43 protein-coding genes are annotated in these 49,489 nt (G+C 61.1%); 15 read left to right on the forward strand and 28 right to left on the reverse strand.

Going from position 1 to position 49,489, the window contains the following annotated elements; all coding sequences use genetic code 11:
* Positions 1 to 418 precede the first annotated feature (418 nt).
* Both AC5E6N_RS04120 and AC5E6N_RS04125 read left to right on the forward strand, forming a co-directional pair.
* Positions 419 to 2,398 (forward strand): bifunctional 2',3'-cyclic-nucleotide 2'-phosphodiesterase/3'-nucleotidase, encoded by a 1,980-nt coding sequence (locus AC5E6N_RS04120; protein WP_491746624.1) that lies wholly within the window; start codon positions 419 to 421, stop codon positions 2,396 to 2,398.
* 16 nt (positions 2,399 to 2,414) lie between these two features.
* Positions 2,415 to 3,404 carry an NAD-dependent epimerase/dehydratase family protein gene (locus AC5E6N_RS04125; RefSeq protein WP_491746625.1) on the forward strand — a complete coding sequence of 330 codons (990 nt, stop codon included), beginning with the start codon at positions 2,415 to 2,417 and terminating at the stop codon, positions 3,402 to 3,404.
* A 2-nt stretch (positions 3,405 to 3,406) separates the two neighbouring features.
* Here AC5E6N_RS04125 and AC5E6N_RS04130 read toward each other — a convergent pair whose 3' ends face one another.
* The gene (locus AC5E6N_RS04130) at positions 3,407 to 3,712 is read right to left on the reverse strand and encodes an anti-sigma factor family protein (RefSeq protein WP_491746626.1); all 306 of its coding nucleotides are present in this window, start codon (positions 3,710 to 3,712) and stop codon (positions 3,407 to 3,409) included.
* Positions 3,709 to 4,326, reverse strand: a complete 618-nt coding sequence (locus AC5E6N_RS04135; RefSeq protein WP_491746627.1) for a sigma-70 family RNA polymerase sigma factor — start codon at positions 4,324 to 4,326, stop codon at positions 3,709 to 3,711. The genes AC5E6N_RS04130 and AC5E6N_RS04135 overlap by 4 nt, the downstream gene beginning before the upstream one ends.
* Positions 4,327 to 4,491: 165 nt before the next feature.
* Here AC5E6N_RS04135 and AC5E6N_RS04140 point away from each other — a divergent pair, with 165 nt between their 5' ends.
* Genes AC5E6N_RS04140 through AC5E6N_RS04150 form a run of 3 tightly spaced genes read left to right on the forward strand, consistent with a single transcriptional unit; the run spans position 4,492 to position 8,653 of the window.
* Positions 4,492 to 5,757 carry a cation:proton antiporter gene (locus tag AC5E6N_RS04140; protein WP_491746628.1) on the forward strand — a complete coding sequence of 422 codons (1,266 nt, stop codon included), beginning with the start codon at positions 4,492 to 4,494 and terminating at the stop codon, positions 5,755 to 5,757.
* A gap of 36 nt (positions 5,758 to 5,793) precedes the next feature.
* Positions 5,794 to 7,770, forward strand: a complete 1,977-nt coding sequence (locus AC5E6N_RS04145; RefSeq protein WP_491746629.1) for a thiamine pyrophosphate-dependent enzyme — start codon at positions 5,794 to 5,796, stop codon at positions 7,768 to 7,770.
* 28 nt (positions 7,771 to 7,798) lie between these two features.
* Positions 7,799 to 8,653 carry a hypothetical protein gene (locus AC5E6N_RS04150; RefSeq protein WP_491746630.1) on the forward strand — a complete coding sequence of 285 codons (855 nt, stop codon included), beginning with the start codon at positions 7,799 to 7,801 and terminating at the stop codon, positions 8,651 to 8,653.
* Between the two features lie 91 nt (positions 8,654 to 8,744).
* Here AC5E6N_RS04150 and AC5E6N_RS04155 read toward each other — a convergent pair whose 3' ends face one another.
* Positions 8,745 to 9,245 carry a CreA family protein gene (locus AC5E6N_RS04155; RefSeq protein ID WP_491746631.1) on the reverse strand — a complete coding sequence of 167 codons (501 nt, stop codon included), beginning with the start codon at positions 9,243 to 9,245 and terminating at the stop codon, positions 8,745 to 8,747.
* A gap of 168 nt (positions 9,246 to 9,413) precedes the next feature.
* Between AC5E6N_RS04155 and ggt the strand changes: the two genes are divergently transcribed.
* The 4 genes from ggt (at position 9,414) to AC5E6N_RS04175 (ending at position 13,072) form a co-directional block, all read left to right on the forward strand.
* Entirely contained in the window at positions 9,414 to 11,177 is a 1,764-nt protein-coding gene (gene ggt, locus AC5E6N_RS04160) for a gamma-glutamyltransferase (protein WP_491746632.1), read from the forward strand.
* 51 nt (positions 11,178 to 11,228) lie between these two features.
* Positions 11,229 to 11,387: a hypothetical protein gene (locus AC5E6N_RS04165; protein WP_491746633.1), complete on the forward strand. Its 159-nt coding sequence runs from the start codon at positions 11,229 to 11,231 to the stop codon at positions 11,385 to 11,387.
* Between the two features lie 123 nt (positions 11,388 to 11,510).
* A complete protein-coding gene (locus AC5E6N_RS04170; protein ID WP_491746634.1) occupies positions 11,511 to 12,110 on the forward strand; it encodes an SCO family protein in 600 nt (199 codons plus the stop codon).
* An 86-nt stretch (positions 12,111 to 12,196) separates the two neighbouring features.
* Positions 12,197 to 13,072 carry a 50S ribosomal protein L11 methyltransferase gene (locus AC5E6N_RS04175; protein WP_491746635.1) on the forward strand — a complete coding sequence of 292 codons (876 nt, stop codon included), beginning with the start codon at positions 12,197 to 12,199 and terminating at the stop codon, positions 13,070 to 13,072.
* A 65-nt stretch (positions 13,073 to 13,137) separates the two neighbouring features.
* Here AC5E6N_RS04175 and AC5E6N_RS04180 read toward each other — a convergent pair whose 3' ends face one another.
* On the reverse strand, positions 13,138 to 13,311 hold the full coding sequence (locus AC5E6N_RS04180) for a hypothetical protein (RefSeq protein WP_491691182.1): 174 nt from the start codon (positions 13,309 to 13,311) through the stop codon (positions 13,138 to 13,140).
* A 158-nt stretch (positions 13,312 to 13,469) separates the two neighbouring features.
* Here AC5E6N_RS04180 and AC5E6N_RS04185 point away from each other — a divergent pair, with 158 nt between their 5' ends.
* Positions 13,470 to 15,302 (forward strand): aminopeptidase P family protein, encoded by a 1,833-nt coding sequence (locus AC5E6N_RS04185; RefSeq protein WP_491746636.1) that lies wholly within the window; start codon positions 13,470 to 13,472, stop codon positions 15,300 to 15,302.
* Here AC5E6N_RS04185 and AC5E6N_RS04190 read toward each other — a convergent pair whose 3' ends face one another.
* The 7 genes from AC5E6N_RS04190 to AC5E6N_RS04220 all read right to left on the reverse strand — a co-directional run bounded on the left by AC5E6N_RS04190 (position 15,303) and on the right by AC5E6N_RS04220 (position 24,090).
* Positions 15,303 to 15,614, reverse strand: coding sequence for an AzlD family protein (locus AC5E6N_RS04190; RefSeq protein WP_491691180.1), 312 nt, complete (start codon positions 15,612 to 15,614; stop codon positions 15,303 to 15,305).
* A complete protein-coding gene (locus AC5E6N_RS04195; RefSeq protein WP_491746637.1) occupies positions 15,604 to 16,308 on the reverse strand; it encodes an AzlC family ABC transporter permease in 705 nt (234 codons plus the stop codon). Before AC5E6N_RS04195 ends, AC5E6N_RS04190 begins: the two co-directional genes overlap by 11 nt.
* 176 nt (positions 16,309 to 16,484) lie before the next feature.
* Positions 16,485 to 18,626, reverse strand: coding sequence for an NAD-dependent DNA ligase LigA (gene ligA / locus AC5E6N_RS04200; RefSeq protein WP_491746638.1), 2,142 nt, complete (start codon positions 18,624 to 18,626; stop codon positions 16,485 to 16,487).
* A 195-nt stretch (positions 18,627 to 18,821) separates the two neighbouring features.
* Complete coding sequence (locus AC5E6N_RS04205; RefSeq protein ID WP_491746639.1) at positions 18,822 to 20,345, reverse strand: sulfatase-like hydrolase/transferase; 1,524 nt, start codon at positions 20,343 to 20,345, stop codon at positions 18,822 to 18,824.
* Positions 20,342 to 21,043, reverse strand: coding sequence for an alpha/beta fold hydrolase (locus AC5E6N_RS04210; protein ID WP_491746640.1), 702 nt, complete (start codon positions 21,041 to 21,043; stop codon positions 20,342 to 20,344). The genes AC5E6N_RS04205 and AC5E6N_RS04210 overlap by 4 nt, the downstream gene beginning before the upstream one ends.
* Positions 21,040 to 23,079, reverse strand: coding sequence for a TRAP transporter permease (locus AC5E6N_RS04215; protein WP_491746641.1), 2,040 nt, complete (start codon positions 23,077 to 23,079; stop codon positions 21,040 to 21,042). The genes AC5E6N_RS04210 and AC5E6N_RS04215 overlap by 4 nt, the downstream gene beginning before the upstream one ends.
* A gap of 21 nt (positions 23,080 to 23,100) precedes the next feature.
* Positions 23,101 to 24,090 carry a TAXI family TRAP transporter solute-binding subunit gene (locus AC5E6N_RS04220; protein ID WP_491746642.1) on the reverse strand — a complete coding sequence of 330 codons (990 nt, stop codon included), beginning with the start codon at positions 24,088 to 24,090 and terminating at the stop codon, positions 23,101 to 23,103.
* 101 nt (positions 24,091 to 24,191) lie between these two features.
* Here AC5E6N_RS04220 and AC5E6N_RS04225 point away from each other — a divergent pair, with 101 nt between their 5' ends.
* Together AC5E6N_RS04225 and AC5E6N_RS04230 are read left to right on the forward strand one after the other, a co-directional pair.
* On the forward strand, positions 24,192 to 24,659 hold the full coding sequence (locus tag AC5E6N_RS04225) for a MarR family winged helix-turn-helix transcriptional regulator (protein WP_491746643.1): 468 nt from the start codon (positions 24,192 to 24,194) through the stop codon (positions 24,657 to 24,659).
* Positions 24,652 to 26,085 (forward strand): sulfatase family protein, encoded by a 1,434-nt coding sequence (locus tag AC5E6N_RS04230; protein ID WP_491746644.1) that lies wholly within the window; start codon positions 24,652 to 24,654, stop codon positions 26,083 to 26,085. The genes AC5E6N_RS04225 and AC5E6N_RS04230 overlap by 8 nt, the downstream gene beginning before the upstream one ends.
* A gap of 5 nt (positions 26,086 to 26,090) precedes the next feature.
* Here AC5E6N_RS04230 and recN read toward each other — a convergent pair whose 3' ends face one another.
* From recN to pdxR, 10 genes are all read right to left on the reverse strand, one after another.
* Entirely contained in the window at positions 26,091 to 27,758 is a 1,668-nt protein-coding gene (gene recN / locus AC5E6N_RS04235; protein WP_491746645.1) for a DNA repair protein RecN, read from the reverse strand.
* Positions 27,759 to 27,777: 19 nt separating this feature from the next.
* The gene (locus tag AC5E6N_RS04240) at positions 27,778 to 28,647 is read right to left on the reverse strand and encodes an outer membrane protein assembly factor BamD (protein WP_491746646.1); all 870 of its coding nucleotides are present in this window, start codon (positions 28,645 to 28,647) and stop codon (positions 27,778 to 27,780) included.
* A gap of 275 nt (positions 28,648 to 28,922) precedes the next feature.
* Positions 28,923 to 29,873, reverse strand: coding sequence for a UDP-3-O-acyl-N-acetylglucosamine deacetylase (gene lpxC / locus AC5E6N_RS04245; protein WP_491746647.1), 951 nt, complete (start codon positions 29,871 to 29,873; stop codon positions 28,923 to 28,925).
* Positions 29,874 to 30,214: 341 nt separating this feature from the next.
* On the reverse strand, positions 30,215 to 31,894 hold the full coding sequence (gene ftsZ, locus AC5E6N_RS04250; protein ID WP_491746648.1) for a cell division protein FtsZ: 1,680 nt from the start codon (positions 31,892 to 31,894) through the stop codon (positions 30,215 to 30,217).
* Positions 31,895 to 31,949: 55 nt separating this feature from the next.
* On the reverse strand, positions 31,950 to 33,281 hold the full coding sequence (gene ftsA, locus AC5E6N_RS04255; protein ID WP_491746649.1) for a cell division protein FtsA: 1,332 nt from the start codon (positions 33,279 to 33,281) through the stop codon (positions 31,950 to 31,952).
* Positions 33,278 to 34,210: a cell division protein FtsQ/DivIB gene (locus AC5E6N_RS04260; RefSeq protein ID WP_491746650.1), complete on the reverse strand. Its 933-nt coding sequence runs from the start codon at positions 34,208 to 34,210 to the stop codon at positions 33,278 to 33,280. The genes ftsA and AC5E6N_RS04260 overlap by 4 nt, the downstream gene beginning before the upstream one ends.
* Positions 34,198 to 35,124, reverse strand: a complete 927-nt coding sequence (locus AC5E6N_RS04265) for a D-alanine--D-alanine ligase (RefSeq protein WP_491746651.1) — start codon at positions 35,122 to 35,124, stop codon at positions 34,198 to 34,200. The genes AC5E6N_RS04260 and AC5E6N_RS04265 overlap by 13 nt, the downstream gene beginning before the upstream one ends.
* A gap of 185 nt (positions 35,125 to 35,309) precedes the next feature.
* The gene (locus AC5E6N_RS04270; protein ID WP_491746652.1) at positions 35,310 to 36,317 is read right to left on the reverse strand and encodes a hypothetical protein; all 1,008 of its coding nucleotides are present in this window, start codon (positions 36,315 to 36,317) and stop codon (positions 35,310 to 35,312) included.
* Positions 36,318 to 36,446: 129 nt separating this feature from the next.
* Positions 36,447 to 37,388 (reverse strand): transglutaminase-like domain-containing protein, encoded by a 942-nt coding sequence (locus AC5E6N_RS04275; RefSeq protein ID WP_491746653.1) that lies wholly within the window; start codon positions 37,386 to 37,388, stop codon positions 36,447 to 36,449.
* Positions 37,389 to 37,658: 270 nt separating this feature from the next.
* A complete protein-coding gene (pdxR, locus tag AC5E6N_RS04280) occupies positions 37,659 to 39,059 on the reverse strand; it encodes a MocR-like pyridoxine biosynthesis transcription factor PdxR (RefSeq protein WP_491746654.1) in 1,401 nt (466 codons plus the stop codon).
* 127 nt (positions 39,060 to 39,186) lie between these two features.
* Between pdxR and AC5E6N_RS04285 the strand changes: the two genes are divergently transcribed.
* Complete coding sequence (locus AC5E6N_RS04285) at positions 39,187 to 39,387, forward strand: hypothetical protein (protein WP_491746655.1); 201 nt, start codon at positions 39,187 to 39,189, stop codon at positions 39,385 to 39,387.
* 6 nt (positions 39,388 to 39,393) lie between these two features.
* Positions 39,394 to 39,936, forward strand: coding sequence for a GNAT family N-acetyltransferase (locus AC5E6N_RS04290; protein WP_491746656.1), 543 nt, complete (start codon positions 39,394 to 39,396; stop codon positions 39,934 to 39,936).
* Here AC5E6N_RS04290 and AC5E6N_RS04295 read toward each other — a convergent pair.
* Positions 39,933 to 40,379, reverse strand: a complete 447-nt coding sequence (locus AC5E6N_RS04295) for a pyridoxamine 5'-phosphate oxidase family protein (protein WP_491746657.1) — start codon at positions 40,377 to 40,379, stop codon at positions 39,933 to 39,935. The two genes, AC5E6N_RS04290 and AC5E6N_RS04295, sit on opposite strands and share 4 nt — an antisense overlap.
* An 11-nt stretch (positions 40,380 to 40,390) precedes the next feature.
* Positions 40,391 to 42,442: a molybdopterin-dependent oxidoreductase gene (locus tag AC5E6N_RS04300; protein WP_491746658.1), complete on the reverse strand. Its 2,052-nt coding sequence runs from the start codon at positions 42,440 to 42,442 to the stop codon at positions 40,391 to 40,393.
* A gap of 187 nt (positions 42,443 to 42,629) precedes the next feature.
* Between AC5E6N_RS04300 and AC5E6N_RS04305 the strand changes: the two genes are divergently transcribed.
* Positions 42,630 to 42,959 carry a DMT family transporter gene (locus tag AC5E6N_RS04305; protein WP_491691158.1) on the forward strand — a complete coding sequence of 110 codons (330 nt, stop codon included), beginning with the start codon at positions 42,630 to 42,632 and terminating at the stop codon, positions 42,957 to 42,959.
* 276 nt (positions 42,960 to 43,235) lie between these two features.
* Here AC5E6N_RS04305 and AC5E6N_RS04310 read toward each other — a convergent pair whose 3' ends face one another.
* The 5 genes from AC5E6N_RS04310 to murG form a co-directional block, all read right to left on the reverse strand.
* Positions 43,236 to 44,438 carry an NAD-dependent formate dehydrogenase gene (locus tag AC5E6N_RS04310; protein WP_491746662.1) on the reverse strand — a complete coding sequence of 401 codons (1,203 nt, stop codon included), beginning with the start codon at positions 44,436 to 44,438 and terminating at the stop codon, positions 43,236 to 43,238.
* Between the two features lie 198 nt (positions 44,439 to 44,636).
* Complete coding sequence (locus tag AC5E6N_RS04315; RefSeq protein WP_491746659.1) at positions 44,637 to 45,575, reverse strand: LysR family transcriptional regulator; 939 nt, start codon at positions 45,573 to 45,575, stop codon at positions 44,637 to 44,639.
* Positions 45,576 to 45,851: 276 nt separating this feature from the next.
* The gene (gene murB, locus AC5E6N_RS04320) at positions 45,852 to 46,787 is read right to left on the reverse strand and encodes a UDP-N-acetylmuramate dehydrogenase (protein ID WP_491746663.1); all 936 of its coding nucleotides are present in this window, start codon (positions 46,785 to 46,787) and stop codon (positions 45,852 to 45,854) included.
* 26 nt (positions 46,788 to 46,813) lie between these two features.
* On the reverse strand, positions 46,814 to 48,229 hold the full coding sequence (murC, locus tag AC5E6N_RS04325; RefSeq protein ID WP_491746660.1) for a UDP-N-acetylmuramate--L-alanine ligase: 1,416 nt from the start codon (positions 48,227 to 48,229) through the stop codon (positions 46,814 to 46,816).
* Entirely contained in the window at positions 48,226 to 49,347 is a 1,122-nt protein-coding gene (murG, locus tag AC5E6N_RS04330; RefSeq protein ID WP_491746661.1) for an undecaprenyldiphospho-muramoylpentapeptide beta-N-acetylglucosaminyltransferase, read from the reverse strand. The genes murC and murG overlap by 4 nt, the downstream gene beginning before the upstream one ends.
* Positions 49,348 to 49,489 lie beyond the last annotated feature (142 nt).

A 49,489-nucleotide genomic window follows, 5' to 3' on the forward strand; every position in this document is an offset into this window, starting at 1 on the left:
AGTACATTCATCGACGCGTTTTCCATATCGTGTCTCTATCGTTGGCGTGAATCTGTGACGTCTTGATTCCGGATTCTATCCAAAGCGACTTCTTCCGCTGTCTCGAACGACACACTGGACCCAGTCCGGTTTTAGCGGAGATCGTGTGGGCCAAATCATGTTGCCGATGCCGCTATGGCGCGGATATTGTCGTAGCTCTTACGCCCCCATAGCGCCATTGCCCCATTTTCGAACGACTTGCCCGATGCCCGGCATCGCGCTGCGCCATTCGCCTGGCCGAGCGACCTGATTTGGATCATCAAATGGTTTAATATCATCGCCCGATGCTCTAGGATCCTCTTAACGATCAATAAAGACAAGGCCGGTCCGGTCGAACATTCCCGAAGGGATGGACACTGGCCGTCACAGGGAGCGTCACATGACAATCAAGACACTGGAAAATCCAAGCCGCCGCCAATTCCTGGCAGGGACCGCAGCCGCCGGCTCGCTTGCGCTTCTTCATCCGTTTTCGGCCTTTGCCTCCGGCAACCAGGCGCATTTGCGCCTGATGGAGACGACGGACCTGCACGTCCACGTCTTCCCTTACGATTATTACGGCGACCGCCCGTCCGATGCGGTCGGCCTGTCGCGCACCGCAACGCTGATCCGCAGGTTCCGCGACGAAGCGACCAACTCGCTGCTGGTGGACAATGGCGACTTCCTGCAGGGCAACCCGATGGGCGACTACATCGCCTATGAGCGCGGCATGAAGGATGGCGACATGCATCCGATCATCCAGGCCATGAACACATTGAATTTCGACGCCTCGACCCTCGGCAATCACGAGTTCAATTACGGGCTCGATTTCCTGATGAAGACGCTGAACGGCGCCGATTTCCCGGTCGTCTCGGCAAACGTCGCCAAGGGCACGCTGGCCGCAAACCCGCGCGACGATACGCTCTTCCTCAAGCCCTATGTCATCATCGACCGGACAATCAAGGACGGCAACGGCGAGGAACACCCGATCCGCATCGGCCTCATCGGCTTTGTGCCGCCGCAAATCATGAACTGGGACCGCCGGCATCTGGAGGGCAAGGCCGACACCCGCGACATCGTCGACACCGCAAAGGCCTGGGTGCCTGAGATGAAGGAAGCCGGCGCCGACATCGTGATCGCCCTGTCGCACTCCGGCATCGACGCCAACGACCGCAGCGACGGCATGGAAAACGCCTCGCTTCACCTTGCCGGTATCGATGGCATCGACGCCGTCTTCACCGGCCACCATCACCTGGTGTTCCCGGGTCCGAAATATGCCGGTATGCCGGGCATCGACGCCGAAAAGGGAACGCTGTTCGGCAAGCCCGCCGCCATGGGCGGCTTCTGGGGCTCGCACCTCGGCATCATCGATCTGATGCTGGAACGCGACGGCAATGCGTGGAAGATCGCCGGTTTCACCACCTCCGCCCCGTCCATCTACGAACGCGACGGCCGCAAGGTCATCCCGGTGGTCGAGGACCAGCAGGACGTTCTGGACTCCGTCAAGAAGGAGCATGACGAGACCCTTGCCTATATCCGCCGGGCGGTCGGCAAGACATCGGCGCCGCTGCATTCCTATTTCGCCCTCGTCGCAGACGATCCGTCCGTGCAGATCGTGAGCCAGGCCCAGACCTGGTATATCGACCAGATGATGAAGGGCACCGAATGGGAAGGCCTGCCGATCCTTTCGGCGGCGGCCCCGTTCAAGGCCGGCGGCCGCGGCGGTCCGGACTATTATACCGACGTTGCGCCGGGCGATGTCGCCATCAAGAACATCTCCGACCTTTATCTCTATCCCAACACCGTGCGCGCCGTGGCGATCACCGGCGCGCAGGTCAAGGACTGGCTGGAGCGCTCCGCCGGCATCTTCAACCGGATCGAACCCGGCAAGGAGGATCAGGCGCTCATCAACAATGAGTTCCCGTCCTACAATTTCGATGTCATCGACGGCGTCACCTACCGCATCGATCTGACGCAGCCGTCGAAATACGACCCGAAGGGCGAATTGCTCGACGCAAACGCCAACCGTATCGTCGACTTGAAATATAACGGCGAACCCATTGACCCTGGTCAGAAATTCATCGTTGCGACAAACAATTACCGGGCCGGCGGCGGCGGCAATTTCCCGGGCATCGACGATGATGTGGTGATCTTCGTGGGTCCCGACACCAATCGCGACGTCATTGTCCGTTACATTGTCGATCAGGGCACCATCAACCCGTCCGCGGACAGCAACTGGTCGTTCAGCCCGGTCGAAGGCGCGACGGCCATCTTCGAGACCGGACCGAAGGCCAGGGCCTTCATGAACGATGTCCGCGACGTGACGATCGAGGATGCGGGCGAAGGCGCCGAAGGCTTCGCGAAATACCGCATCAAGATGTGATCGCGCCGAAGGGGCCATGACGATACTTGTGACCGGCAGCGCCGGACATCTTGGCGAAGCGCTTGTGCGCACCCTGCAGACGCGCGGATACGGCGTGACGGGTCTTGATATCAAACCGTCGCCCTTCACCGCGCTGGTGGGCTCGATCGCCGACAGATCCTTCGTCGAATCGGCAATGAAGGGCGTTGACGCCGTCATTCACGCCGCAACGCTGCACAAGCCGCATGTGGCGACGCATGGCCGGCAGGATTTTGTCGACACGAATGTGACGGGAACGCTGAACCTGCTTGAGGAAGCGGCCGCGCAAGGGGTGGGCGATTTTGTCTTCACCAGCACCACCAGCGTCTTCGGCATGGCCATGTCGCCCGCGCCCGGTGAACCGGCGGCCTGGATCACCGAAGATGTCGCGCCCGTTCCCAAGAACATATACGGCATCACCAAACTGGCGGCGGAGAACCTGTGCCGGCTGTTCTCGACAAAATACGATCTGCCCGTAACGGTCCTCAGAACCTCACGCTTTTTTCCCGAAGCAGACGATCGTTCAGACATTTGCGACGGGTTTGAGGACGAAAACGCAAAGGCCAACGAGTTCCTGTTTCGCCGCGTCGATATCGAAGATGCCGCCGAAGCGCATCTGCTGGCGCTTGAAACGGGCTCGCGGCCGGGTTTTCGCACATATATCGTCAGCACCACCACGCCGTTCCGCAAAGACGATCTCGCCGAACTCAGGACAGATCCGCATGGCCTCTTCACCCGCAGGCTGCCGGACCTCGCGGCCCAGTACGAGCGGCGCGGCTGGCGCATGTTTGCCGATATCGACCGCGTCTATGTGAACGACAGGGCACGGGCCGATCTCGGCTGGCAGCCGCGCTACGATCATCAGCATCTTTTTGAGCGCCTCAACGCCGGCGAACCGGTTCTCGGCCCGATGGCGCAAACGGTTGGCATCAAGGGTTATCACTCCGAGACATTCGAGGAAGGCCCCTATCCGGTCGACCAGAGATGAGGTCAGTTGTCCCGCGCGGCCATGACCGCGGCCACCAGATCCTCCGGCACCTCCTGCGGCAAATCGCCGGAATTCGAGACGCCGCCCTGCCTGGCAAGCTCCATCGACGCCCGGTAGGCGGCGAGATACTCCCGGCATTCGCGGCACAGTTTCAGATGCATCTCGAAAACGAATTTCTGCCGCCGGGTCAACTCGCCCTCAAGGTAGGCCAGGATGAAGTCCTCGAAGGCCTCGCAGGTGATCATCAGGGGAAGCTTGAACATCATGCCGTGGATACGGCGCATGAGCTTTGGCTGGCTTTGGGTCATTCGGCATGCCCCCTTATCAATGGCTCGAGCAACCGCTTGAGGGCGGCCCGGGCCCTGTGCAGTCGCACCTTGACGTTCGCCTCGCTGAGGTCGAGCAATCCGGCCACGTCCTGCGTGGCCAGTTCTTCGATGTCGCGCAGGATGAGAACGATACGGTAATTGTCCGGCAGGAGGCCAATCTTTTCGTTTACGTGAGTTCTGGCATCGGCACGCAGGACAAGCGATTCCGGCGTTTCCATCGTCACCCACGGATCTTCGATGCGGCATCCGTTTTTGTCGAAGACCGGAAGCAGATCGTCGATCGGCATATTCTCCATGCGCCCGGCCTTGCGCATGATCATCAGGCTTTCATTGACCACGATACGGTGTATCCAGGTCTTCAGCGCCGATTGCCGATTGAAACCGCCGATATTGTCGAAGACCTTGGCAAAAGCGTTCTGGACGGCATCTTCCGCATGATGGGCATCACGAACGATGCGGTTCGCGACGGCGAGCATCCAGCCCATGTGCTGACGCACAAACCGTTCGGTCAACACCGCATCGCCGGCCGACAGGGCCGCGACAGCGCGCTCGTCATCGAGCTCTAAGGCCGACGTTTTGCCGTCTGCGTCCACCCACCCATCCTGTTCGGCCCAAACCCCAAAAAATTCGAAAATCCGGCGAGTCGCTGTAACCTTATTGACGCACCCTGCATCTGACAAGAAGTCGCAGGGCCGATGCGATGCTCTGAATGCAGGAGATGGCGCCCTTGCGCCCGAGACAAGGAACGTGATTGAGATATGATGGGCTTGTTGCTTCTGGCCATGTTCACCGTGGCGTTTTCAATGCTGGCAAAGCGCTTGTCGAACACGGTTCTGACCGCGCCGATGCTGTTTATCGGCTTTGGTGTGCTGATCGCCGAGACCGGCCTGATGTCCCCGGAAGGCGCCGAAGGCACCTTGCACATCGTCGCCGAGATCGCGTTGATCGTCCTTTTGTTTCTGGACGCGGCTCAGATCGATCTGGCGACCCTGAGAAAGCGCCATGTCTGGCCGGTCCGCATGCTGGTGATCGGCCTGCCGTTGTCGCTGGTCTTCGGCACCCTGCTTGCCTATCCGTTTCTGCCGGGCTGGCCGATATTCGCCGTTGCATTGGTCGCCGCCATCCTGGCACCCACGGACGCCGCTCTCGGCCAGGCGGTCATCTCCAATCCGAATGTGCCGGAACGGCCGCGCCGCGCCCTGACGGTCGAAAGCGGGCTGAACGACGGGCTGGCACTGCCGGCGGTCCTGCTTTTTGCCAGCCTTGCAGCCGAAGCGATGGACCGGTCCAACACAGGCTGGCTGCTGTTCGGCGCCAAGCAGATCCTGCTCGGGCCGCTGGTCGGCATTGTTGCGGGGTTCGTCGGCGGCAAGGTGCTGTTGTCGGCCAAGAAACACATGACCACATCCGACACGTTCGAAGGTGTCGGCGCCATTGCCCTTGCCGGCGGCACCTATCTTGCCGCCACACTGATCGACGGCAACGGATTTATCGCCGCCTTCGTCGCCGGACTGTGTTTCGGCAATGTCGTCAAGGGCCGCTGCAGGTTCGTCTACGAGTTCACCGAGAGCGAGGGGCAATTGCTGACCTGGGGCGCCTTCTTCCTGCTTGGACTGGCGCTCGTTCCCGAAGCCGTCCGCCATCTCGACGCCTCCGTGCTGGCCATCATCCTCCTCAGCCTCTTTGTCGTCCGCCCGCTGGCGATCTGGCTCTCGCTGACAGGCACCGATGCATCCGCGATCACCCGCCTGTTCTTCGGCTGGTTCGGCCCGCGCGGGCTGGCGACGGCGCTGTTTGCACTGCTGGTGGTCTCGAAGATCGATCCGGAGATTGCCGAGCCCGTCCTGCTTCTGGCAGTCAACGCGGTCTGGATCAGCGCGCTTTTGCACGGATTGAGCGCCGCGCCCGGCGCCCGCTGGTACGCGGCCAGGGTCCGGGCGATGGACGAATGTGCGGAGATGGAGCCGGTTGAGGCCTCCGCCAAGCCACTGAAAACGCAACCCACAGAGCCCCCGCGCCAATAACGTCAGCAAGGCGGGGAAAATGAAGGAAGCAATCAAATGAACCAGAAACAGCTGGAATGGATCCGTGTCGGACATGTCGACGACCTGCCGGAGGGCCGTGTCAAAACCGTGACGGCGCGCAACGTGTCGATCTGCCTGTCGCATTTTGAGAGCCAATGGGCCGCCATGGACAATCACTGTCCGCACCAGGGCGGACTGCTCGGCGAAGGCTCCATCGAAAAGGGCGTCGACGACAAATGCTGGATCCGCTGCCCCTGGCACGGATGGGATTTCGATCCGCTGACAGGCGCGCCTCCCGGAGGTCACAAGGATACCGGCCAGCAGCTCTACGATGTGGATATACGCGGCGAAGAGGTCTTCATCGGCCTCGAACCCGAGCCGGAGCGCGAGCGCACCGTCACCGACGCTATGACGGAAACGATGATCAACTGGGGCGTCAGGTCGGTCTTCGGCATGGTCGGCCACTCCAATCTCGGCCTGGCCGATTCGATCCGCCTTGCGGCGCAGGACGGCAAACTCAGCTATTACGGCATCCGTCACGAGGGCGCTGCCGCTTTTGCGGCGTCCGCCTATGGCAAGCTCACCGGTGTGCCCGCCGCGTGCATCACCATCGCCGGTCCCGGCGCCACCAACCTGTTGACCGGCATGTGGGACGCGAAGGTCGACCGGGCGCCGGTGCTGGCGCTCACCGGGCAGGTCCAGACCCAGGTCTTCGGCCCCGGCGCCTTCCAGGACATCGATCTGAAATCCGCCTTTGACGCCGTCTCGCGGTTCTCCCAGCCGGTGCTGTCCACCTCCAAACACACCGAGCTGATGTCGCTGGCCTGCAAGAACGCCGTTGTCGAGCGCGATGTCGCCCATCTGATTTTTCCCGACGACATCCAGACACAGCCAAGCAAGGCAAAAGCGCGCGGTCCGAAGGGACGTGTGGGCGAGACGGCCATCAGGCCATCCGAAGCCGATGTGGCCGAGGCCGGCGCCATGATTTCTGCGGCAAGGCGACCGATCGTCATCATCGGACACGGCGCCGTCGAGGCGCGCGACGACGTCATTGCCTTTGCGGAAAAGCTGGGCGCGCCGGTGCTCACCACGTTCAAGGCGAAAGGGCTGATCGCCGACACCCATCCCAACGCCGCCGGTGTCCTCGGACGTTCGGGCACTCCCATCGCGAGCTGGTACGTGGCCACATCGGACCTCGTGATTACGCTCGGCACCTCGTTTTCGCAACACACCGGCATCGAACCGTCGAAACGGATCATCCAGGTCGACTTCGAGCGCATGCAGCTCGGAAAGTTTCACCGCGTGACGCTGCCCGTCTGGAGCGATATCGGCGCTTTCTGCAAGACCATGATGCAGTCCGCCACGCCCAATCCCGACGCCGAGGATCAGATTGCCGAACTTGCCGGGCGCTGGGACATGTGGCACAAGGAAAAACGATCGCGTCTTGCTGAAGAGAAAGGCCGCGGCATCCATTCCTTTGCCGTTTTTGATGCCCTCACCCGGCTCTGCCCGCCGGATGCGATCATCGCGGTCGATGTCGGCAACAACACCTATTCGTTCGGCCGCTATTTCGAGACCTGCGGCCAGCGGGTTCTGATGTCCGGATATCTCGGCTCCATCGGCTTCGGCTTTCCCGCGGCCATGGGCGCCTGGGCCGCGACCCAGGATCTGGAAACCTTCAAGGGCCGCAAGGTGATGTCCGTCTCCGGTGACGGCGGCTTCGGGCAATATGCGATGGAATTCACCACCGCGGTCAAATACGGCATGGATATCACCCATATCCTGCTCAACAACGGCCAGCTCGGAAAGATTTCCAAGGAGCAGCAGGCCGGCCAATGGCCCGTTTGGGAAACCCAGCTCACCAATCCCTCCTTCTCGGCCTTTGCCCGGCTGTGCGGCGGGCACGGCGCCAGGGTCACCGAAACGGATGCCCTTGAAACCGCCATATCGGCGGCGTTGGATTATCAGGGCCCCGCGCTTGTCGAGATCATGACCGATCCCGAACTTGTCTGATCGCCTATCCGAAAAAGGGAAAGTCAACATGTCCACTGCCAGCAAACTGCTTGATAAAACAGCACCCGATACGATCGCAAACGGGCGGATCATGGCCCACAACGCGGTGCAGATCGCGGCTTTGGCGGCCCTCGCCAACATTCCGCCGAGGCCGGACTACAGTCACACGGCCCTGCGCTGGAACACCGCCGGCGGCGCATTCGAGACCGGTGCAATGGATTGTCCGGACGGACTCATATTTGTGCAGATCCCGCTGTCGCCGTTTTCCATGCGGCTCGTCCGCGGGGGCGAGGCGATCGCCATACTCGATCTCGACGGCGTGACGGAAGCCGACTGCCTCGCATGGCTGGACGAAGGCCTGCATGAGCACAGCCTCAAACCGGCATCGGGTGTCAAACATCCCTTCAAGCTGCCGAAGAACGTCGTCGCGGTAAAGCGGTTCAAATCGGCAGGGCTCGAAGCCGAACTTCTGGCGCTCGGACGCTGGTACGACCTCGCCAGCCGGCAATTGCTGTCCTTTGCGGCAAGAAACGAGAAGATCAAGCCCGGCCCGAGCCCCGTCTATTGCTGGCCGCACCATTTCGACATCGCAACCTATGTCAGTCTCGATGCGGGCGGATCGGAAGACGCGCCCGGTGTCGGCGTCGGCATGTCGCCCGGCGACAAGAGCTATGGCGAACCCTATTTCTACGTCAATCCCTGGCCGCGTCCCGATACCGGCGGACTGCCGCCATTGCCGTCGCCCGGCCACTGGCACACCGAGGGTTTTGTCGGGGCGGTCGCAACGGCAGGTGACATTCTCACGCTTGAGGACCGTGAGACGGAACTTGCCGCGTTCATCGATCATGCCTTCGCCGTCGGGCGCAAGGCCGGCAAGCAGTAACCGCCATGGCAGCGGCAAGGAAAGCGTCACGGAGCGGCCGCTTATACCGGTTAAAAACCCGAAAAGAGCTCGTCAGGTATCTGTCAGGGAGCTATTTTTCCTCCGGCTTGCCATTGGTCCAGGTGACATCCTGCCCGTAGAGCGGGACCGTGGAGAGCGACATCTTTGCCGATCCGTCCTGGACCTGCCGCGAGTGCGACAGATAGATCAGCGTGTCGTTCTGCCTGTCGTAGACACGCTTGATCACCAGCTTCTTCCAGACAATCGAGCGGCGTTGCTTGAAGATTTCCTCGCCGCCCTCGTCGAGCTCGATATCGCCGATCACGACCGGCCCGGTCTGGCGGCAGGCGATCGATGAGTTCGACGGGTCTTCAAACCAGTTGCCCTTTTGCAGCCGGTCTATGACGCCGCGCTCGAAATAGGCGACATGGCAGGTAACGCCGGAAACGCCCGGATCTTCCACCGCCTCGATGACGATATCGTTGCCCAGCCAGTCAACCCCGATCTCGCCGACCTGGTCGGCATGGCCCGCACCGGCAAAGGCGAAAGCCAGTGCGCCGCCCGCCACCATTGCACGCTTGAAGAAACGCATCGTCAGCTCCTTATGATCTCGCTGGCCCGCATATAGGGACTGGACCGGCCGCTTTGCGAGCCCTGGCCGATAATTGTCTGACCGATCGCCCCGCCCGCACTGGACGACGGTCACCGCGCGTCCCATAGTCTGAGGTTTAAAGATCGGCAAAATAATGGAGTACGGGTTATGAAAAGAGCAACGCTCAGGCTGAAGATCGCGGCCTCACTGATCCTGGTTTGCGGATGGGCCCACGGGCAGGACGCCGCCGACAGCGTCGCGCCGGAAATCGCCAGCGGCATCTCCGAGCGCGAAACCGTCAGCGCAAGGCGCTTCATGGTCGCGGCCGCCAATCCCTATGCGGTCAAGGCCGGACGCGATGTTCTGGCCGCGGGCGGCAACGCCATTGACGCCATGGTGACGGTGCAACTGGTCCTCGGCCTCGTCGAACCGCAATCGTCCGGCATCGGCGGCGGCGCCTTCCTCGTCTATTACGACAGCGGCGACGCCCGCCTGACCACCTATGACGGCCGGGAAACGGCGCCGAGAGCGGCAACGCCGACGCTGTTTCTGGATGAAAACGGCGAACCTTTGAGATTCTTCGACGCCGTGGTCGGCGGCCGCTCGGTCGGCACGCCCGGCACGTTGAAGCTTCTCCACGAGACCCACAAATTGCACGGGAGCCTGGAATGGGAGACACTGGTAACGCCGGCGATCGAGCTTGCCCAACAGGGTTTCGAACTCTCCGAACGCCTTTTCAAACAGGTCAGCGCGGACACTGAACGCCTTGGCCTGCACGAGGCAACGCGCGCCCATTTCCTCGACGCCGACGGCAACGCGCATCCGGTGGGCCATCTGCTGACCAATCCCGCCTATGCCGAAACGCTCAGGCTGATCGCCGAAACAGGCGCCGATGCTTTCTATCAGGGCGAAATCGCAAGCGACATCGTCGAGACGGTGCGCACCGGCAAGCCGGACAACCCCGGCGTCCTGTCGCTGGAGGACCTCGCCGACTACGACATCAAGGAGCGGCCGCCCGTCTGTATCGCATATCGAGAGTACGATGTGTGCGGCATGGGACCGCCCTCCTCCGGCGCACTGACGGTCGGACAGATCCTCGGCATGCTTGAGCCGTTCGACATGGCGTCAAAGGATCCGGCCAAAGCCGACACCTGGCGGCTGATCGGCGATGCATCCCGGCTCGCCTTCGCCGATCGCGGCCGTTACATGGCAGACAGCGATTTTGTGCCGATGCCGACGCAGGGACTGCTCGACCGGGCCTATCTCGATGAACGCGCCCGCCTGATCGAACCGGGTGCCGCGCTGAAGCCTGACGAGGTGAAACCCGGCATGCCAGCCTGGGATCATGCGATGCGCCGTGCTGACGATGAGAGCATCGAATTGCCGTCGACAAGTCATTTCTCGATTGTCGACGCCGAGGGCAATGTCGTGTCCATGACATCCACCATCGAGAACGGTTTCGGTTCGCGGCTCATGACCAACGGTTTTCTGCTCAACAACGAGCTGACCGATTTCTCATTCCGCACGCACAGGAACGGCTACCCCATCGCGAACAGGGTGGAGCCCGGCAAGCGGCCGCGCTCGTCCATGGCGCCGACGATCGTGATGAAGGATGGAAAACCCTACATGGCCATCGGGTCACCGGGCGGAAGCCGCATTATCGGCTTTGTTGCAAAGACACTGATAGCCCATATCGACTGGGGCCTTGATGTTCAGTCAGCGATCAACATGCCCCATCTCGTCAACCGTTTCGGGACCTTCGATGTCGAAAAGGGAACGCAAGCCGAAAAACTTGCCGGCCCGTTGCAGGCCCTCGGATACGAGGTCGCGGTTCGCGATCTCAATTCCGGACTGCATGCCATCCTCATCGGCCCGGACGGTCTTGAGGGCGGCGTCGATCCGAGGCGCGAGGGAGCCGCTGACGGCGAATGAAATCGCGCCGGTCCGATTGGATGTGCGGCGCAAAAGCCCTATAATAGCGGTATGGATACAAAGACCGCTAAAGCGAAACGGCTTCTTGTCGCCGGACTTGTATTGTTGATCGCCGCGCTGACGACGGGCACGGCCTTTGCCGGCTGGCTCAATCACAGCGCCGAGATTTTCCTCGCCTATACATCGGCCGGCCTTTCCTGGTGTCTTTAGAAGCAACGGGCGTGATCACAATCTGACATGTGTCAAATTGGCCCGGTGACTTGGCAGGACACCGGCAATAAGTTTATTAGCGGCAATTCCACATTTTTATCGAGACCATTCGCGGAGATCCAAATGGCTGTTGTCAGAAACGTCCTGATCGCCCTGATTGCCGTTCTTGGCATCGCCTTCGCGTGGCTGGCCTTCGAATGGTCCAAATCGGGTTCGGTGACGGCAGAAAAACCTTATGGAGTGGCCTTCAACCTGGTGGATCAATCCGGAGCGCCGATAACAGAGGCGGCCTTCCAGGAAAAACCCACAGCGTTGTTCTTCGGTTTCACCCATTGTCCCGATGTGTGCCCGACGACACTCTTCGAAATGGATGATTGGCTGCAAAAGGTCGATCCGGACGGCAATCTGGTCAATGCCTATTTCGTGACCGTGGACCCTGAGCGCGACGATCCTGAAATTCTGGGCCGGTACGTGTCCAATGTCTCCGACCGCATCGTCGGCATCACCGGCAATCCGCAGGAAATCCGCCAGATGGCAAAGGGTTTCAACATTTATTTCAAGAGAGTCCCGACGGACAATTCGGACCCCGACGGCGACTACGTCATGGACCACACGGCCTCGGTCTTCCTGCTCAATGACGGCGGCCGGTTCAAGGGGACCATCTCCTATGGCGAGAATCCGGACGTGGCCATAAGGAAGCTTGAGAACCTGATCAAGGGCTGAAAAGGCAGTTCCGCCGCCGCCGGTTCCCAATCAACCGTGAGTGCTCTAATGCTGCCCTCCAAGGAACATCGGGGGAAGGCAGACACGTGAGACAAATACGCCTGTTCGTCACCGCCGGACAAAGCGAGTGTGCCAGGGCACTCGACCTCCTGAGCAATCGCTTCGAGGACGAGGGCTATCCGGTCTCAACGATGGAAATCGATGAAGACACGGATATCTGGGAGGTTTCGCTCTACGCGCCGGCTGAGGAGCAGGATGCACTGACAAAGGACTTTTCGGCCTGTCTCGCACCGCTCTTTTCCGCCTCTAGGGTCGAGATCGAGGAACTTCCGGACATCGATTGGGTCGCCCACGCGCTGGAGGGCCTGCAACCGGTGCGCGCCGGAGGCTTCGTGGTTCACGGGTCACACGACAGGCACAATCTCAGGACCGGTGAGCTGGCCATCGAAATCGATGCAGGCCGCGCCTTCGGCACGGGTCACCACGGGACGACGGAAGGCTGTCTGGAGATGCTCCGTGCCCTGGCGAAACGCAAACCGTACCGGCGCGTGCTGGACCTTGGAACCGGCAGCGGCGTGTTGGCGATCGCTGTGGCCAAGATCACCGCTGCTTCGATCCTCGCAACGGATATCGATCCAGTCGCCATCGCCGTTGCCGCGGAAAACGCCCGCAAGAACCATTGTGGCGGACGGATTGATTTCAGAACCGCCGCCGGTTTCCATGCCGACATATTTGCACGCGCGGGACCATTCGACCTGATCGTCGCGAATATCCTCGCACGCCCGCTCATGTCGCTGGCTCCCGGATTGAGCCGCAACCTTTCTTCCGGTGGAGATGTCGTTCTGTCGGGGATTCTGGCCGAGCAACGCATGAAGGTGCTGGCGGCCTACAGGGCGCAGGCGCTCTATCATCGAAAAACGCTGCTGCGCGACGGCTGGGTCACCCTGCATCTGTCGCGTTAGCGCTTAAAAGCAAAACGGCGCCCTGCGGCGCCGTGTCGGATCATGATGTCAAGAGCACGCTCCGATCAGAACGGGAACGGTGCCTTGGCGTTCCGCCGCAGTTCTTCGCGCGTATATCCCAGCGCGTTCAGCGTCTCGTCGTCGAGCGACAAGAGAGCGCCGCCAACATATCGGCGGGCTTCCATTTCGCGAGCTGCCGCGATGCGCTCGAATGCACTGCGGAAAAAAGACTTGGACATGACAATGTTCCTTTTCAACCTGTTTTCCAGTGTCGTGTTGCCGCTATATATATGCGCGGCCCGGCCAACCGGTTAGACCGTTTTCCGCATGGTAGACCTGCATGTGGCGCATACGCTTCGCGTCAACCTGCCCACCGCATCGTTTCTCGGGAGAGTTCATGTTCCAGGATTTTGAAGACAAGGCATCTGCGGATACGGGCGCGGAACGGGTGAAGCTTTTGCGCAAGAGCTTCGATGATCTCGGCATTGACGGTTTTCTTATCCCCCGCTCTGACCGTTTCCAGGGTGAATACGTGCCGGACAGCGAGGCAAGGCTTGCCTGGCTCACCGGTTTTACCGGATCCGCAGGCATCGCGCTTGTCCTGCGCGACGAAGCGCTTGTCTTCGTCGACGGCCGCTACAAGACACAGGTCAGACAGCAGGTCGACACCTCGGTCTTCACACCACAGGACCTGATCCGCACCCCACCGGGCAAATGGCTCGAGGATCATGCCGCAAAAGGCCTGCGCATCGGCATCGATCCATGGCTGCATACGGTGACGGAGATCCGGACACTGGAGAAAGCGGCCGCCGGAGCCGGCGCCGGCATTGTCAGGCTGGACGCCAATCCGATCGACCGTATCTGGCCCGACCGCCCGGCCGAGCCGAAGGGCACGATCGCGGTCCAGCCGGAGGCGTTTGCCGGCAGGAGTGCGAAGGAAAAGCTTCAGACCGTCTATGCGGCGCTCAAAGAGGCCGATGCCGACTGCTGCCTGGTAACGGACCCGTCGTCGGTCGCATGGATTTTCAATATCCGCGGAAACGACGTACCGCACACCCCGCATCCGCTCGCCTTCTCAATCGTCGGGCCGGGCGGAAACAGGCTTTTTGTCGAGGCAGGCCAACTGGAGCGGCAGGCGCATGAGCACCTGGCCGGGCTTTGCGAAATCGAAGACCCCGCAACGTTGGAGGCCACGCTTGGCGACCTTGCCGCTTCGCACAGCGCCGTGATGCTGGATCCGGCGCTCGCCCCGTGCCGCCTTGCCGATCTCATTGCCGGCCAGGGCGGCCGCCTTGTCGAAAAACCGGATCCTGCCCGCCTTCCCCGCGCTCAAAAAAATCCCGCCGAACTGAAAGGCAGCAAGGCTGCGCACATGCGCGACGGCGCGGCCATGGTGTCGTTTCTTTGCTGGCTGGATGCACAGCAGCCCGGCAGCGTTGACGAAATCGCAGCCGTCAAGGCACTGGAACAGGCGCGCCGCAGCACCGGGGAACGCCTGCAGATGCCGCTGAGGGACATCTCATTCGAGACCATATCGGGGGCCGGTCCGAACGGCGCGATCATTCACTACCGGGTCACGAACCGGACATGCCGCGATCTTGAGGACGGTGAGCTGTATCTCGTCGATTCGGGCGGCCAGTACCAGGACGGCACGACCGACATTACCCGTACGGTTCCGATCGGTACGGTCTCGGGAGAGGAAAAGCGTTTCTTCACACTTGTATTGAAGGGCATGATCGCACTGACCTTGATGCGCTTTCCCGAAGGGACCCGCGGCGTGGATCTCGATGTCATCGCGCGCAGCGCCCTGTGGAAAGCCGGGGCCGATTATGCCCATGGCACCGGGCACGGCGTCGGCTCCTATTTGTCTGTCCACGAGGGTCCGCAGGGCATTTCCAAGCGTGGGCTGCAGGAACTCAAGCCCGGCATGATCCTTTCCAACGAGCCCGGCTATTACCGCGAAGGCGCCTTCGGTATCCGTATCGAAAACCTCGTTTATGTGAGCGAACCGCAAGCGGTCGACGGCGGAGATATGCCCATGCTCGGCTTCGAAACGCTGACCCTGTGTCCGATCGACCGCCGCCTTGTTGTGGCGGAATTGCTGTCGCCGGAAGAACGTGCATGGCTCAATGCCTATCACCGCACAGTGTGCGACAGCCTGACACCTTTGCTGGAGGACAGCGCCGACAAGGAGTGGCTCGCCGCGATGACCGCGCCGATTGCCGGCTGATCAGCCAAGACCTGCCGCCCGAAGTGAAATGATCGCGACCGCTCCGATCGCCAGCACCATCATCAGGTTGAAGCGCAAGGCGGCAATCGCGACGATCACCAGGGTCATGGCTTCCGCGGGACCGTTGGAGACGGCGGCGGGCGCAACCAGCGTCGCGAGCACGGCAGCCGGCACCGCATCGAGCGCCGCGCTCACCCGCGGCGGGATATGCTGAAAGCGCGACAGGACAAGATGTCCGCCCACACGCGTCAGATATGTGGCGAGCGCGCCGGCGACAATGATCCATGTGATGTCGGAGACATTATCGAACATGTTGCACCCCTTCCGGATCGACGGCAACCGGTTCCGGTTTCTTGTCTCCGCCTGCCATGATTGCCGCAAGCACAATACCGGCGACCGCACCGATGCTGACATGCCATGGTGACCCGACAAGATTATAGGCGACAACCGAGGCGCCGCCGCTGGTCAGCACCACCGGTGCCCAGTTCCTCCGGCGCCGGAAGCTCATCACCAGCACGAGGAAATACATCGGCAGCATGAAATCGAGACCAAAAGCTTCCGGGTTCCTGATCAGCTTGCCGAAATATCCGCCGATCGCCGCCTCGGCAATCCAGGTGACGTAAACGGGAAGCGCCGCTCCCATATACCAGCGGAAACTCAGCCGGTGGCCGTGTTCATGTCTTTGCTCCGCCGCGGCGAAATGCGGATCGACCATGAAAAAAAAGGCGATGGCCTTTTGCAGCGGCGAAAAACCGGCGAGTTTCGGGCCCATGGACGCCGAATACAGAATATGGCGAAAATTGACGGCAAAAATGGAAACCACGATGATCCAGGGCGCGACATTGGTGCCGAACAGATCGATGCCGACCATCTGGCTCGCGCCGGCATAGATCGTCGCGCTCATCAGCACCGCTTGATACACCTCAAAACCGTTCTCGACCGCAAGCGCGCCGAACAGAAGTCCGAACGGCGCGGCACCGAAGACAATCGGTACAGAATCGCGCATTCCCTGACGAAATTCCCGATCGAAGATCATAACAATTGCAGTCCCATCAAGCCGAAGCGCCGGCAACAGCCGCCGGCCGCGGCAAAAGAGCAAATCCGAACCCGTTCTGATGTGATTAGGTCAGTGATTGTCGCCTGTCACACAAAATCAATTGATCCTTCGTTCAGGATCGCTGATCAATGGGCAATGCGACTGAACCATTCGTCCTCGTCGATGACCTCGATACCGAGTTCACTCGCCTTGCGCAATTTGGAGCCGGCGCCCGGGCCGGCGACAACCAGATCGGTCTTCCTGGAAACCGAACCCGCTGTCTTGGCGCCAAGGCGTTCAGCCATGGCCTTGGCCTCGTCGCGCGACATGCGCTCCAGCGAACCGGTGAAGACGATTGTCTTGCCGGAGAATTGCGTATCCGCAGCAATCTGCTCGGCATCGCGCGGCGAAACATGGGTCAGCAACTCCTCGACGATTGCGGCATTGTGCGGTTCCTCGAAGAATTCGGCGAGCGCCTGCGCAACCGCCGGGCCGATCCCGTCTATATTGACCAGATCAGACCACGCCTCGCTTTCGTGGTCGTGCGCGGCTTCCATGCAGTCGACAAAATTGCGGGCCGAGTGGTAGACCCGGGCGAGGATCTTCGCATTGCCCTCCCCGACATGGCGTATGCCGAGCGCAAAGATGAAACGGTGCAGGTCGACGGTCCGCCGTGCCTCGATCGCGTCAAACAGATTGGCGGCGCTCTGCTCGCCCCAGCCTTCCCGGTTTTTCAGCTTCTGCAGTTCCGAGGCCTCGTCGCGCGCGCGCAGGGTGAAGATCTCGGCAGGATTCTTGACAAGGCCGGCGTGGTAGAATGCTTCCGCCTGCTTGTCGCCGAAACCGTCAATGTCGAACGCGTTTCTTGAAACGAAATGCTTCATTTTTTCAACGGCTTGCGCCGGACAGACAAGGCCTCCCGTGCACCGCCGGACGGAGTCCGCCCGTCCGGTCTTTTCGTTGATTTCCCGTGTCGCAGGACTGCCGCATACCGGGCAGGTCTCGGGAAAGACGTAAGGTTTGCTGTCCGCCGGGCGGCGCGACAGGTCGACATCCATGACCTTCGGAATGACATCGCCCGCCCTGTAGATCGTCACGGTATCGCCGATACGCAGGTCCCTTCCGTCACGGATCGGCTGTCCGTCGCTTCCGATCCCGGCGATGTAATCCTCGTTGTGGAGGGTGGCGTTGGACACCACGACGCCGCCCACCGTCACGGGCTCGAGGCGCGCAACGGGGCTGAGCGCGCCCGTGCGCCCCACCTGTATTTCGATGTCGCGCAGGATCGTGGTCGCCTTCTCGGCCGGAAATTTATGGGCAATCGCCCATCGCGGGCTGCGGGAAACGAAGCCGAGGCGCTGCTGCAGCGAAAGGTCGTCCACCTTGTAGACAACACCGTCGATATCGTAGGCAAGACCCGCCCGTTCGGCTTCTATCAGCCGGTAATGCTCAAGCAGGCCGTCAACGGTCTCAAAACGTTTCATCAGCGGATTGGTCGAAAAGCCCCAGTCCCGCATGCACTCGACAACGCCCAGCTGCGTATCGGCCGGCAGACCGCTGTTGTCACCCCAGGCATAGGCGAAGAACTTGAGCGGCCTGCTGGCGGTGATCGAGGTGTCAAGCTGACGCAAGGAGCCCGCTGCCGTATTGCGCGGATTGACATAGGTCTGCTTGCCCTCCGCTTCCTGCCGACGGTTGAGCTCGACAAAATCCTGCTTGGTCATATAGATCTCGCCGCGAACCTCCATGACGTCCGGGACCGAACCATTGAGATCCTGCGGTATATCCGCGATGGTGCGGGCGTTTTCCGTCACATTCTCGCCGACCGTTCCGTCGCCCCGCGTCGCCGCCGTGACCAGATGCCCGCCCTCATAACGCAGCGCAAGCGAAAGCCCGTCGATCTTCGGCTCGGCGGTAAAGGCGAGCGGCGAATCGGCGTCGAGCTTGAGAAACCGCCGGACCCTGTCGACAAAATCGCGCACACCCTCATCCGAGAAGGCATTGTCCAGCGACAGCATGGCGACGCGATGCGTCACCTTTTCGAATTTTTCGAGAACCGCACCCCCGACCGCATCGGTCGGAGAATCGGCGCGTTTGAGGTTCGGAAACCGCTCCTCGATCGCCAGATTGCGCTGTTTGAGCGCGTCGTATTCGGCATCCGAAACCACCGGCGCATCGTCCGTGTGGTAATACCGGTTGTGTTCGGCGATCTCGGCGGCGAGCCGCGCAAGCTCCCGCGCCGCCTGTTCCTCGCTCAACGCATCGACTGCTGTGGAACCGTCGGACATGTACCCCATCCGTTACTCTTCGACAAAGGCGTTTTAGACCAATGGCGGTGATATCGACAGAGGCAAATAAGGCACGGCCCGCGCCTTGGAAAGGCGTGCCCATGACGCCGGATCGGAGCACAGACGCCCTGAGGCCGGAAGGACCAGCGCCGCACGACGTCGAGCGAACCGATTTCGCCGGGCAGGCAGCCTGCTTCAGGCAATTCCGACGGGAACCTGTTGGGGCAGGCAATCGTCCGGGCGTGTATTCAGCATCGCAAACAGCTCCTTACGCAGCGCCTCGGCCCCGGATGCGTCAAAAAGATTGACCATCTCGTCGGGGTCCGCCGTCAGATCATAGAGCTCGCCAGCGCCGCTGATGAGATCGACCGTCATCTTGTGGGTTTGCGTGCGCACGATTCTCAGACTCAGCGCGACTCCGGTGCGTGCCGGCAAAAGGTCCCATTCATTGAGAGCAAATGCGCGGGTGGCGTCATCGTTCTCGATCAGCGGGCGCAGCGAAGACCCGTGTTGTACCTGGAGCGCGGACGCGCCGGCGTAATCAAGGAATGTCGGCCCGAGATCAAGCGTTGAAACCGGTGCGCCCACGGTCCTGCCCGCGGGCACGCCCGGTCCGCGTACGATCAGCGGAACCCGCAGCAGCCCCTCGAAATGCATCGGCCCCTTCAGCAGCAGGCCGTGATCCCCGAGCCAGTCGCCGTGATCCGAGATGTAGACGACGATGGTGTTTTCAGCGAGCCCGGCGTCGGCCAGGGCAATCAGGATACGTCCGACATTGTGGTCGATGAGCGCGATCTGACCGTATGTGTTGGCGATGATCTCGCGCAACTGCGCATCGTCTTGCTGCGCAATACGGCTGTATTGTTTGCGCACATCCGCTCCCGATCCCTCGGGCTCGCTTTCCATGACGGCCTTGTGCCACCAGGGACGCCCCTCGTAGCTGCGGGCCCGGTTGGCGGGCAGATCGACCTTCGCCGGGTCGTGCAGGCGCGACCACGGTTCGGGACAGTCGAACGGATGATGCGGGTCCGGAAAGCTCACCCAGGCGCAAAAAGGCGTGTCATGATCGGCTTTTTTGAGCCAGTCGATCGTCCGGTCCGCGGTCCAGGTCGTGTTGTGCCACGCGACAGGCAGGCGCGAATGCCAGGTCTGCGCGGCGTCTTTCGTGTCGCCGGCGTTCTGCCGGTACAATGCGTTCTTCTCATCGCCCCGGCCATCGGCATGGAACCAGCGCTCATAATGCTGCCCGTGCGGCGGTTTTTCAGGCAGGAACCAGTTATGCCCGACGAGCATCAGTTCCAAATGCCGAAAGCCCATATAGGGTCCGTTCCAGTCGTCGGCAAAACCGGCGGACGACTTTACGCATTCCGGCGTGCCCGTCGGCTCGAACGTATGATAGGTGGAAAAATGCGCCTTGCCGAAGAAGGCGGTTTCATAGCCGCTCGCGGCAAGCGCTCCGGCAAATCCCCTTTCGCCGATCTCCGGCTTCAGGTCGATGCCATTGTCGTGCACGCCATGCGTCCGGCACAGTTGACCCGTCAGGACGGATGCCCGTGCCGGCTGGCACACGACCGACGGGGTTATGGCGGTGGTGAACCGCACGCCGTCCCGGGCGAGCTGATCGAGATGCGGTGTCTTGACCCTGCGGCCTTCAATGCCCAGGCAGTCGGCGCGCTGCTGGTCTGCGGAGATCAGAAGGATATTGGGGCGTGTGCTCATTGTCCGGCCTCGATCAGCTGGCTTGTCAGGGCGTCGGGCATGTCCAGCATGGCGTCGTGCAGGCAGGGCAGACGCCGGACACGCCACGCCGGATCGTCCTTGTAGCGGTCGTGAAACTGCCAGAAGGGCGAGGGTTTGTGGTGTTCACACAGGATAAATGTCCTGCGCGCTATGCGGGCCTCCCGGCCCGTGAGATGCACGCCGTTGCCGAAACAGGCGGCCGGATGCGGCGTGCATTTCGCCTTCAGTTCCTTGATGGTCTCCGGATCGGCGCTCCAGCGTTCGAACCCGACGGGCACGATGGTGCCGTCGGGCTGGATGGCTTTCCTGAGCTCCTCCGCCCGTTCCGGGTTGGCCATGTCGCTCGCCGCCTGTCCGCTTTCAGTGGGCACAAAGGCATCGACATAGACAAGTGCCCGGATGCGCTCTGAAAGATCCGAAGCCACACCGGTTATGATGAGCCCGCCATAGGAATGGCCGACGAGGGCGACATCGTCCAGACCGTGATACTCGATCAGCGTCGTTATATCGCGGACATGGGTCTGCGGCCCTTCAACCATGTGCAACAGGTGCCGCCGCTCGGCCAGACCGGTAAAAGTAGGCGCCCAGACCTCATGGCCGGCGTCCCGCAGCCTGCCCGCCACTTTCTCCCAGCACCAGCCCCCGTGCCAGCCGCCATGAACGAGGACAAAGATCATGCCGCCACTCTTCTTGCCTGCCGGATACGCCACACATCGAAGCAGATAAACAGCACCACGGCCAACGCCGCAGGCACCCAGACCCAAAGGTCGGGCGACAGAATCAGCGCACCGGCGACCGTGCGCAGAACACGGGACGGCATGCCGAGATCCTGCCCCGCCCAGCCGATCATCGCCGTCGTCAAAAGCCACACGGCCAGCGAAAGCGTGATGATTGCCTCGGCAAAGTAGACGGCGTCAAACGCGACTTGGCCGAACAAAAGCTGAGGATGGAAGAAGAACGCATAGGGAATGACGAACGCGACCGAGCAAAGCCGGACCGCCGACAGACCCGTCTCGAACGGGTGAGAGCCGGCAATCGGCGCGGCCGCGTAAGCCGCCAGCGCCACGGGCGGCGTTACCGGTGAAAGCACACCGAAATAAAGGACGAAGAGATGCACCGCCAGGACCGGCGTCGCATCGCCGGATAGTTGTGTAAGGAAAACGCCCATGACCGTGATGATCGTCGCATAGGCCGGAAGCGTCGGCATGCCCATCGACAGCACCAGCGAGGCGATCATGGTCAGAACAAGCGCCAGCAGGATACCGTCATCCACGAGGAGCGCGAGGTCCGTGCCGATCTTCGGCCCCAACCCCGTGCCCTGTACGACCCCGATAAAAATGCCAAGGCCGGCCACGATGGCAATCAGTTTTGATACGGCGACACCGCCCTCGACGAGCTTTTCAATCAGGCGTGACGGGTTCTGACGGAACTCGCGGTTCAGGAGCCCGAAGACAATGGTTGAAGCAATGGCCCAGAAACCGGCCCGGTTGACGGAATAACCCGCCGCCAGGCAATAGATGATCGCAAAGAGCGGCGCAAAAAAGGCCAGCGCCTTGATCCAGTCTTCGCGTGTCAGACGCGTGTTGTCCTCTTCTGAAACAGTGATACCGCGTTTGCGGGCTTGCAATTCAACGGCGGTAAAAAGGCTGGCGAAGTAGAAAAGCGCCGGAATCAGCACAGCGATGGCAACCTGACTGTAGGGCACCTGCGCCTGCTCAGCGAGATAGAAGGCCGCAGCACCCATGACGGGCGGCGTAATCTGCCCTCCCGTGGACGCCGCCGCTTCGATCCCGCCGGCGAAGCGGGGCGAAAAGCCCCGCGATTTGATCAGTGGGATCGTGAATGTGCCCGTGCCGGCCACATTGGCGGCCGCGGAACCGGAGAACGTGCCGAACATGGCAGAGGACACGATCGCCGCGTGTGCCGGCCCGCCCTTCAGGCGGCGGGTCGCGGCAAGCGCGATTTTCAGGATTGCTTCCGCGGCCCCCGTCGCCTGGATAACCACACCGAAAAGGATGAAGATCACCACGTTCTGGATCATGATCGAGAGCGCGAAGCCCATCGCGCCGCTCGTCTCGAGCCAGAAATTCATGGCTAGGACGTCCCACGCCTTCACGCCCGTCTGATAAAACATCCACTCAGGCGCGCCCCATTTCATATAGACGACGGCCAGCACCACAAGCAGGAACATCACCCATCCCGCCAACCGCCGGACAAGTTCGGCGACCACCACAACACCGCAAAGCGCGGCAACGACGTCGACCGGCCCGGGTATGAACAGAAAGTCCGCACCCTTGCCGAGCTTGCGCGCAAGCACCCAGATCGCAAAGGCCAAAAGCACCACCAGACCGACGTTAAAAAGAAGCGCCGCCCGACGCGATGCGTCCGACGACGGCTTCCAGGGCAACGTCACGGCAATTGCGATAAAGCAGCAGGCGCCGACAAAGAACGGCCGGATAAAGCCGGGGTCCAGAAGCGTGCTGTTCAGTCCCCGGCCCCAGAGCCTCAATTGGCCCACCAGATCGTTCCATGCCCCCTCACCGCGCCTTTGCCATCCCAGCGCACGGTAGGTGTCGCTGTCGGAGAAGACGGGAAACAGCGGCGACGGGGTGTAAATAATGATTGCCGCCATAGCCAGCGCGATGAGGCCGACTGCCCAACCAACGATAGCCGGCCCGTGCGCGTCACGAAAGGCAATGGTGGCGCGGGTCATCGAATTCACCCTTTGAGCCGGCTATTCCAGCGGCACGCCCTTTTCCTCCAGGAACCTGGCGGAGCCCGGATGCATCTCACCGATGACGCCAAAACCGGCGTTCATAATGTCATAGTCCCGCGCAAACGGCGCAACGTCGGCAAGTTGATCCTTAGTTTCCCAGAAGGCCTCGGCAATGGCGAACGCGGTCTCGTCGCTCATCGACTCGTTGGCCAGAAGACCCGTCGTCACCCCGACGAACTTCACGCCGGTCTGATTCGCCTGGCCATCTCCCCAGGTGCCCGGCGCAATCTCCTTTACGAACCGCCCGGGGAAATCGGTGTGCTTGCGGAACGCGTCCCGGGCCAGCATCTCGTCGGTGTAGCCAACGAAGTGGAGCGGGCGGGAGGCCGACAATTCCGTCCATGTCGAACAGCCGACGGCACAGAGCTGAAACAGCACATCGACCGTTCCATCCTGCAGGAGAGCGGGAGAGTTTGCCCAATCGACATTGACAAGTTCATAATCTTCATCTGCCACCAGTCCGGTCGCATCCTCGATCATCTGGCTTTGAATACGTACAAGCGCCGCGCCCTGCGGTCCGAGAAAGACCCGCTTGTCCTCCAGATCCGCCAGTGTCCTGATCTCCGGATCATAGGTCGCAAAGGTAAAGAGATCGCCGGAGAAGGTAAACAACACGCGCAGCTTTCCAGCCAGCTCCATATTGTTTTCAAGCTCCTTGTAGGGCCCGATCTTCTTGACGAGAAAATGTGTCAGCGCAGGCGCGTAAAGCGTGACGTCCGCCTCGCCGTTCGCATTGTTGATCATGGACCGGATGCCGGGAAAACCGGTGGCGACTTCCATCTCTATACCGTGGCGTTGTTTGAGTTGCGACGCAACGTGCGTGGCCACGACATAGGCCGTTGAACCCGGAGCGCTGACCTGAGCCCGGATCAGATCCTGTGAAAAGGCCGCAGAGGCCGAGACGGCCAGCGCCATGGCACAGGCGAGTGCCTTCAGTGCATGTTTCATTTTTTCCTCCCATTTGCGCTTTGCGCATTCCGAAGCATCCTGTAATTTCATTGATTAGTCAATCATTGACTTAACAATAAAATTACGGCACGATTGCCGGTATGACCGCTGACGTCTTGATCGCCGAGGCAGCAAACCTGCCGCAGTTTCTGACCTACCGGATCACGCGGTTGCATCTTGCCTTGAACGCGCAGGCGACAAAAATCCTGTCGGAACACGATCTCGGCCTGGGACAGTGGCGCATGATTGCCATGGCCGGCAGCGGTGCGGCGCGAACGACCCGTGAACTGGCCGAGGAGACCGGGATGGACCCGGGCTTCATAAGCCGCACGCTGCGAAGCCTTGAAGATGCGGGCCTGATGCGGGCAAAGCGATCCGATGCCGATCGGCGGCAAATGCAGATTGAACTGACCCATGCGGGCAGGAACCTGTTTGAAGCAGTCCTGCCGAAGATGCAGCGCCGGCAGAATGCGCTCATGGACTGCCTGTCACCAAGGGAACGTGAGGACATCCTCATAATAATCGACAAGCTGGAGCGCGCCGCCAAGATGCGGGATTTCAATGACTGAGGCTTCGAACCTGCTCATCATCATGTCGGATGAGCATCAGGCCCGGGCAATGGGCTGCGCGGGTCATCCTTTTGTGCGAACGCCGAATCTCGATGCACTGGCAGCGAGAGGAACCGTTTTCACCGATGCCTACACGCCCTCGCCCATCTGTGTGCCCGCCCGGGCGGCCTTCGCAACCGGAAGATATGTTCACCAGACACGCCTGTGGGACAATGCCATGCCCTATGCGGGACAAATCCCTGGCTGGGGCCATGCCCTTCAGGAACAGGGCGCCCGGGTCGAATCCATCGGCAAGCTCCACTATCGCTCGCAGGAGGATCCTGCCGGCTTCGATGTCGAGCACATTCCGATGATGGTGAAAGACGGCGTCGGCATGGTCTGGGCCTCGATCCGACGCGAAGATGAGCGCATGATCGGCAAAGGCCGCGTGCTCGGCGATTACATCGGGCCGGGCGAGAGCACCTATACCGAATACGACCGGCGCGTAACCGAACGGACCGTTGAGTGGCTCAAGTCTCGCAAAACCGACGACACGCCCTGGTGCCTCTATGTCGGGCTGGTGGCGCCGCACTTCCCGCTGGTCTGCCCCGCGGAATTCTTCGATCTCTATCCGCCGGACAGTCTCCCGGAGCCGAAGCTTTCGCCGGCGACGGGCTATATCCGCCACCCCTGGGTCGAAAAACAGAATGCCGTCTCGGACACCGAGGCCGCGTTCAGCGACCCGCAAGAGCGCCGGCGCGCCATCGCAGCCTATTTCGGACTTTGCTCCTGGCTTGATCACAATATCGGGCGCATCCTGCAAGCGCTGGATGAAGCCGGTCTCAGCGCGACGACGACAGTCGTCTACACGTCGGATCACGGCGACAATATCGGCGCACGCGGCCTGTGGGGAAAGTCCAACCTTTATCAGGAAAGCGTATCCGTGCCGATGATCGCGGCCGGACCCGGCCTTGCGGCCGGATCATGCCGGACACCGGTCAGCCTTATCGACCTGTCCGCGGGCATTGCGGGCCATTTCGGGGCGGCACCGGTCGGCGTCGGCCGATCCGTTTTCGACATCGCCGATGCGCCACAAGATTCCGAACGCATCGTCTTCAGCGAGTACCATGCCGTCGGAGCGGTCTCCGGCGCATTCATGCTGCGCAAGGGACGCTACAAGCTCCATTACTATATCGACTTCCCGCCCGAACTGTTCGACCTTGAAACCGATCCCGAGGAAGTGTCGGACCTCGCGGCATCAAAGCCTCACGCCGCCATCCTTGAAGACCTCGCGCGCGAACTGGGCATGATCTGTGATCCCGCCGAGACAAACCGGCAGGCCTTCGCCGACCAATCCGCTCTGGTGGAGAAGATCGGCGGCAGACACGCCGCGCTCACACTCGGCAGCGCGACGGCCACGCCTCCCCCTGGAGCAAATCTGGTTTAAATTTTCTAGCCGTTTTCGGACAACAGCCGCCCGGCCGCCGCGCGCGCTTCATCGGTTACGGACGCGCCGGCCAGCATGCGCGCGATTTCCTCCTGCCGCGTGTCGCTGTCCATCATGCTGACACGGGTGGTGACGGCATCGCCGCTTTCCATCCCCTTGGCGATCAGCATGTGTGTGCTCGCCCGCGCCGCAACCTGTGGCGCATGGGTGACCGACAGGACCTGCACATCGCCTGAGAGCCGCTTGAGCCTTTTGCCGATCGCATCGGCTACGGCCCCGCCGACACCGGTGTCAATTTCGTCAAATACCAGGGTCGGCGCCGACCCTCGATCGGCCAGCGCGACCTTGAGTGCGAGAAGGAAGCGGGAAAGCTCACCGCCCGAAGCCACTTTGAGGATGGGGCCGGGCCGGGTTCCGGGATTGGTCCGCACATGAAACGCCACCTGATCGATGCCGTCGGGCCCGCCCTCGGCGGCATCGCTCTGGATCTGAACGATGAATTCGGCGCGTTCGAGTTTCAGCGCCGGCAACTCGTCCATGACGGCCTTGGCAAGAACATCCGCAGCCTTGTGACGGTCTTCGGAAAGGGCGAGCGCCGCCCGGTCGTAGGATTGTCTGGCTTCTTCGGTCTCCGCATCCAGTTCCGCCATGCGCTCCTCGCCGGCATCCAGATCCGCAAGCGCACTGACCATGCGTTCGGCCAGCGCCGGCAGTTCCGACACCGGAACACTGTATTTGCGCGATGCGGCCCGAAGCGCAAACAGCCGCTCCTCGCAGGCTTCCAACTCCCTCGGGTCGAACTCGGCAGCCCGGATCGCCGCTTCCGTCGCCGTCTGCGCGTCCGAGAGCTGATGAACCGCGGCATCCAGATTGGCGATAATCTCGTCCAATAAACCCGGTGCCTCGGCCGATTTGCGTTCCAGACGGCGCAGCAGAGAGCTGATCACCGGTACCGGCGATCCCTGGCCTGAAAGAATGTCGTTCGTTTCATTGATGTCGGCGGCGATCTTTTCCGCCTTCATCATCAGCGCGCGCTTTTCCGCCAATTCGTCCTCTTCCCCGTCCACCGGCGACAGGGCTTCCAGTTCATCGACCGAATCGCGCAGATAGTCGGCCTCCCGCGCCGCCTCCTCGACCTTCCTGCGGTGATTGTCCGCATCCCGAACGCACGCACGCCAGCGGGCAAATTTCGACGAGACGTCGAGGGCTGCCGCCTGCAGGCCGCCAAACGCGTCAAGCAGCCTGCGATGGGCGTCGGGTTCGACCAGCGCCCGGTCATCATGCTGGCCGTGGATTTCGACAAGAAGGCGGCCCGCTTCGCGCATCAGCGCAACGCTGGCCGGCTGATCGTTGATGAAGACCTTGGTGCGCCCGTCGGCGTTCTGCGTCCGCCGAAAGATCAGATCACCGTCATCATCGAGGCCGTTTTCACGAAGAAGGGTGCGAACCGGATGATCGGCAACGACATCGAACACCGCGGTGACCTGCCCGCGCTCGGCCCCCTGCCGCACAAGCCCGCCGTCGCCCCGCGCACCCAGCGCCAGCGAAAGACTGTCGAGAAGGATCGACTTGCCCGCCCCCGTCTCGCCGGTCAAAACCGAAAGTCCCCTCTCGAAGCCGAGATCGAGCCGTTCGATCAGAACGATATCCCGGATCGAAAGGTGCGAGAGCATGGCTTTCTCTGGACTTGCTCTAGCTCTGCGAGCCGAGCAATCTGGATCCGGCGCGCGTTATCCAGGAACCCCTGTTTTCCCGCGGTTCAAGTCCCTCGGTCTGCAGGAGCTTGTAGGAATCGGCATACCATTCGCTGTCCGGGAAATTGTGGCCGAGAACGGCCGCCGCGGCCTGCGCGTCCTGCGTCAGGCCCATGGCAAAATAGACCTCGACGAGCCTCGCCAATGCTTCCTCGACCTGACGGGTGTTCGGATAGGATTCGACCACCGTGCGGAACCTGTTGACGGCCGCCGCATACTCTTTGCGTTCCTGATAGTAGCGGCCGATCTGCATTTCCTTGCCGGCGAGTTGATCGCGTGCAAACCGGAGCTTGACCTCCGAATCGGCCACATATTCCGATTCCGGATAGCGCTGGATGATCTCGGAGAATGCCGCGATGGCACGCCGTGCGGTACGCTGATCGCGGGTCACCTGGGGAATCTGCCGGTAGTAGGACAGGCCGATCAGATAATACGCATAGGCCGTGTCCTCGGAATTCGGATAAAGGCTGATATAGCGCCGCGCCGAATTGATCGAGTCGGAATATTGACCCATGCGGTAATTGGCGAAGGAGTTCATGACCATCGCCTTACGGGCATATTCGGAATAGGGGTGCTGCTTGTCGATCGCCTCGAACTTCCGCGAGGCTTCCTTCATCTTGCCGGCCTTGATGTTCGCCAGCGCCTGATTGTAGAGCACATCCGCCGGCTCCGTATCGATATCGAGCACGGTGATGTCGATATCCCGGTCGCTTTGGCAGGCGGCCAGCGTTACAAGGCTGCCGATCATGGCTGCAGCGATCAGGCTGCGCGATCCCCGTCCGAGTGGATAAAGTCCCCGTTTCAGCATCCTGGCTCTCACCCCAAATTCACAACGACAGTATCGCCCGTTGCGCCTTGTTCCCGACCATCAGGCGGGCTGTCCGGCCGCCTCCGGAACCGCGCACGCTGTCATAGCGCCAAATGCACGATGACCGCAACGTCATGGCCACGGTTTGGTACAATTTTATGGCACGGCGCTGCAGCTTTCCAGACCTCGCCGCATGCGAACATGACAATTGGGTGAACGTGTGCGCCGCCTGGAGCAGGTCCGGCTCAGATCACCGAATTTGACTGAGAACCGCTCTACGTCCAGGGAGCGAACATCGGTCCGCTGACGGCAACGAGCTCACCGCCCCGCGGCTTCTCGCGCGGCTGCGAGGTCTCGACAACCTCATAGGCGCTTGCGTCATTCAGCAGCGCCCTGAGCGCCAGCGAGTTGAGCTTGTGTCCGCCCCGGTATGAGCGATAGCAGCCAATGAACTTCGCACCGGCCAGAGCCAGGTCGCCAACCGCATCGAGGGTCTTGTGGCGCACGAACTCGTTGTCGAAGCGCAGGCCCTCAATATTGATCACGCAATCGTCGTCGCCGATCACCACCGAATTCTCCAGCGAGGACCCGAGTGCGTGGCCCGACGCCCACAGGAATTCGACGTCGCGCATGAAACCGAATGTGCGGGCCCTGGCAAGCTCCTTGCGGAACCTGTCGGCGGTGATGTCGCCCTTCCAGGACTGCCGGCCGATCAGCTTGCAGTCGAAGTCGATGTCGATCTCGAAACGCGTCCCCTCATAGGGAACGAACTCCGCCCAGGAGGCGCCGGCCTCGATCCGCACGGGCTTTACGACGCGAAGATAGCGGCGCTTCGAGCTCAGTATATCCACACCGGCGCGGTCCAGTGCCTCAATGAAGACGATGGAACTGCCATCCATGATCGGCACTTCCGCGCCGTCGATTTCAACGATGATGTTGTCGACCTCCATGGCATAGAACGCCGCCATGAGATGCTCGACCGTAGCAACGCTCGCACCGCCCGCGTCACCCAGCACGGTGCAAAGATCCGTTGCGGCGACCTGCGAGGCGACCGCCCGGATGAGATGTGTTTCGCCATTGTCGAAAATGCGCTTGAAAACGATGCCGGTATCGGCTTCCGCCGGCTTGAACGTTATCGAGACCTTCGAACCGCTATGCACCCCGACCCCCGAGAGCGTAGCTTCGTTCAGAACCGTTGTCTGATAGCCAAAATAATTAATACTCATACATTCAAGCCTGATATCTTCAGCCAAGATTATCCGAAGGCCTGAGCCCTTAACGCCGCCGTTAAGACCACGTTTTATCTCATCTTTTTCGGATAATCTTATTGTCCCGACCAAATCCCCACAGCTGAAAGATACGTGCCGTCCATAGACAAACCAAATCACGGTTTTTTACGGCTTGTAACGGCCGGATTATTAAATATCTTTAAAGGCTTAGGAGATTTAACAGTCGTTAACGAACCGTTAGCAAACGGGTGTATTTCATTTGCCCGGACGCAACCGGGGCAAATCACTCGGATTCGCCCCGGGAAATTGCACCGAAGTGAGTCGCAGGCTTTGGCGGCTCACATGGCCTGCCGGCGCAGGAAGGCCGGAATTTCCAGTTGATCGTCTTCAGACTGAGCCTGAGCCGATGGCTGGGCGCGGCCCTGATCGTCGAGAGCGCCCTTGCGTGGGGCATACATGCTTGCCTCGGCCGACAATCGACGGCGCTGGTTCGACGCTGCCGGAGCAGCAGCCATCGGATCGACGGCCTCTTCATCTTCCCGGCGGCCGAGACTGTGCGAGATGCGCTTCAGCAGGCCCATCGGCCCGCGCTCGTCATTGCTTGCGGCCGGACGCTGCTGCTGATCGACTTCCGCCTGCACGACCGGCGGGAAGTCCTCGATCCGCGGCATCTTGGGCGCCGGCTCCTGCTGTTGCGCCGGCTCGGCGGCTGCCTGCACGACCGGCGCCGGCTGTGCCGGTGCCTGAGGGGCGGCTTGCGGTGTCGCGCGGCTTTGGACAGCCGGCTTGGATGCATCAGGCTGCGCGAAGAGCTTGCTTTGCGGATGGAATTCCTCGCGCTCCACCCCCGCCTGCGCCGGAACGGCGATAGCAAGTTCCTTTTCCAGCTCGGCATCGGCGAGCTTGATCGTGGACTCGACCTGATCGGCAGGCAGCGCTGCCTGGCTGGCAGGCTGCGGCGGCGCCTGGGCAGCAGGCCGCTCGGCCGGCTGGCTGACCGCCGGTTTGGCGGTTGCCGTGATCTGCGTCGGGGTCGCCTCTTCGGCTCCCGTTTCACGGTCGATGCCCGTCGCGACAACCGAGACGCGGATCAGGCCTTCAAGATCCTCGTCGAACGTCGCGCCGAGGATGATATTGGCATCCGTGTCGACTTCTTCGCGGATCCGGGTCGCCGCCTCGTCGACCTCGAACAGGGTCATGTCGCGGCCGCCGGTGATCGAGATCAGAAGCCCCTGCGCGCCCTTCATCGACGTTTCGTCGAGGAGCGGGTTGGAGATCGCCGCTTCGGCGGCAGCCATCGCCCTGGCCTCGCCTGAGGCCTCGCCCGTGCCCATCATCGCCTTGCCCATCTCGCGCATGACCGAACGCACATCGGCAAAGTCCAGATTGATCAGGCCTTCCTTGACCATCAGGTCGGTGATGCAGGCAACGCCTGAGTAAAGCACCTGGTCCGCCATTCCGAAAGCATCGGCGAACGTCGTTTTGTCATTGGCAATGCGGAAAAGGTTCTGGTTCGGAATGACGATCAGCGTATCGACCGCATTCTGAAGCTCCAGAATACCATCTTCGGCAATGCGCATACGGCGCTGGCCTTCGAAATGGAACGGCTTGGTCACCACCCCGACGGTCAGGATGCCGCGCTCGCGGGCCGCTTCGGCGACGACCGGCGCTGCCCCGGTTCCCGTGCCGCCGCCCATGCCGGCGGTGACGAAACACATATGCGTGCCGTTCAGATGATCGTTGATCTCGTCGATGCACTCACGCGCCGCCGCGCAGCCGACTTCCGGTTGCGATCCGGCCCCGAGACCTTCGGTGACCGCGACACCCATCTGAATGACCCGGTCCGCCTTGGTCATCGTCAGCGCCTGGGCGTCGGTGTTGGCGACCACGAAGTCAACCCCCTGGAGCCCGGCATTGATCATGTTGTTGACAGCATTGCCGCCGCCGCCGCCGACACCGAAAACGGTGATCCGCGGCTTAAGCTCGGTGATATCCGGCTTCTGCAAGTTGATAGTCATGGTACCTCGTTCCCTTCTTAACCTTCGGCCGCCTGCCGCGTCGGCCAACTCAATTTCAAAAGCTCTCTTTCAGCCACTGTCCCACGCGGGCAAAGCGTCCACCCCCGCCGATTGCCCTGTAAATGCCGGCCCGATCGGCGCCGCGGCTCTCCAACGCGGCGATCTGCGGATAGATCATCAGGCCCACAGCGGTGGAAAATGCCGGTCCCTTTGCCGCCGCCGGCAATCCGGCGACGCCAAGAGGCCGGCCGATGCGCACGTTCCGGGCAAGGATCCGCCGCGCGGCATCCGCTATGCCGGTCAGCTGGCTTGCGCCGCCCGTCAGTACGATGCGCCGCCCGACCAGCGACGCATAGCCGGACCGCTGAATGCGGTCACGGATCATTTCCAGTGTCTCTTCCACCCTCGCCCGGACGATGCGTCCGATCAGCGCCTTCGGCATCTGTGCCGGCAATTCGCTATCCCCGTCGCCGATCGACGGAACGGATATCGTGTCGTTTTCGTCACCGCTCATCGGCAAGGCCGATCCGTGGACGACCTTCAGCCTCTCCGCGTCTTCAAGCCGAGTCGAAAGTCCGCGTGCCAGGTCCATGGTGACGTGATGTCCGCCGAGCGCAATGGCATCCGCGTTCACCATCCGGCCCTCCGTGAAGACGGAAATCGTCGTCGTGCCGCCACCCATATCGATACACGCACAGCCGATCTCGGCTTCGTCGTCGACAAGCGCGGAAAGTCCGCTTGCATAGGGCGTTGCGACCATCGCCTCAACCGTCAGGTGAGCCCGGTTCACGCAAAGCTCCAGATTGCGCAGCGGCGCCTGCTCGGCTGTCAGCACGTGCATATTGACGCCCAGACGGTCGCCATACATGCCGCGCGCATCGCGTATGCCGCGTTCGCCGTCCAGACTGAAACCGGTCGGCAGCGAATGCAGGATCGCCCGGTCCGGATTGTCGATCTGCGCCGCTGCCGCCGAAAGCACCTTGCGCAGGTCCGAACGCTCGACCTCATGGCCGCCGAGATCGATTTCCGCGGAGTAATGATCGCTGTGAAGCCGTCCGGCGGAGACGTTGACGATCAGCGATTCCACTTGCAGTCCGGCACGCTTCTCGGCCGTGTGGACGGCCATCCGCACGGAGCTTTCCACGGCATCGAGATCGGCGATGACGCCGGCCTTCACCCCGCGCGACTTGTGATGCCCGACACCGATGATCTCGACGTCATGGGTGCGTCCGGGCAGCAATCGCGATTCCTCGCGCGGCTCCAGCCGGCCGATCAGGCAGACAACCTTCGTCGAGCCGATATCAAGGACCGTGACGACACTGGGCCGTTTCGCCGGAAGCGCTCTGAGACAGGGAACCGAAAAGGAGGCTGAACGGAAGACGTTCATGAATTGCGCCCCTTCTTCAGCAACCGCTCGCGCGCTTCCAGGGCATTTTGCCGGCGCGACACCGCGCCCTCGGTCAATCCGATGGTCACGCGGTCATCCAGCCTGAGATCGACGGAGCGGATATCGCGGGCAAGCAGGTCCTGCTCGATATCCATCCGCCGCAGCTTTGCCAGAGCGGACTGCGTGCCTTCCTCGGGCAGTTGCACAGTCACGCCGTTGTCCAGCCGGATGTCCCAACGCCTGTCCGCAACCCTGATATGGGCGCGGATGCGGTCTTTCAGTTCAGGCCAGCTGTCGAGCACGAGATCAAAATCGCCTGCATTCGCTTCAGCGCCAAGGCCGACATAGAGCGGAAGCTGCATGAACCGTTCGCCGGCAAGCGGTCCGATCACATTGCCGCCGCGATCGATGATCGACAGTTCCCGGCCATGCTGCCAGATGGCGAACGCGCGCCGCTCGGCAAGCTTGATTTCGATGACATCCGGATATTCCTTGCGGACATCCGCGTCGAGGACCCAGGGCAATGCCATGATCGCTTTCCTTGCGGAAGCGACGTCGAGTGTGATGAGTGAGGTATGTCCGTCGAGCCCCAGCTGCTGGATCACATCGATCGGCGACGTCTCGACATTTCCGGATACGTTGATGCCGTCAATGGCGAATCCCGCCGCGGACGTTGTGCTCTCGGCGAGGGCGCGAAGGTGTCCGCCCTCCACAACGCCGTAAAGGCCGGTCATGGCAAACAGCGCGGCAGCGGCCATGGTTCCGGTATGCGGCGGGATAACGATGTGGCCGTCGATCAGGCCGGCAAACAGGCGCATCGGCCGCCTCAGGATGCGCGGCAGGACAACGGAAGCCTCCGCCGCGCCGCCGTCAAAGCGGTCTGCAGCTGCCTGCCGTTTCTTAACCCACCTGTTCTTCAACGCATACAAGAAGCGTCCTCCACCATCCAGGTCAGCAGTTCGCCAAAACTGTACCCGGCGAGTTCCGCGAGTTCGGGCACCAAGGATGTCGGAGTCATGCCGGGCTGCGTATTCACCTCCAACCAGATCAACTCGCCGTCTTCGGAAAAACGGTCGTCATATCTGAAATCGGAACGGCTTACGCCGCGACACCCGAGAGCTTGGTGCGCCATCACAGACAGTTTCTGTATCCTTTGGTAAATATTTGGTAAAATTCTCGCCGGATACTCGTGTTTTGAACCGCCTTTCACATATTTTGATTCATAATCGTAGAAGCTTTGGCCGACCGGGAAAATTTCGGTGACGCCGAGGGCCTCGTCACCCATCACCGCGCAGGTCAGTTCACGCCCGTGAACGAATCGCTCGACCATGACATGGTCGCCATAGGGCCAGTCGTCGGAGCCCAGGCTTTGCGGCGGATGCGGATGATCTTCCATGACGATGACCACGCCGAAACTGGACCCTTCGGAGACCGGCTTGACGACATAGGGCGGATCCATCGGATGGATGAGTTCGATTTCCAGACGGTGCATCACCCGTTCATCGGCGACCGGGATGCCGACGGAGGCGGCAATCCGCTTGGCCTGCTGCTTGTGCATGGCAAGCGCCGAGGCCATCACACCGGAATGGGTGTAGGGAATTTCCAGATATTCGAGAATGCCCTGGATCGTGCCGTCCTCACCGAATGGCCCGTGCAGGGCGTTGAAAGCCACATCCGGCCGCAATTCGCTGAGGACGGATGCAACGTCACGCCCGACATCGACCCGTGTCACTCGGTAACCAGCTTCCTCCAGCGCATCCGCGCAGGCCCCGCCCGAGGAGAGGCTGACGGGCCGTTCCGACGAGAACCCGCCCATCAGCATGGCTACGTGTTTCTTGTCCATCGCTGTCCCCTGGCCCTGGTTGCCGTCCCGTATTTGACTTGAGTCGCGCCTCTACCGCCCGATCTGTACGGGATGAAATCGACTCAAATACGGAAAACTCCAAGGCCAGTAGAATCAGAGAGTTGCGCCCTTCGCAACAGATTTTACTGCAAAGGGCGATTTTTCAGCTGGTTTGACCGGACAGGTCAGTCGACGGCCGGCACAGATCCCAGCCAACGATGCAGCTTCGGCATTCCCGGTGCTGTGTTCACTTCACGCGCATGGAGACTTTGCGGTGCACCGAACCGGAATTTCAGGCCGGCATAAATGCCCTGATCCAAGAGGCTGTCGGTGCGGCCTGTGGTGCTTTGCTCATTTACCTGAGTCCCCTCGTATGAAACAAACACCGTAGCGGCCCTGTTTTGGCTGGACAGCATGGCAAGCGGGTGCTCGAGGACGATCTCCCAGGCCCACATATCCGTGGGGTTCGACGGAGTGTCGTCCTCATCCTGCGTGCCGTCGGCATAGGCAACGCTTCCTTCGAGCATGGTCTCACCGTTGTTGAAGAAAACCTGCCCGATAGCCCGAATGAAAAATGCGTCGCTGAGCGTCTCCATGTTGCCGCTGTCGGCGTGGGTATCGAAGTAACCGGCTTGAAACGCAACCGACACGCGTTCGTTGAGGTAGCGGGCTTGACCACCTGCCAACCACTGCGTCACGTCATGATCCGCCGAGATTTCATGGAAGAACGTCTCACCGGCGCCGGCAAAGGCGCCGATCAGAAAATTGTCTTGTGAGAACGCGAGATGGCCGCCGCCGGTGTAGCCGCCGGAATAGGTATCGTCGGCGGGCACGCCGTTTACGTCGTCATTGTCAAACGCACCCTCACCGTCGAATTCCAATTGAACCAACCAATCATTGAAAACCGGCGCCGCGAACATCGCCCCACCGCCAGCAAGTGGAAAATCCTCGATTTCGTCGGGCGGGCCCGCGGATGAATTGATCGCATCGCCTCCGCGCCACAGATAGCCGCCCCAGGCATTGACCTCAAAGACAGCGGCGAAGTCACGAGACGGAAGCCCTGCGGGATCGGCCGCCTGCACTGAGACCGCAGAGATCCCGAACAGGCACATTGCTGCGATCGAAACCGAACGTAAAGGCCCCGCAGCGACATTGCCGTTCGCTCGAGCGCTCGTCTTCATGACGATATTCATTGTCACCCCCATCATGGCAAACCTTGTTTTTGGCTACCAAATAGGAAGGTTTCATACAATAAAATGGCACTTCAAAATTCCGTTACGTGACCAATACATCACATATACTTCTTCGAGCGCCTCGCTCCGTCAGACGTTATTCGCCGTCGCCGATCCGATCTGCGGGACCGTCATCCGGCGCAGGGTCGGGAGTTTGATGGTCCAGCCCCGCCCCGCGGCGCGATCATCATTCGCGGCGCGGGCGTCAAAAGGGTTTGCCCAGGGATAGCGCGCGACACGCGCCCGTGCCTCCCACGGGGATTGCGGAACATCGTCGAACGCGCCCGCAAGCAGGTCAAGCTCCTCATAAGCCTTTACCGAGACGGCCCTGTTGCGGCTGAATTCGACGGCCGGTCCCCAATAGTCCGACGGCAGCGCTTCCACGCCGCAAAGGGCCGCGACGTCCTTGAAGAGGTTCACGGCCGGCAGCCATGCGCCACGCGCGCGATTGTGATAGCGGCCGCAATTGGCCGCCTTGATGTTGCCTGAGCGGATGGCAAGCCAGAGCTGACTTGCGGACAGGAACCGGTCGCGCGGCACGTCGTGAACGGCGAACCCGATGCCAAGGGCCTGTCTTGCGCGACAGCCCAGTTGCGCATCGAGCAGCCGCCACTCATCGCCCGTCCGGTACTCACAGAGCCAGTGGTCTTCCCAATGATCCACCCGAAAATAGTTGGCAAATCCGACCCTGACCCGGGCCTCGATGCCGTTCGACCGCAGGACACTTGTCGCGATCAGCGCAAAATCCCTGGAGGTCACGTTGAGATATGCCGGTATGTCCCGCCGCGCCAGAAGCGTACGACGGTCGCGGGCAAACGCCGCGCCGAGCAGCCGTTCCACGGTTCTCAACGCGCGATCAGAATCGGCATAACGCGGGTTTGCCTCGGACAGGAGGCGCGCGACGTCGTGGTGGATCATGAAGTTTTCAAAAACATCGGCAAGGTCCCGCGGCGTCGACGGCAATTCGTCAAGCCGGTGCCGAAACGAACCGGGATTGGACCAGGCCGTATGAGTTGCATAACTGATTTCCATAAAATTCCGCCCTTAAACCCGTGTTACCCGAACTCGAAATGCTTACGCAGTTCAGCAATGCGGTCACTGCAGCCACGAATTGGGGGCAGATTGAGACAGGAGGGATCAAAATGAGCGGTACCGCGTTAACGAAAATTGTGAGGAAAACCCGGAACGGGACGCGCCGCGACCCCGAAAGCCCGCTCACTCAGTACACTTTCCGTAAAGTCAAATTTTGCAACGCACCGCATATCCACAGGACATCACCAGCCCGGACCACAGACAAGCCGTTTACCCTTGGTTGCCGCAAAAACGCTCAACAAGCGGCACGAGCGTATCGGCCCCCGCCTCGAGCTCCTGCGGCGTGAACGCGCAAAACCCGAGAACGAGCCCTTTTCGCACCGGCGCCCCTGCATAAAAATCGGACAAGGGCGCAACCGATAGCCCTTTTTCCCTTGCAGCATGCGACAGAGCGACGTCGTCGCAGTGCTTCGGCAGTCCGACAACGAACTGCATGCCGGCCTGATGGTCCTCGATCGTCACCGACGGCCCCAGCCGCCCTGAAAGCAGATCGATCAGGACGCGCCGGCGCTCCGAATAGACACGCCTGACGCGCCTCAGATGACGGTAGAATTCACCATCCTCGAAGAACACCGCCAGCGCCCGCTGCGGCATGATCGAGGCCTTGCCGCCGAAACGATGGAGGGTCCGAGTGAAACGCTCGATCAGAACTTCAGGTATTACAAGATATCCAATGCGCAAGTTGTTGGAAAATATCTTGGAAAAGCTCCCGGCATATATCGTTCGATCCTCCTGATCGAACCCGGCGAGCGCCGGGATGGGGCGTCCGGCATAGCGGAACTCGCTGTCGTAATCGTCCTCTATGATCCAGGAGCCGGCCTGCGTGGACCACTGCAGGAAAGCAAGGCGGCGCGCCTGTGTCATCGCTCCGCCAAGCGGATATTGCTGCGATGGTGTCAGCACAACGAGCTCCGGCTTGCGGGGGCCGTCCGATGGCGGCAGTTCAGCTCCCTCCTGATCCACCGGCAACCACAGCGATTGCATGCCGAGGCTGACGACAAAGTTGCGGATCTGGGGATAACCGGGATCTTCCAGCCCGATCCAGTCGCCGCGGCGTGCCAGCGTGCGAATGCACAGTTCCAGCGCATCGCCCGATCCGGCGGTAACCAGCACCTGCTCCGGAACGGCGTTCACGCCCCGCCATTGCAGGACGTGTCCACACACCGCTTCCCGCAGTCGCCGGTCGCCGAAAGCATCGTCCGGCGTCACCAGGGCCTCGGCTTCGTTGCGGGCAACGCGCGCCACACATCGCGCCCATTGCCGATAGGGGAAATGCCGCATATCGGGCACACCGGGGTCGAACGGCCGCGGTCCGCGCCGCTTTTGCCCGCTTGACGCCGCCTTGACGGGCTTCTGCCTGCCCGCGAACTCCACCTCTCCCATATGACAGACCGCAAAACCGGCCCCCTGCCGGCCCTCGATATAGCCTTCGGCGACCAACTGGTCATAGGCCGTGACGACGGTCGATCGGGAAACGCCCAGTTCCACGGCCAGCGCCCGGGTCGGAGGCAAATGGCCGCTTGCCTCGAACGCGCCTTCAACAATGCGGGCGCGAAGTCCTTCATAGACCTGCTGGAAGATCGGTGTGCTGATCGAGCGATCGACCGTCACCGACGCTGAAGATCCGGACCCGGTTGTGATTGGTTTGTTCATTTTGCGGACTATTGGAGTTTTTTTACAGCTCAATTCTCGCATAAACAGGACACCCGATACAAGCCGTCCACGCGAAGACCGAGATATGGCCGCAAACCCATTGTACGAAGAGATCTTCCCGCGCGCGCTGTCGGGCGCCAGGGTCGATGTGCCGCCCCCGGCGCTGGCGCCGCCGCGCCTGACGATTTCGGGCGGGCACGTCACGCTTGAGCCGCTGGATCCGGACCGTCACGCAAAGGAGTTGTTCGAAGCCGGCCACAGCGACGAAGAAGCCCTGCGCATCTAGGACTATATGCGATACGGCCCCTGGCCGGATCTCGGGTCCTACAGGACGGCCTTACGGCAACAATCCGCGAGCCTCGACACGATCTTTTACGCAATCCGGCCGCATGAAGCAGCCAAGGTCTGTGGTCAGGCAAGCTTTCTGGATATTCATCCGCAGGACGGCGTGATCGAGATCGGTCATATCTGGTTCTCGCCGCAACTGCGCCGCACCCGTGCCGCGACCGAGGCGCTCTTCCTGCTTTTGTGCCAGGCCATGGATGATCTCGGCTATCGCCGCATGCAATGGCGCTGCAACGCGCTCAACGAGAACCCGCGCAACGCCGCGCGCCGACTCGGCTTCCGGTTCGAGGGCATCTGCCACAACAATCTGATCTTCAAGGGAATGAACCGCGATACCGCGTGGTACTCGATCCTGGACGACGAATGGCCAGAGGTTCGCGAACTGATCGCGACCTGGCTCAGCCCGGACAATTTCGACCCATCCGGCACAGCGAAAAGCTCGCTCAGCCAGGCCATGAAGCAACGCCAACCCGGCCCACGGCCGGTCTAAAGCGCGTTCAGCTTGTCGAGATTTGCGGCTTTCAGAGCGGCTTGCGTGTGGCCGACATCATAGGCCGGCGACAGGATCACTTCGGCATCGCTGATCGAAATCGAGACAAATGCCGTCATCAGCGGCAGATAGTCCCCCCAAACGCTGTCAAAGGCGGCCAGCATCGCGGCGCTGGCCTTCGATTTCGAGATGATCGAGCCGGTGCCGGTCACACGCAGCGCCTTCCGGGTCAGAACATCGATAAAGCACACTTCGACCGCCGGATGCCTGCGAAGATTGGCAAGCGTGCCCGGAGACCGTAAATTACCGAAGGCGAGCGTCTGATCGTCGATGATCACAAAGGTCGCCTTGGGTGAGACCGACGGTGTTCCGTCTTCGTTGACGGTGGCCACCATTCCGGCGGAATGGTTCCGTATCAGTTCCCTCATGTCATCGGTCAGCATCACCGCCACCCCTACGCCAGCCGCCGGATATCGACAAAGGTCTCATTGTAGCAGGCGCCATCCTCGATATCGGTCCGGATATGCGACGGGATCAGGGCATTCACCGTGTTTCCGGTCGCGCTTGTCTTCAGCCATGTGCCCTTGGGGCTGTAAAGGACACCAGATCTCACCGTATCAGTGACAACCAGTTCGAGCGTGACCTCCCCGCGCGCATTATAAACCATGACCTGCTCGCCGGATTTCAATCCCCGAGCGGCCGCATCGCGCGGATGCATCTCGACGATTTCCGGCCCGTCGGACGCCGCACACCCGCCAAACGTCGCATTGGTCCTCTTGTCCGAAGAGGGCGATATGAGAACGAGCGGAAGATCCCGCTCAATCGTCTCATAGCGGGGCACACCGTAGCCGAAGCGTTCCTCAAGATCTTTGGAGAAGAGTTCGATGCGCCCGGAGGCCGTGGCCGGGAGCACCGTCTTGCACATGACCGGCTCCGATCCGTCCTCGGCCGCCATGGCGAGCGCCCGGTCGAGCGGGATCGTGCCGGGCGAAAAACCCTGAAGACGCTTATCGGAACCATCAAACGCCGCATCCATCAACGTCACGTCGTCCTCCCTGAACATCGGATCGTCAAATCCGAACCGGGCCGCAAGCCTGCGGAAGATTTCCGTGTTCGGCAGGCTTTCGCCGACGCGGGAAATGACCGGCGCCGCGCGTTGGACGTAGTTCTGACCATAGGCGCCGTAGACGTCGTCGAACTCGAAATGGCTTGCGGCCGGAAGGATGACATCGGCAAACGCCATGCTGTCAGTCATCACCACATCGCAACCGGCGATAAACAGATCCTCCCTGTGCAACGCCTTGATCAGCGTCTTCTGATCCGGGTGTGTGCAGACCGGATTGTGGTTGTAGATCATCGTCGCCATGACCGGCGGATCAAGCGCATCGTCCAGCAGCTTTTGCGCCACATCCACGATGTTGAAGGTACGGGTTCCCTCCGGCACGAGATCGGGACGCTGGAGCCTGTCCGTCGTTTTCGGAGCAGCGAGCCCGGGTTTTGCGATAACGCCGGCGCCCGGCCGGCCGTGATTGCCGGTCAGCGCCTGCAGGGCCATGCCGGCGCGCAGGCCCGAGCCGCCGCTGCGGCCGCGTTCAATGCCGTTGCCGAAGGACGCGGCGACATTCTCGGCACCCGCATAAAGCTCGACGAACGTCATGAACGTTTCCGCCGGCAGCCCGCATATCTCCTCGACGTCGCTGACGCCGTAGCGGCGCGCCTGTTCCATATAGGCGTCGAAACCGACGGTCCATTGATCGATAAAGGCAAGGTCGAGAGCCCCTCGCCGCTCCAGTTCCGCCGCCGCCGCCATGGCGAAAACCACGTCGCTGCCCGGCTTGATCTGCACAAAGAGATCGGCCCTTTCGGCAATCTTCGTCCGCTTGGGATCGATAACAATGAGGCGCACGCCGTTTTTGCCGGCATCTTTGAGAACCCGCATCATATGGAGATTGGATACCGTGACGTTGTTTCCCCATATGACGACGAGATCGGACCGGCGGGCCTGTTCCGGCGGCATGCCGGGAGCCGCGCCGTAAAGGCTGGTATAGGCCGTTCCGCGAACCGCACCGCAAAGCGGTCCGCGGTTCAACAGCGTCGCGCCGAGCTTGTGGAAGAAGCGCCGGTCCATCGAGCCGCCCGCCAGTTCGCCATGCGGTCCGGCATAGTTGAACGGCATGACCGATTGCGGACCGTATTGCGCGATCGCCCGGCTGAAGGCATCGTGAACAAGGTCCAGCGCCGCGTCCCATGAGACCGGTTCAAAGCGCCCCTGCCCGCGTGCGCCGACACGCCGCAGCGGCTGTGTCAGGCGGCCGGGACCGTGCACGAATTCGGGGTAAGAGCGGGCGACCTTGTTGCAGATCACCCCATCGGTAAATGCATTGACCTTTGAGCCGTGAATGGCGGCAATCCGGCCCGCCTCGACCGAGACCGACAGGGAGCACGTGTCCGGACAGTCCAGTGGACAAACGCTCGGCTTCACGGCATCTCGGACCAACTCGCTCATCTTCAATCTCCCGCCTGCGGCCGGCATGCCGCCGGGCAAATATCGAAAGCAGACATTAATCGGCGAACGGTCCAGAAAAAACGGCCATTACCGGAATATCCAGACATACCAATCGCTGCTAGACTGACTGAAGTTCTGAAACCGGGACCGCCGCGGGCGGCCTTAATGATTGTGGCAAGAGGTGCAGATGAACTGGGTATTCCTTTTTATAGCGATCGTCGGAGAAGTGATCGGCACATCGGCGTTGAAGGCATCCGAGAGCTTCACCCGCCTCGGGCCGTCCCTGATCACGGCGCTGGGTTTTGCCGTTGCATTCTATTTTCTGTCTCTGGCGCTGCGGACCATCCCCGTTGGCGTCGCCTACGCCGTCTGGTCCGGCGCCGGCATCGTCATCATATCCATCATCGGCTATGTCGTATTCCAGCAATCACTTGATCTTCCGGCGATTATCGGCATCGGTCTGATCCTGGCCGGCGTTCTGGTGCTCAACACGCTGTCGCAGTCGTCGACGCACTAGCGAGACGAGGTCAGGTTTGGTCATTTGACCGCGGCGATTTGGTCTCTGGCCAGGCGGGTCGCGCGCCGTGGTGCTATCCCACCACAAGCGCGAGCCAACGACGCCAGTAGCCAAAATCGCCCGGCCCATTCACCTTTGTGTTTCAACATCTTCTTTCCTTTGCAGGGTGGGGAAAATCGGCCCATCGTTCGCCCGATGCACATCACGCCGCGCGACGCGCCTTACCGAGCGACCTGATTTGGATCATCAAATGGTTCAATATGGTCGCCCGATACTCTAGGCGGCGGAATACTCCGCAGCCACTTCAGACCCGCCGGTTGCATTGCCTTCGCTGTAGGACTTAGCGCCTACACCGGCCAGCTTTCCGCCGTTTACGATCAGGTATTCGTCGCGGATCGGACGGCCGTCACACCAGCATTCGAGAATTTCTCGCACGCCGGCCGCATACCGCGCCTGAGCAGAAAGCGACGTGCCGGATATGTGCGGTGTCATGCCGTGGTTGGGCATGGTGCGCCATGGATGATCCCGCTCCGGCGGCTGCGGGAACCAGACATCGCCTGCATAACCGGCCAGATGACCGCTTTCGAGGGCATCGACAATAGCCTGGCGATCGCAGATTTTTCCACGCGCCGTGTTGACGATATAGCTGCCGCGTTTCATCTTCGACAGCATGTCGGCATTGAAGAGATGCTCCGTTTCGGGATGCAGCGGGCAATTGATTGTTACGACATCGCACACGCTGACCATGTCTTCGACAGATTCATGCCAAGTCAGATTGAGTTCCTTCTCGACATCCAGGGGAAGCCGGTGGCGATCAAAGTAATGCAAATGCACCTCAAACGGTTTCAGCCGCTTAAGCACAGCCAGACCGATCCGACCGGCGGCGACGGTGCCGACATGCATGCCTTCGAGATCATAAGATCGCGAGATGCAATCGGCGATGTTCCAGCCTCCCTTGGTGGCCCAGTTGTAGGAAGGTATATAGTTGCGAACCAGGCTGAGGATCTGCATGACCACGTGTTCAGACACGCTTATTGAGTTTGAAAACGTGACCTCGGCGACGGTCACATCATGTTTGATCGCAGCTTCAAGATCCACATGATCCGATCCAATACCTGCCGTAATAGCCAGCTTCAAGTTCGGTGCCTTCTGCATTCTTTCCGCCGTAATGTAAGCTGGCCAGAAGGGCTGCGAGATGACGATCTCGGCGTCAACAAGCTCTCTTTCGAGAACCGAATCGGGACCATCCTTGCTGGTGGTGACCACAAGCGAGTGGCCGTTGGATTCAAGATAGTTGCGCAGGCCAAGTTCGCCGCTAACGCTGCCCAGCAATTCACCCGGCTTGAAGTCGGTGGCTCTGGGAGTCGGGGCCGTCTGGCCGTCAGGATAGGACTTGATCTCGGGAATCGTGTCACGCGCATAGGATTGCGGGTAACCGTCCTCCGGATCGTCGTACAGAACACATACCACTTTTGCCATATTCGATTTCTCCACTTGAAAGACACAACGACCCGAGCCGCCCGCGTCAGGGGACACAGGCGTCAAACCGGCTGGGTGTCGGTTGGCTTGCAGGTTAGTCGGCAACGTTCGGGCGCCCGCCCAATCTCATTTTCGGGAGCCTAAATCGCTGATGGGCCCGATATTTCACAGCGGTGCCGGGCGGTCCAATTGAATGTATCAGGAGCCTGATAAATTATTTTTATCAGGCGGAAGCTCAAACCGGGCCAGTGTCGCTGCCAGATCGGATTTCAAGATGGCAGAAAATAGCGCATGGGTCATCTTTGCCATGGGCCGCCGGTCGGGCACGACGAGGCCGATGGCTTGCGACTTTGCGTTGTCAGCGATCTCGCGAAGTTCGAAATGACCTTCAAGTCCATAAAGGCCGGTCAGTGTGCTGGGAATGATACTGACCCAGCCCCCACGCAGCAGGTGTGCTAGGATGGTAAGATAGGAGTTCGCCGCGACACGCGGGGTCAATTTTACACCGTTTCGCTCAGCCGCCTGGTCAAGAATCCGCCGGTTTTGCATCTGCGGCCCCAGAAGACAAAGCGGCTCCTGTTCCAATTGTTTCCAGGTCAATGGTTTGTCATCGGTAAAATACCCAGTTCTGGAGATTGCAACATATTGCTCTTTGTAAAGGGGTATGTAGTTGATGCGCTGAAGTGGTTCGTTGTCGAGGTAAGTCAATCCCCCGTGCAGCTCCAGGCTGTCCAGTCCGGATTGAATCTGGCGGGAACTCATGGATTCAATTTCTATCTTCGCGAAAGGATGAACGCCAAAAAATAATTCCGTAAGGTGCCCCGTTATAGGCATCGCGGCGGGGATAACACCAATGTGCAGGCTCCCCGTCAGGTCTTCAGCCTTGTTCGACATATCATGCTTCAGACTCTCAAAGTCCGAAACGATCCGCTGCGCCCAGGCAAGGACTCGTTTGCCTTCCGGCGTCAGCCCGACAAAATGACGGTCCCTTTCGACCAGCCGGAACCCAAAATCGTCCTCCAACTTGCGCAGTGCCGAAGACAGCGTCGGTTGAGTGACATTGCACAGATCCGCGGCGCGCGCGAAATGTTCCTGACGAGCCAGCGTAATGAAGTAGTGAAGATGGCGGATAAGCATCCTGACGTCCTTCCCGGTGGTGACTTACCGATACCCGCCCAGTCACGCGGACAGGTCCCCGGTCGCGTCAGATTAATAATGATTTCAGCAACAAATCCACCACACGGGAGAAGCAACTGGCCTGACAAGGCCGGTGAAATTGCCGCCAGACATTAGTTTCAGCTTATCCGTGTATCGAGCCATTCCGGCTCAACCGTCACCGCCATCCACAATGGAATATAAGACCCCGCAGCACAGACATGCCATTATCTGTTCTGCTGTCTGTAAAGCTCACGGCTAAAGCATCCGGCCGAGAAACTCCTGAACCATCTGGCCCTCGCGGAATATTCCCAGACGCTTGATTTCCCATTCCAGCCTGATGCCGGAATGTTCGAGCACGCGCGCTCTCACCGTTTCGCCGAGGGTTTCCAGATCATAGGCCGTCGCATTGCCGGTGTTGATCATGAAATTGCAGTGCATCGGAGACATCTGCGCCGCGCCGACCATCATGCCGCGGCATCCGGCGGCGTCGATTTCCTTCCAGGCCGACGTGCCCGGCGGGTTCTTGAAGGTCGATCCCCCGGTCTTCTCGCGGATCGGCTGCACGGCCTCGCGATGATGCTGGACCTCGTCCATGGCGGTCTTGATCGCGTCGCTGTCCTCCCGGTAGCCCTCCAGGACCGCATGGGTGAAGATCAGATCGCCCGGCGCGCTGCTGTGGCGGTAATCATAGCCCATCTCTTCATTGCTCAGGACGTGTTTTTCGCCGCGGCGGTCAAGGGCATGAACCTCCACGACGCGCGCGCGCGTCTCCGTGCCGTTGGCCCCGGCATTCATGCGCAAGGCGCCACCCAGCCCGCCCGGAATTCCGTGATAGAAATGGAAACCGCCTATGCCGGCCAGATGCGCTGCCGCCGCAAGCCGCTTGTCGAGGCACGCGGCCCCGGCTTCGATGCGTATGTCGGAAACCTGCCTGATTTCGCCGAACCCCCTGGCTGACAGCCTGACCACGACACCGGGCACACCGCCGTCGCGGACAAGCAGGTTGGAGCCGACACCCACCACCAGAAGCGGCACGTCCTCCGGCAGTCTTTTCAAAAACGCCTGCAGGTCGTCCGCATCGGCCGGCTGGACCATGACGTCCGCGGGACCGCCGACCCTGAACCAGGTCACGCCGGCCATGGGAGCGTTCGCCGTCGCCTTTCCTTTGAGGCCCTCAAAGACCTCCGGCATCGTCTCCAGAAGGTTTGTCCGATCGCTCATGATCCGTTTCCGTCAAGCGCTTCGAGCTGGGTCGAGAGCGAACCGGCCCAGCCGGTTATGCTGCCGGCCCCGAGACACACCACAAAATCGTCCTTTTGCGCCACCGACGCTACGGTCGACGCCAATTCCTCCGGACCGGTGAGCGTTCGGGCATCCCTGTGTCCGCCGGCCCGTATCCGGTGCACAAGCTCCTCGGAACTGGCGCCATCGATCGGATCCTCTCCGGCGGAAAAAACCGGCGCGATAACAACGATGTCCGCATCGTTGAAACAGGCCGCGAACTCATCGAACAGGCTTGCGAGCCTGGTATAGCGGTGCGGCTGCGCCACCGCGATCACGCGGCCGGAACAGGCATCGCGGGCGGCCGACAGGACCGACCGGATTTCGACGGGGTGATGGGCGTAGTCGTCAAACACATCCACCCCTTTCCAGCTTCCCACATGGGTAAAGCGCCGCTTCACGCCGCCGAACGCCGCAAGTCCTTTGGCGATCGCTTCCGGACCAAGACCGAGCTCATGGGCCACGGCAATGGCCGCCGTCGCGTTGGAGACGTTGTAGCGCCCCGGCATGGGCAGGCGCAGATCGTCGAGGTGCGTGATTTCCCCGGTTTTCCGGTGCCGGATGGCGATATCGAACAGGGAGGTCGCGCCCTCCATGCGATGATTGGAGAAGCGAATGTCCGCCTGAGGATTCTCGCCATAGGTGACGACCCGCCGGTCGTCGATGCGCCCGACCAGAGCCTGAACCTCCGGATGGTCGACACACATGACGCCAAATCCGTAAAACGGCACGTTCTCGACAAACTGCGCGAAGGCCTCGCGAACGGTGTCGAACGTGCCGTAGTGATCGAGATGCTCCGGATCGATATTGGTGACAACGGCGACGTCGGCCGGCAGTTTCAGGAAAGTGCCGTCCGATTCATCGGCCTCCACGACCATCCAATCCCCGCTGCCCATATGGGCATTGGTGCCGTAGGCGTTGATAATCCCGCCATTGATCACCGTCGGATCAAGTCCGCCGGCATCGAGCAGGGCAGCCACCATCGATGTGGTTGTCGTCTTCCCGTGCGTCCCGCCGATCGCCACGGCATTTCTGAACCGCATGAGTTCCGCCAGCATTTCGGCACGCCGAACGATCGGAATGCCCCGCTCGCGGGCGACAATCAGTTCGGGATTGTCCTTGCGAATGGCCGTGGAAACCACCAGCACCTCCGCTTCACCCAGATTGTCCGCCGCATGGCCGACCGATACGGCAATCCCCTTGCCGCGCAGTCTTTGAACATTGGCGTTATCGGATATGTCGGAACCCTGAACGCTGTGCCCCAGATTGTGCAGCATTTCGGCAATACCGCTCATGCCGATGCCGCCGATACCGACGAAATGGACAAGGCCGATATTCTGCGGCATTTTCATTGCTGCGCGCTCCGTTTCTGCTGAGGGGACCTGCCACCCGCAATATCTTCTACAAGGTCCCCAAGCAAGCTGGCGGCGTCCGGCTTGCCCGCTGATTTTGCCCGTTTCGCCATCTCCTCCAGAAGATGCGGCTGCTCCATGAATGCCGTCAGCAGCGATGCCAGTTTCTCGGCGGAAAGCTCGGACTGCCGGATCACCTGCGCACCGCCCTTTTCCTGCAGCGCCGCCGCATTCGCCGCCTGATCGTGGTCGAGGGCGTGAGGAAACGGTACCAGAATGGACGGCCGCCCGATAACCGAAAGCTCCGACACCGTCGATGCGCCCGACCGGCTGATCACCAGATGCGCCTGCGCGATACGGCCCGCCATATCGTTGAAAAACGGAGAAATCTCGGCGTTGACCAGATTGTCCTCGCAAAACCGTTCGACGGTTCCGCGATCCTCCGGCCGGGCCTGCTGTGTCACACGCAACCGGTTCCTCAACGCCTCCGGCACACGCACCAGCGCTTCGGGCAGGATTTGCGAGAAGAAACGAGCGCCCTGGCTGCCACCGAAAACCAGCAGGTGAAAAGCCTCTTCACTCGTCGGCGCCTTGTAGGCTTTTTCCGCGGCTTTCAGGACATCCGGCCTCACCGGATTGCCGGTCGCAACGATCTTGTCTGCGAAGGAGCCTTCACCCTCCGGCAGGAAACCGCCGGCAATGACATCGACACGCGGCGCCAGGAACCGGTTGGCCCGGCCCATGACCGCATTCTGTTCATGAATGACGCTCGCAATACGGCGGCGGCTGGCCGCCATGAGCGGCGGCAGGGTCGGATAACCACCGAACCCGACGACGGCGGCAGGTCTGAGCCGTGAAAGCAGGCGGCCGGACCGGCGCAGGCCGCGAAACAGCCTGAACCCGGTTTTTGCCAGGGCAACCGGGTTCTTGGACGTGATTGTCGCCGAAGGAATGATATGGATGTCATCGGCGGGAAACGCTCCCGAAAACCGCTCCGCCCGCTTGTCCGTGGCAAGATGAACGGCAAAGCCCCGGGCGCGCAATTCATGCCCCAGGGCCTCGGCCGGGAACAGATGTCCGCCGGTCCCTCCGGCGCACAGGAGGATGGTGGCGGCCATCGGCTAGAGCAAATCTGGTTTAAATTGGATCATTTGACCGCGGCGATTTTGGTCACTGACAAGGCGGGCTGCGCGCCGTGGTGTATCCCCACCACAAGCGCGAGCCAACGCAGTCAGAGGGCAAAATCGCCCGGCCCGTTCA

The organism is Hoeflea sp. (assembly GCF_984452065.1).

Coding starts and splice junctions, on each gene's coding strand:
- AC5E6N_RS04120 (WP_491746624.1), top strand. CDS start 419: ATGACAATCAAGACACTGGAAAATCCAAGCCGCCGCCAATTCCTGGCA.
- AC5E6N_RS04125 (WP_491746625.1), top strand. CDS start 2,415: ATGACGATACTTGTGACCGGCAGCGCCGGACATCTTGGCGAAGCGCTT.
- AC5E6N_RS04130 (WP_491746626.1), bottom strand. CDS start 3,712: ATGACCCAAAGCCAGCCAAAGCTCATGCGCCGTATCCACGGCATGATG.
- AC5E6N_RS04140 (WP_491746628.1), top strand. CDS start 4,492: ATGATGGGCTTGTTGCTTCTGGCCATGTTCACCGTGGCGTTTTCAATG.
- AC5E6N_RS04145 (WP_491746629.1), top strand. CDS start 5,794: ATGAACCAGAAACAGCTGGAATGGATCCGTGTCGGACATGTCGACGAC.
- AC5E6N_RS04150 (WP_491746630.1), top strand. CDS start 7,799: ATGTCCACTGCCAGCAAACTGCTTGATAAAACAGCACCCGATACGATC.
- AC5E6N_RS04155 (WP_491746631.1), bottom strand. CDS start 9,245: ATGCGTTTCTTCAAGCGTGCAATGGTGGCGGGCGGCGCACTGGCTTTC.
- ggt (WP_491746632.1), top strand. CDS start 9,414: ATGAAAAGAGCAACGCTCAGGCTGAAGATCGCGGCCTCACTGATCCTG.
- AC5E6N_RS04165 (WP_491746633.1), top strand. CDS start 11,229: ATGGATACAAAGACCGCTAAAGCGAAACGGCTTCTTGTCGCCGGACTT.
- AC5E6N_RS04170 (WP_491746634.1), top strand. CDS start 11,511: ATGGCTGTTGTCAGAAACGTCCTGATCGCCCTGATTGCCGTTCTTGGC.
- AC5E6N_RS04180 (WP_491691182.1), bottom strand. CDS start 13,311: ATGTCCAAGTCTTTTTTCCGCAGTGCATTCGAGCGCATCGCGGCAGCT.
- AC5E6N_RS04185 (WP_491746636.1), top strand. CDS start 13,470: ATGTTCCAGGATTTTGAAGACAAGGCATCTGCGGATACGGGCGCGGAA.
- AC5E6N_RS04190 (WP_491691180.1), bottom strand. CDS start 15,614: ATGTTCGATAATGTCTCCGACATCACATGGATCATTGTCGCCGGCGCG.
- AC5E6N_RS04195 (WP_491746637.1), bottom strand. CDS start 16,308: ATGCGCGATTCTGTACCGATTGTCTTCGGTGCCGCGCCGTTCGGACTT.
- ligA (WP_491746638.1), bottom strand. CDS start 18,626: ATGTCCGACGGTTCCACAGCAGTCGATGCGTTGAGCGAGGAACAGGCG.
- AC5E6N_RS04205 (WP_491746639.1), bottom strand. CDS start 20,345: ATGAGCACACGCCCCAATATCCTTCTGATCTCCGCAGACCAGCAGCGC.
- AC5E6N_RS04210 (WP_491746640.1), bottom strand. CDS start 21,043: ATGATCTTTGTCCTCGTTCATGGCGGCTGGCACGGGGGCTGGTGCTGG.
- AC5E6N_RS04215 (WP_491746641.1), bottom strand. CDS start 23,079: ATGACCCGCGCCACCATTGCCTTTCGTGACGCGCACGGGCCGGCTATC.
- AC5E6N_RS04220 (WP_491746642.1), bottom strand. CDS start 24,090: ATGAAACATGCACTGAAGGCACTCGCCTGTGCCATGGCGCTGGCCGTC.
- AC5E6N_RS04225 (WP_491746643.1), top strand. CDS start 24,192: ATGACCGCTGACGTCTTGATCGCCGAGGCAGCAAACCTGCCGCAGTTT.
- AC5E6N_RS04230 (WP_491746644.1), top strand. CDS start 24,652: ATGACTGAGGCTTCGAACCTGCTCATCATCATGTCGGATGAGCATCAG.
- recN (WP_491746645.1), bottom strand. CDS start 27,758: ATGCTCTCGCACCTTTCGATCCGGGATATCGTTCTGATCGAACGGCTC.
- AC5E6N_RS04240 (WP_491746646.1), bottom strand. CDS start 28,647: ATGCTGAAACGGGGACTTTATCCACTCGGACGGGGATCGCGCAGCCTG.
- lpxC (WP_491746647.1), bottom strand. CDS start 29,873: ATGAGTATTAATTATTTTGGCTATCAGACAACGGTTCTGAACGAAGCT.
- ftsZ (WP_491746648.1), bottom strand. CDS start 31,894: ATGACTATCAACTTGCAGAAGCCGGATATCACCGAGCTTAAGCCGCGG.
- ftsA (WP_491746649.1), bottom strand. CDS start 33,281: ATGAACGTCTTCCGTTCAGCCTCCTTTTCGGTTCCCTGTCTCAGAGCG.
- AC5E6N_RS04265 (WP_491746651.1), bottom strand. CDS start 35,124: ATGGACAAGAAACACGTAGCCATGCTGATGGGCGGGTTCTCGTCGGAA.
- AC5E6N_RS04270 (WP_491746652.1), bottom strand. CDS start 36,317: ATGAATATCGTCATGAAGACGAGCGCTCGAGCGAACGGCAATGTCGCT.
- AC5E6N_RS04275 (WP_491746653.1), bottom strand. CDS start 37,388: ATGGAAATCAGTTATGCAACTCATACGGCCTGGTCCAATCCCGGTTCG.
- AC5E6N_RS04285 (WP_491746655.1), top strand. CDS start 39,187: ATGGCCGCAAACCCATTGTACGAAGAGATCTTCCCGCGCGCGCTGTCG.
- AC5E6N_RS04290 (WP_491746656.1), top strand. CDS start 39,394: ATGCGATACGGCCCCTGGCCGGATCTCGGGTCCTACAGGACGGCCTTA.
- AC5E6N_RS04295 (WP_491746657.1), bottom strand. CDS start 40,379: ATGCTGACCGATGACATGAGGGAACTGATACGGAACCATTCCGCCGGA.
- AC5E6N_RS04300 (WP_491746658.1), bottom strand. CDS start 42,442: ATGAGCGAGTTGGTCCGAGATGCCGTGAAGCCGAGCGTTTGTCCACTG.
- AC5E6N_RS04305 (WP_491691158.1), top strand. CDS start 42,630: ATGAACTGGGTATTCCTTTTTATAGCGATCGTCGGAGAAGTGATCGGC.
- AC5E6N_RS04310 (WP_491746662.1), bottom strand. CDS start 44,438: ATGGCAAAAGTGGTATGTGTTCTGTACGACGATCCGGAGGACGGTTAC.
- AC5E6N_RS04315 (WP_491746659.1), bottom strand. CDS start 45,575: ATGCTTATCCGCCATCTTCACTACTTCATTACGCTGGCTCGTCAGGAA.
- murB (WP_491746663.1), bottom strand. CDS start 46,787: ATGCCGGAGGTCTTTGAGGGCCTCAAAGGAAAGGCGACGGCGAACGCT.
- murC (WP_491746660.1), bottom strand. CDS start 48,229: ATGAAAATGCCGCAGAATATCGGCCTTGTCCATTTCGTCGGTATCGGC.
- murG (WP_491746661.1), bottom strand. CDS start 49,347: ATGGCCGCCACCATCCTCCTGTGCGCCGGAGGGACCGGCGGACATCTG.